We start from the raw sequence: 42,174 nt of genomic DNA, 5'->3' as shown, positions 1-42,174 counted from the left end.
GCCGACAGCCTGGCCGAGGGCGAGACCCGCACCGAGACCTTCCTGGTGACGGTCACCGACGACAAGGGCGCCACCGACACGCAGACGGTGACGATCACCATCAACGGCACCAACGATGCGCCGGTGATCGAGGCCACCTCGGTGGTCAGCGGCTCGGTGACGGAATGGGCCGACCTCTCCGCCGGCGAGGTCGCGAACACGCCGCACACGACATCCGGCACGCTCGCCTTCGCCGATGTCGACGACCTCGACAGCCACACTGTCTCAGCGACCGGCGCGCCCGGCTATCTCGGCAGCTTCGTGCCGACGATCGCCGATGCCGCCACCGGCGACAATGCGGGCACGATCGCCTGGACCTTTAGCGTCGGCGACGCTGCCCTCGATTTCCTCGCGGCCGGCGAGACTCGCACGCAGACCTATACGGTGACGCTGACAGACAACAACGGCTCCAGCACCGTCCAGACCGTGACGATCACGCTGACCGGCACCAACGATGCGCCAGTTTTGACTGTGGACAGTGCCGGTTCAGTGACGGAGGATGTAGGCGTTGTGGCCGGCAATCTCGTTGACAGCGGTAGCCTCAGCCACACGGACGTCGACATCATCGACTCCCATTCAGTGACGAGCACGCTTGCGAACCCGCCAGTATGGTCGGGCGGAAATCTTTCGACCGTACTCAGCGCTTCGCAGATCGCCGAGCTGACCAGCGGCTTCACGATCGCCGGATCCAATTGGAACTTCGGCGTCCCGAACGCGCTCGTGCAGTTCCTAGACACCGGCGAGACGATCACCTTCGCCTATGATGTCACTGTGAACGATGGCCATGGTGGTACCGATACCGAAACGGTGGCCATCACAATCACGGGCGCCAACGATGCACCGGTGGTCGCCAGCACCTGCGTGTGGCTGCCGAGCGACCCGACCCAGCAGTCACCCGGCTTCACCAATGGATATCCCCTGCACGTGTCGGTCCCGACGGATGTGGATGGCGAGAACGTCATCGTTTCTGCGACCAATGCGCCGTCGGGCGTGCTCTACTACAACGGCATCACGTATGTGCCGGTGACCAATGGCACCGTGCTTTACGATCCTGCCGCCGGCATCAACCTGCTTGACGACCTTGTCTACACGCCCACATCGACGGTGAATGACACGCCCAGCAGCACCTTGAACCTAAAAGCGACTGATGGGACTGCCACGACGGCCTATTCGGTGACGATCAACGAAGTGGCGCCAAACCGACTGCCGGCGACTTCAGCGACCGTGGGCGATGGCAGCAGTTCGTTGAATTCCGGCGGCGATTTCAGCAAATCTTTCAGCATCACGCAGGGCTTTGTCGATGGCATCAATTCGAATCTGACGGGTGCAACGATCAAAGTCCTCACGGATTTCCAGAAGGCGCCATTCGATTTGCCGGTGCCAGTCGATGAACGCAATCCAACCATCTTTAACGCCGACAATGCCGGAAGCCAGCGCGAGGGTGAGTTGCAAGTCGAACTCTGGATCGGCAGCAATAAATTTGCAATCGTCGAGGACGATCTAACAGCAGCGACCTTCGAGCAAAGCTGGTTCTACGATGCGAGTTCCGGCTATATGGCTGCGACTGTAAATTATTCGAACATCTTCCTGCTCAATGGAGCCGGCGTCGCGACCGCAACAACTCTGGCGCAGTTTCTCGCATCGAATCCCGCCGTCGCCGGCGACACCTGGATCCTTAACTACCGCGACAACGACGGCGGCAGCTACCAGGGACGGTTTGCCAAGTTCGAGTTCTACTACAGCGACCCCGGCGATCCAGGTATCGTCGTGGTCGGCGACGACACCAAGTCCAACCTCATCTATGGCACCTCAGGCGGGGACAACCTGACCGGCGGGGCCCTTGATGACAGCATCATCGCCCGGGGCGGCAACGATGTGCTCAATGGCGCCGGCGGCAACGATACGCTTAGTGGGGGTGCCGGCAATGATGTCATCGACGGTGGTACCGGCATCGATCTTCTCGATATATCTGATGCTTCGTCGGGCGTGACATTTACATTGGTGCAGTCGACCACCAACACCAGTGCCGACCTCTCCGTTGCCGGCCTAGGTATCGAGACTTATAGGAATATTGAAGGGATCATCGGATCGGATCACGACGATATTCTGGGTGGCAGCGGATTTGCCGATCAAATCTACGGCGGCGCGGGATCGGATAGGATGACCGGCGGCGGTGGCGCCGACACCTTCGTTATCGCTGACAATGAACTGCAGCTCGGTATCGACGATGTCATCACTGATTATGATGCGGCCCAAGGTGATGTCGTGGACCTGACAGCGCTGCTCAGCGATCTTCCAAAGGGGATTGCCCTTGAGGACTACGTCAGAGTTCAGGACGCCGGTGGAAACAACGCCACTTTGCAGGTCGATACGGACGGCGGCACCGGGAACGGAGCCGGCTGGCAGACGGTGGCCGTACTGGAAAACTTCTCGGTGTCTGATGACGTCGTTAAAATCCTCTTCAACGAGAACGGCACAAAGACCACAGGTGAGGTCTGACACGTTGGGTGACTTTACATTCTTACCGTTCAGGGCAAACATGCAAACGCACCGGAAGTTCCGGAGGGGGAATCTTTTAATGGTTAAATCTATGCTCATGATGGCTATTGTAGCCATTGCGCCGGCAGTCAGTCAGGCTGCGGACCTCGTGGTCGATACTCAACCAAGCGCCAAGCAATGCATCGATCTGAATGACACCTCTCTCAGGACAGGTCAGGATATCGCCTTCCTCAAGGAGGAAGTGGTGGCGCGCATGGATCGCGCGATTGCTGTCAGTGAAGACCCCCGATGGATTTCCTCGACGCGGCCGGTGTTCGTTTGGGCATCGGAAACCAAGGTCGCTTGCGGTAAGGCGTACGGTTATCTTCAGTCCAATTGGCGCGACGAGGATTACATCTCCAAGTGTGATTGCTTTCACGCGAAGATGCTTGGCTTCATGAACTGAGTGCGGCGGTTTTCGGCTTCAGGCCTTCAGATGCAATGAATACCAGTTCGATATCAGGAGTGCCCGTGATCATCCCCCCGGCTATTCATGTCAGTGCATCGCGAAGGCACGTGGCGACAAGATGGTTGTGCACAGCTCTAAGCGTCGTTGTTCTTATTTGGCTTGCGGGCTGTCAAGGAGGCACGCAGCAAGTTCTTGATCTCGAGTCGCCCCAAGCGCGAGAGGCGCGGCGGGCTGCTGCCCATGCGATCAAGCCCCAGGAAACAGTCGGGAGCGGCCCCAACCGGATTGGTCTGATCACGGCGAATATGGCACCAGGCGGTGAAAACGGGCGGGAGCGAGATATCCGCGATGGCGCAGCGCTGGCGGTGGACGAACTGGGAAGGGCAGAGCTGTCATTGTTGGTGGAAAATACAGATGGTTCGCAACAGCAGATGCGTGATGCGGCCAAGCGACTTGCCGAGCAAGGCGTAAAGCTTGTCGCCGTTTCCGCTGTCAGCGAGCCGGTCGAGGTCGTCCGCGAGGCCCTTGGTACGCAGCCTGTCCCTTTGCTCGTACTGCGCTCCGATCCGTCGGGAAGCTCACCTGATACGTTTTATTTCACCTCCGACCGCGTAGACAGCGCAGTAGAAGGTGCTTCCTATGCCGTTGCTTCCGGACGGGCGCGTCTCGTCGTGCTCACACCTTCAGACCTAACTGCGCGCGAGAGCCAACGACTAGATCGTGGCCTTTCAAGGTATGGTATTAGACCGGATCTGGTGGCAACAAGTACCGCCACATTCCCGGGGGAGGGCGCCTCGGCGGCGAAGATCAAGGACATTGACGCTGTGCTGGTGATCGGCGCGACTGATGCGGATGTAGGGGCGCTCTCGCGCCTTCGCGCAAACGGGTATCTGAAGCCAACCGCAACTGTTCTCGGTAGTTCGAATTGGGCGTTGGCTGCGTATAAACGTCCAGAGTTTGCTGGAAGCAAGCTTTGCTTATTTGGCCCAGAAAACGGGTCGCGCATGACGAAGGCCTACCTGCAGCGCTATGAGCGGGCAGCCAGTACTGAGGCGGCCTACGGGTTTGACATAATAGCCTTGACGGCAGGCCTCCTGCGGGCCCACGGCCCCGACGGAATAACCGCAAAGAACATCAGATCGCCAAATGGCTTCCTTGGTGCCGCAGCCGCATTCCGTTTTGAAGCGGATGGTTCAGTCAGGCGAACATGTTCAATTTACGACGTCCAGAACGGCGGCGTGAAACTTATTGATCCGGCACCGCGATCGTTTTGAGGACCGCTCAACAAGGCACATGGGGTGGTTCAAAGACGTCGGCCAGCAGTTCGTTAGTCATTAAACCACAACGCCGTTAAGAGCGATGGCTCGTTCCGCAAAGGCTTTCCGACGAAGACGCGGCTGATGAAACGTGCGGCGCTGCGTTCGCGACAGCCAAAGTCCAGCCTCCGACATCCAACTCCGCAATGTCTCGCGCGATACACGCAATCCATCGCGTTCGGCAAGCTTCTCGGCCGCCAGCGTCGGACCGAAGTCCGCATTACCGCTCGCGAACCACGGTCACCACGTAATCCCGAACAGCGTCACTGATCCGGTTGTTCGATGGCCGGCCGATCGCCTTGTGTCGGATCGGGGCCACACCGCCAGTGCTGATCCGCTCCAGCAGACGACCCACCTGGCGCTCACTTAGATCCAGCACATGCGCCGCCGACACCAGCGTCATCCGGCCGGCGATCACCTTCGATAGAATCTCGATCCGCTGCAGATCACGCTCGCTCATCGCAATCAGTCCCATCCGCAATCTCCCAGGTCATCAAAACCCGGGGAGAGTGACATTCTTACTTTGCAGAAACAGGACACTTCAACTTTGCGGCTACATCCTTGTGGCAGCAAGGTTGGAATGTCCGCTCTGGCGCAAAGTAGAAATGTCACTTTGGGCGCATCTTCAGCCATTTAGAAATGCGCCACTCGACATATTCACTTGCACTGAGGCAACCCCCGACCGGACCGGCTGGGACGGGTTGCAAGGGAAGGGAGGGGGCGGGTGATACGCTCCCCTATGTCAAATCAGTCGCTCGTTCCCCTGCATCAACTGCGAAGTTCAGATCACTGACCTTCGTTAAGAATTCCGGCAAAGCGTACACGATTATTCCCCGGGCTTGCGGGATGGACCATAGAGTGGTACATTCACTCGAAATTGGAGACATGAATGATCGTCGGTTTTCGGGACGAATGGTTGCGGGCCTTCTTTGTGGAGGATGTCCACTCCCGGAACATTCCAGCCGACCTCGAAAGCCGGTTGTTCCGCAAACTCCAGATGATCGACGACGCGACGACCGATCAGGACTTGCGTGTGCCGCCCAGCAACCATTTCGAGAAACTGCGCGGTAATCTCGATGGTTTGCATTCAATCCGCGTCAACAAGCAATGGCGGGTGGTCTTTCGATGGGATGGCAGTCGTGGCGAGGCGTCCGACGTTTATCTTGACGACCATAGCTATCGATGAGGTGACAGATGCTGATGACCAAGCGTAAGCCGGCGACGGTCGGCGAAATCCTGACGGAAGAATTCATGCAGCCGCTTGACCTGACGCAGGCGGCCTTGGCCGAGGCAATGGGCGTGCAGCGCAAGCATGTGAACGAATTGTGCAACAACCGCCGCAACGTGACGGCGGCAACCGCGCTGATCCTGGCGCGCGTGTTTGGTAACAGCCCGGACTTCTGGCTCAATGTGCAGCGGCGCAGCGACTTATGGGATGCCATGCACAGCCCCAAGGAACTGGCGCGGATCGAGCGCGCGAAGCCGTTGGCGACAGCGGCATAACCCGAAAGCGCCTCTAGGCTGAGTGCTTGAGCGAATCCGCCATGGCAGCGCAAAACTCCGCGGCATCGAGGCGAGAGAGCGCCATTTGCCGTCGGGCAATGACTGCGGGATTGTTCATGAAATCCGTCTTCCGGCTACACCCCGCTACACAGGTGTGGCGGCCAGGTTGAAATGGCCGCCGTTGCGCAAAGTTAAAATGTCACTTTTTACTCGTCAGCCAGTTAGAAATGCGACACTCGACATCTCCACTTGCACTGAGGCAAGCCCCCGACCGGGCCGGGTTGCAAGGGAAGGGAGGGGGAGGGTGAGACGCTCCAACCGGCTTTGGCTTTGACGGTTGTTGCAGCCAGTCATTCCGTCGCATCGAGGTCGGAGAGCACGTGTCGCCGCCGGGCAATCACCGCCGGGTCGTTCATGAAATCCGTTCGCCGACCCGGCTTGCTGCCCCGCGGCCTGTAGCCGATCTTCTCGCTGTTGGTCTTCTTTCGGCGTTGGTCGCTGATCCTGGTTCCTTGATATAGGCCAGCACATCACTCAGCCGCTTGTTCTCGGTGATCGCCGCATGCGTCACCCGCTGGTTGTGAGTTCATGGCGAACCGCGACTTGCGGGCTGATATAGGCTAACCGGTGCGCCTGATTTGGGCGAGGAGTTTCTGGCGGAAGACTTCTGCCGGTGTTTTGTAGCCCAGGCATTTGCGTGGCGTTGCGTTCAGGTGATTGCAGATCTCGGTGAGATCGCGGTCGCTGAGCGACAGGGGGTTGACCTCTCTCGAAAGCCATTTCCTGGCCCGTCCGTTGGTGTTTTCGACGGTGCCTTTCTGCCAGGGCGATTGCGGATCGCAAAACCATGTCTGCGTTCCGATGCTTGCCTGCAGGTAGGGCCAGTCGGTGAATTCGGTGCCACGGTCGAAGGTGATCGAGCGACGGGCGAGGTGGGGCAGGGATTGGAGTACCTGGATCAGGCCGTCCATCACCGGCCTCGATTGCCGGTCGTTGTTGCGCAGCAAGACGGCGAACCGGCTGACCCGTTCGACCAGCGACGTCACGTTGGCGTTTCCGAACTTCTTGCGGAACTGGATGAGGTCGCATTCCCAGTGCCCGAACTGCTTGCGTTCAGCGACGACGTCGGGGCGATAGAGAATGTTGACCTCCGGGCTAAAACGCCGGCCATGACGGCGCCTGGCATGCCGCGGCCGGCGTCTGGCACGATGTTCCGGCAGATGTCGCCACAGCTTGATCGCATGGCCGTCCGCTGAATAGGCGAACTTGTAGATCGTCTAATGACTGACAGAGATCGGATGCCGCTCCAGCCGCATCCGGCCGGCAATCTGCTGCGGTGACCAGCCATGCAGGATGCGGTCGATCACCGACTGACGCAGATGCGAGAACCGCGCAAGCTTACGCAGCCTGGCACGTCGCTCACGTGCCATCGCATTCGCCGTCACGCAGTAGTAGCCGTTGAGGTCCGGCAAATCACGATCCTCAAACGTATTGCGTCTGAGCTCGCGGAAAATCGTCGAGCGATGCCGTCCGAGTTTCTCGGCGATTACGTCAACGCTGATTCCAGCCGTACGCCAGCGCGCGATCTTGCGGCGTTCGTCCATGTCAATCTGGGAGTAGGTGCGTTTCATGTCACGTTCCTTGCAAGCGATAAGCCGTTGTTATCTATTGCAAGTCGCAGTTCATCCTTGAACCCACCCGGCTACATATCCAAGTTGGATAAGGTTTGTTATGGAACTTTTGTTAGGTTGTCGAGGCAAGGTCCATTTCTCATGAAAAACGAACTCTAATGATTCCCAAACGAACCAAAAACATCCGCAACGAGAACCCCAATTTTTCCGTAGCGCGTGAAACCCGTTTTCAACCCGTTGTGCGGCGTTGCTTCGTACGGAGTGTTATGGGGAAACGTAACTTTTAGCTTCGCCTAAGACGGTAGTCACGGCGGAGGTTTTTGGACGCGATGTTGGCCCGACACCGACTAGCGGCCGGCATGCTGACTGCCACGGGCGCCGGAAAAGTTTTCGATTCTCCAACGGCTCAAGGACGCGGTCGCAAAAGCTCCGCCGAACTCCACCTTCACCCTGATCACCACCGACCGTGTTCTCGACAACAATCCATTGGTGAAGCTAATCGCGACTGCGGACAACGGGATCGATGTCGGTAAACTCGCGGTCGGCAAAACCGAGCGAAGCGAAATGGGCGAGGTCCGCGCGCTGTGGCGGAAGCACCTCGTCGATTTCGCCGGCATCGACCAGCGCTGCTGATGAACTCGCAAATCCAGTCGCACCTCGTCCTCTTCGCCGGTCTTCGGTGGTCCGACCTAGATATCGCTTGCAAGCACAGGGTCTGTCGGGGCGAGCGCTCGCTCCGAGCAATAGAGCCGACGCGATGTCGAGATCGAGGATGTAGTAGCCGAGGCCCGCGATGGCGACGATCGTCAGTGGCATGGCGCATGCCCAGGAGCCGCCACGTCGTTCTCCATCTTGCCAGACCGATCGGCCGGTCTAGTTTTAGGCCAGCTCCCATCAGAGCGATGATGACGACGACTTCGGTCATGCGCTCCGTGAAGGCCCGGCTTTCGAGGGGGTTGAAGCTGGGAAGGAGTGGATAGGGAGACCACGCGAGGAGCATGCCGATGAGGAGGCAGAGGATGGGAAGTGAAAGTGGAAGGCGCTTCAGCACCATCGGCAGCCATGGTGTCAGGTGGACAACCACGCCGAGGACGGAAAGCGTGACGATAAAAGTGTCCATGGTCTCTCCGCCTTCAGATATCCACTGAACGCATTTGCGACCGAAACGTTGCAGGCAATTGGCGGCGAGCTTTATCTCACGCCAGAAGAAATGTCGGGCTGGACAACCTTGCAAGGCAACCGATATCCCCTTGCAGCTGAACGAATTGGGAAATCATATGGCAACCGGACTGATCGCACTCCTCGACGACGTCGCCGCAATCGCGAAGCTAGCGGCCGCGTCTCTGGACGACGTCGCCGCCCAAACGGCGAAGACAGGGGCCAAAGCAGCCGGGGTCGTGATCGACGACGCGGCGGTGACACCGAGATACGTGGTCGGCCTGTCCCCGGCGCGGGAACTGCCGATCATCGCCAAGATTGCGCTCGGGTCCTTGAAGAACAAGCTTCTCTACCTTCTGCCGGCCGGAATATTCTTTGGCTATTTCGCGCCATGGGCGATCACGCCGCTCCTGATGGTCGGCGGCGTCTATCTCTGCTACGAAGGTGCCGAAAAGCTATACGAGGCCGTCATGCCTCACGACGCCCACGCACACGAGGCCGCGGTGTCGGGAACTTCCGATCCGGTCGCTTTGGAAAACCAGAAAGTTTCGGGCGCGATAAGGACGGATTTCATACTCTCCGCCGAAATAATGGCGTTGACGCTCGCCAACGTCGCCGCCTCGAATATCTATACGCAGGCGGCGGTCCTGGCGTCAGTCGGCATCCTTATCACCCTGGCCGTCTACGGCGTCGTCGCCCTCATCGTGAAGGCGGACGATGCGGGGCTAGCCCTCGCTGGTTCTTCGGTCGGCCTTCTAAGAGCGTTCGGGCGTGGCCTGGTCGTCGGCGTCCCGGTGTTTCTCAGTATACTCGCCATGATCGGCACGGCAGCCATGCTCTGGGTAGGAGGAAGCATTCTCGTACACGGGATGACCGAACTGGGCTACCACGGTCCGGAACACGTCATCGAAGGGATAGCTGGGGGGGTCAGCACCGTATCCGCCTACCTCTCTGAGGTCCTGCACTGGACTACGACATCCGCGATCCAGGCCGTGTTGGCCATATTGATCGGCGGCGTGACCATTGTCCTCGTGCACGCCTCAGCACCCTTGATCGGGCGGCTCCGACCGCAGAATCGATGATCCACGGGACAACCTGGAAGCTGGAGCTACATGCCGCGGCTCCTCACCGACCAAGAATTAACATCGATCACTTCACAGCGACCGCAACTGGATTCCAATGACAGTCATCGCCTCATACATCTACCGCGACGGCAAGCGTGTCGAAGAACTACCGCTTGGCGAACAACTGTACGAACAAAAAGACGGAGAGTTCGCTTGGATCGGCCTCACTGATCCGACGCCCGAGGAGATGGCCAGCCTCAAGGCGATGTTCGGGTTTCATCCGCTCGCCCTGGAGGACGCGCTGAACGGCCGTCAGGTCCCCAAGGTCGACGTCTACGGCGAACAACTCTTCGTCATAGCCAAGACCGCGCATCTCGAGGGCGACAAGATTGTCTATGGCGAGACCTGTATCTTCGTCGGCAGGCACCATGTCGTCACCGTGAGACATGGTTCCGCGCGTGCCCACAAGGAACTTCGCGAGCAGCTCGAACAGTCCCCTAACCTTCTGAAACACGGGCCGGACTACGTCCTTCACGCCATCATCGACTTCATCGTCGACGGTTACCTGCCGATGGTGGAGAAGATGGAAGACAACGTCCTCGCCATGGAAAAGCACATGCTGATCTCGTTCCTGGAGCGGGAGCAGATCAGGCGCATATTCAGGATGCGACGACAGGTCATCCTGTTCCAGCGCGTGCTGGGTCCGATGGCCGAAGTCGTGGGGAAGCTGACCCATCTCGAACTCCCGTGCGTCGACGAGAACGCGAAGCCATACTTCAGGGACGTTCTCGACCACGTCAAGCGCGTGGAAACGATGATGGCAGGCCTACGCGATGTCATTACCTCGGTCTTCGAGGCCAGTAACCTGCTCGAACAGCAACGCCAGGGAACAATCACAAGACAGCTCGCCGCATGGGCGGCGATCCTCGCCGTACCCACAGCCATCGCTGGCATCTACGGGATGAACTTCCAGCACATGCCAGAGCTTGAAAGCCGCTACGGATATTTCGTGGTCCTCTCTGTCATCGTCACGCTTTGCGGTATCCTGTTCTACAGGTTCAAGAAAGCCGGCTGGCTCTGAAACAGTTTTCTGACCTAAGGCGACGTGGGTGGACACTCGTCGACACTCCGTCGTACCCTTCCGCCAGCCATTGCCGGCACAGAAACGGGTCCAAGCTTCGTCAGCGTCGACGCTCTTCCGCGCCACGAAGACACTTTCCATTGACACCAGATCGCCGTGTTATGCAAAATCCCCGCGCATCGCAAAGGAACGTTGCGTGGAAGAGCTCGTATTCGGACCGTTCACGATTAACGCTAACAGACGCATCCTCCTGCGTAATGGCGTTACCATCCCGCTGGGCAGCCGCGCCATAGACGTGTTGATCCATCTCGCTACGCATGCAGGTGAACTCCGGACGAACTCGCAGATTGTTAAGCACGTCTGGCCCGACACGTTCGTGGAAGAGGCGAACCTGCGTGTACACATCTCCGCTCTTCGTAAAGCATTGGGTGATACCCAGAGGGAGCCTCAGTTCATCGCGAATATTCCAGGGCGTGGATACACATTCGTCGCCCAGGTGCGAAAAGAGCAACGGGCCGCCGTAGAACTCGCCGCTGTCCCAGGCGCGCCCGACCGGGCCATCTCGCGCATATTTGGCCGCGAGGAAACTATCTCATCGATCGAGACGCAGATTTCCAAAGCCCGGCTCCTTACGGTCGTTGGCCCAGGGGGTATCGGAAAGTCCACGGTCGCAAGGGCGGTCACCTCGCCGGACCGCTGTTTGTCAGAGATCGTGTGGATAGACCTGTCCGAAGTCGCCAACCCAAGACTCGTACCGACGGTGGTTGCCTCGGCCATCGGTGTCCTTGCCCGATCCGAAAACATTGTCCTCGATATCTCCGCACATTTTGGGTCACGAGACGTTCTCATGGTTCTCGATAGTTGCGAGCATGTCGTGGAGAGCGTAGCCAGTTTCGTGGAAGAGGTTCTTTCGCGGGCACCGGGACTTCGAATATTGGCTACGAGCCGCGAACCGCTCCGCGCCACAGGCGAACGGGTCAACCGTCTTCCGCCGCTGGACACGCCTCTATCCGCTCCAACAGCGCGCGACGCGCTAAGGTTTCCTGCAGTGCAGTTGTTCGTCGACCGCGCCGACGCCTGCCTTGGCGGCTACAAACTGAGCGACGCTGACGCGCCGCACGTCGCCGAAATCTGCGCCCGTCTTGACGGCATCGCCCTCGCGATCGAACTGGCCGCCGGCCGCCTCGAGACTATTGGCATCGCGGCCCTTGCCACTTCCCTCACAGACTGCTTCCGGGTGCTGACCCGCGGCCGCCGAACGGCTCTGCCACGGCACCAGACACTGCGCGCGACACTAGACTGGAGTTATACGATACTGTCGCAACCAGAGCGGGCAGCCGTGTGCGAGCTTTCGGTCTTCCCCGGATGGTTCACGAACGATGCAGCCTCCAGCGTCCTCGCCGATCGTGATACCGAAGAACTAATCGCGGCCTTGGTCGCCAAATCGCTTGTCGTTGCAGACGCTTCCCAGGGCGAGACCCGCTACCGCCTCCTCGGCACTACGAGACTTTACGCATGGCAGAAACTCGGAGAGGCGGGCGAGACCACGGCTACGATGACGCGCTTGGCGGAGTACCTGACCGCGATGTTCGAGCGGGGAGAGCACGAACTCTATTCCAGTCCCTTGTCCGACTGGACAAGGGACTACGCACAACAGGTCGGAAGTATGCGGGCGGTCCTTGATTGGGCATTCGGCAGAGCAGGCGACCCCTCGCTCGGCGTGCGGCTGACCGTCTCCGCCCTGCCCCTTTTCTTCAGGCTCTCGCTGCTGGACGAATGCCTGGTCGCTGTCACCCATGCGATCAGCTATCTGGAGAACAGGCCCGGCTTGGACGAACGAAGCCGCATGAAGCTGTACGCGGCGTTGGGATGGCCCCAGATGCGCGCAACCGCGGCGCCGGAACACGGCGTTGCCGCGTGGACGACCGCACTAGCGATAGCGGAGGAGATCGGCGACGTTGACCATCAGCTCCGGGCCATATGGGCACTCTGGGTTGACGCGATCAATCGCGCCGAACCTCGCCTCGGTTTCGAGTATGCGGATCGCTTTAGTATCCTCGCAGCGTCGTCTTCTGATCGCACCGACGCGATCGTCGGCAAGCGGATGCGCGGAGCGACGTTACATTGGCTTGGCCGTCAGGCAGAGACCCGAGACCAACTCCGCCAGATGCTCCAGGAATACGAGGCCCTGCCGGAGCGGCATCATTCGATCCGGTTCCAGTTTGACCAAAGGGTCACGGGCCGCATCATACTCGCCCGGGCGCTTTGGCTGCTCGGGGAGGAAGACAACGCCCTTCGAGAAGTCGAAGAGGCAGTCCAGTACGCCATCAACATCCGACACGACCTTTCTCTTTGCAACGTACTCGCTGAGGCGGCATGCCCGCTGAGCCTCCTGTCGGGCGATGAGGCACTTGCCACTCGCTACATCGGAATGTTGAAGGACCACACCAAGGCGCTTTCGCTCGACGTTTGGAACTGTTACGCGGATTGTTTCAAAGCCGAACTTCACCTGCGGGCTGGCCGCACGGACGCCTGCCTCCAACAACTGATGCCGAGTATGGCGATCCTTCGCAAATCGGGCTTCTTGCTGTTCATGACTTTCTTCCAGTCCATTGCGGCGCAGGCACTGGCAGCACAGGGAAGGCACACAGACGCTCTGGAGATGGCAGAGTCCGCGATAGCGCATTGCGAATCCTCGGGCGAGCGATGGTGTCTCGCCGAGCTCTATCGCGTCAGGGCCACTGTCCTCCTTCGCCAAGGAACGACAGACAGCATGTTCAGCGCCGAGGACAGCTTGCGGCTGGCACTTGAGATCGCACGAAAGGACGGATCAGTTGCCTGGGAGCAGCGCGTGAACAAGGAAATCTCGGCCGTGCCACTCTTTGACGAACAGCCGATTTCCGCGTCCCGCTAGGACTGGTCCTTTACATCGATTTACAAATATCAACTCGCCTCCTCCCATCCTGATCGGGCATCTTGCCTGTTACAGGAGAAAACCATGACTTCAGATGCGCCCATCCGCTTTCTCATGGTCCTTGCGGCGGACGACGGTGATGGGTCCCTGAACACGGAATTGCGGATCGCCAGGATTGCACCGCCTTACTACGCGTTCAAAGACCTTCCGGCGGAGGTGGCGCTTGCCACGCCGCTCGGCGGGTTCCCCGTAATGTTGGAAGACTTACGCAACATCTCTGTCTCAAAAGACGACGCGGCCAGACGGTTCTTGGACGACAGGGCCGCGAGGGACGATCTGGCCGATACCTTTAGCCTGGATCAGATCGAACTCGACGACTTCGACGCCGCATTCTGTATCGGCTTCTCCGGCTCGATGTGGGGCGATGATAATGGCGGAATAACGCACGTCATCAAGTCACTTCTCATGGCCCGCAAGCCGGTCGCACTTGTTCCGGGGCGGAATCTCGACCTTGCGCCAGACGGCGCTGGCGCGGGACTGCTAATCTTGGGTGAAAGCGACGAATCCACTTTGCTCGCCGCGCACGCCCTAATCACGGTCGCGGCTGAGCAACGACAACTGCGAGACTGTGGGGTGCTCGGAGACATGGAATGACCCATCCTCTCGGATTTGCATCGATTTACGACGCTTAACTCGTCCGGAAGTCCATTTTCGTCCAGCGTATGTCCGTCGAACAACTGCGGCGATGTCCCCCAGGAGAAAGTCATGGACCATCGTACCTTCACACCCTCAGCGAACGCCACGCGGCGCGACGTCCTCCTTGCGGGCGGTATGGCCGTCGCTGCGATAGCCCTCCCAATACCAGCACATTCCCATACCACTACAACTCAACCGCAACTCGGGAACAAGATCATGTCCTTTATCAAGACCAGTGACGGAACAGAAATCTTCTACAAGGACTGGGGGCCGCGCGACGCCCAGCCCATCGTCTTCCATCACGGCTGGCCGCTCAGCGCCGATGACTGGGACGCCCAGATGATGTCCTTCCTCGACAAGGGCTACCGCGTCATCGCCCATGACCGCCGTGGCCATGGGCGATCCACGCAGACCTGGACCGGGAACGAGATGGACACCTATGCAGCCGACGTCGCGGCGCTGACGGACGCCCTCGATCTCGAGGATGCGGTCCACATCGGCCACTCGACGGGCGGCGGCGAGGTCGCGCACTATATCGCCCGCGCGAAACCCGGACGCGTGTCCAAAGCAGTCCTAATCGGCGCGGTCCCCCCGATCATGGTAAAGTCGGACAAGAATCCTGGCGGCCTCCCGATCGAGGTCTTCGATGGCTTTCGCGCCGCCCTCGTCGCGAACCGATCACAGTTCTTCCTCGATGTTCCGACGGGACCGTTCTACGGCTTCAACAGACCCGGCGCAAAGGTGAACCAGGGTGTCATCGAAAACTGGTGGCGGCAGGGCATGATGGGTGGAGCGAAGGCTCACTACGACTGCATCAAGGCGTTCTCCGAAACGGATTTCACCGAAGACCTGCAAAAGATCACGGTGCCGACGCTGGTCATGCACGGCGACGACGATCAGATCGTTCCCTATGCCGACTCCGCGCCGCTGGCGGCCAAGTTGCTCAAGCACGGCACGCTCAAGACCTACCAGGGCCTGCCCCACGGCATGTGCACCACCCATCCAGAGATCATCAACGCCGATCTGCTGGAGTTCATCCGCAGCTAAGGCGGCTGCCGAAGCAAGACCGTCATCTCAAAGGAGAGATTCCAAATGTGGAAGCCAATCGAATGCGCTCCAACCACAAGACGCGAAGTGCTGGCGGGATTGACGGCAACCGCAGCGTCGATATTGCTGGCCAAGGGCGCTTACGCCGCAGATTTTCATGGGTTCAACCACGGGGCATTCGACGTTACCGTCGTCAGCGACGGCTTCCTTACTCTTCCCGCGGAAGTCCTGCTCCCTGACGCCAGCCCGGAGGATCGAAAGGAATTCCTCGCCAAGCTCGGTGGCGACGCCAACAGCGCACCCGTTCAGGCCAACATTCCTTTGATTAGGCATGGGAATGACCTCATCCTGATCGACAACGGGTCCGGCTCGAAATTCCAGGCGAGTGCCGGCAAGCTGGCTCAGAACCTGCGGACGCTCGGCGTTAAGCCCGGGGAGATCACCAAGGTCGTATTCACTCACGCCCATCCGGACCACTCCGGCGCAACGATGACAGAAGATGGAAGACTCCTCTATCCCAACGCCGAGTACTTCGTGAGCGAGACGGAGTGGAACTTCTGGACCGACAAGAAGTACGAGGCGCATATGCCTTCTGTCCTCCATGACTTCGCGCGCGGCGCACAGCGTGATCTCTTCGCGGCGAAAGAGCGCCTAACGCTCGTCAAGGCGGGCCAGGAGGTCGTTCCAGGGATGAACGTTGTTGCAACCCCTGGCCATACACCCGGGCACGTTTCCATCGAACTGGCGGGAGACGGAAACCTACTCATCACTGGAGACGCCTGCACCAACGACGTTATCTTCTTCGAACATCCTGCCTGGCATTTCGGGTTCGATACCGATCCCGAGGTCGCATTGAAGAGCCGTCAGGCGCTCCTCGACCGCGCTGCCGCCGAGAAGATCAAGATGCTCGGGTATCATTGGACCTATCCCGGCGTAGGCTATGCGGAACGCAAGGACGGTGTTTATCGGTTCCAAAAGGCTTGATGTCGTCTGCCCGCCCGAGAGGATCGACTATCCAGCGCTTCCATTATCCTCGGCTTCCTCAGCACCGCTAGGGGCGGCGATCAAGCCCGATGCGTTGTGTTACACCAACATACGAGCGGCAACTCTGGGTTGTATTTTTGGCGGATCGCGCCTTGGGGGTACCTATTCGCCAGCTAATATTCGCGGAGATATTGGCTATGGAGCGTCGACCCGCGGCCATCATCGCTGCCGACGTTGCGGGCTACTCCCGCATGACCGGCTTTGACGAAACTGACACCCACCGTCAGCTAATGAGCCTGCTGATCCGAGGAAGAAATCGTCGCTCTCGTCTGCCTAAGACTTGCGCTGCAGGAATTCCCCCACGTCAGGCAACGGACCATCCACCGTCCACTAGCAGGTTCGCGCCGGTGATTAGGCTCGCAGCAGGTGATGCAAGGAAGACCACGGCACCCACTACATCGTCGGTTTCACCGATCCGGCCGAGTGGAATGTGGTCGAGCGTAGCTTGGCGATTGTCGGGAACGGATAGGAAAGGTGCGGTGCCATCGGTGTGGATGAAGGTCGGCGATACGGTATTTACCGTGACGTTGTAGCGCGCCCATTCCGCCGCAAGGCAGCGCGTAAGGTGATTAATTGCCGCCTTGCTCATGCAATAGATGGCCTCGCCGCGCAGTGCCACGGTACCGGCCTGCGAGCTGATGTTGATGATTCGGCCCTCTTTACGCTCGATCATATGACGGCCTACTGCCTGAGTCATCAGAAAGGTACCCTTGATGTTGACATCGAGTATCTGGTCAAGGTCCTTTTCCTCAACGAGTTCCGCGAGATTGCCCGGAGCCACTCCGACATTGTTGATGAGGACGTCGATCCGGCCGAACGTTGTAAGGGCCGCATCCACTGCTTGTGCGATATGCGCCTTATTGGGAATGTCCAACTCAACCGCTAGGACTTCGCTCCCGGCGCTCTCGAGTTCGCTAACTAGGTCAGCCGACGCCGCGATGTCGCGGACACCCAGGACGATATCGGCCCCTGCTGCGGCACACGCAATTGCGCAAGCACGACCGATGCCACGGCTCGCTCCCGTCAGGAAGGTCACTTTGCCGTCAAGGCTGAAATCCGGCGCGTTCTTATGCATTATGATACCTCCCTTGATGAAGCTCACTTATGGCAGCGTCGGCATGCGGGCCAGACTTGCAACGCATGTTGCGGAGCATCCCTTAGCCACATAGGCCACGTCCATTTTCCTTCGCCCAACAGTGGACCAAAATGTCTCCGATGGGCCAATAGCTACCTTTTGATTTAGGTATCGCTAATGAAATCGACTAAGACCATGCCGTGCAGAAGGGCACTAGGCTGATCACAATTATATCTTAAAACAGAACCTGTTTTTCGTCTGTGTGTTGACCGCGCATAACGTACATTTGTCGTCGGAGAGAAGGAGTGCCGGTTTTCCGTTGATCGAGAATTCATCGCCTTTTCGAGAAATGATCGTCTTGTTTCCCGTCGGCCAAATGAATTCGTACCGATCTGCTCGTTTCCCTTCCCCATAGACCTCATGCTACATGTGTGAAAAACCAACGACTGCTGCATAACGTAGCACGGGTCGGAGCTCTTCGGCGCATCACCTTACAATCGACGCGAATGCCAACGAGCTTTTTTTGTTGTGGTTGAAGTCAGGGCTTTTTGAATGTAGCCCTTGGATGTGAGCGCGATGTATCGAATCATTTGCAGCAAGCTGCTGGTTCTCATCAAGCTGGCGATCGTTGTGTCGTTTGCCGGATACTCGCTATCCAATGCTACGGCCGCCATGCACGGCCCGAGCTTTGTCGAGGCGCAACAAGCCGCCTCGATGCTGTAGGGGCACCATGGCTCCGAAATGGCGGCGCACGACCACCATGGCGACGTGTCGGCCGATGATGATAGCGTCAAGCTCGCCAAGCAGGAATGCTGCAACGACTTTTGCGTAAGTCTCGCAATCATCGCCACGAGCGACACCTTGGCCGGACCGGTCGTGTCGTCGATCCACGGATTCATAGATGACCGCAGGTTTTTCGGAGAAGTCCCCCCCTGCACCGCCCCCCGAATATCTGAACAGGACACGCCCGTCCTTGCGGATCTGAACGTGCGTTGGTGGGTGTTATTGCCCGTTGCGCCGCCGCCCTGGGGCCTTGGGCAAGTTCACCGTGATCGGGGGCACCGATCTTGCCTCGACTACCGGCTACGAAACCGGGGACTTGCAGACCGAATTCCACAAGTCGTCTTTCCAATCGCTTCCGGAGACGCCGTTGTTTGGAACGTAAACCGCGCGACCAACGAAGACCTTGCCCGGACGTTCGCATTTCACACGGACGTCGTGGCTTCCCTGGTCGATGTACCTGATCGTGCCAGCACTATCGAATTCGATCAGACCGATGGTCACATCGAAATCGAAGTCCCGGACGGGCGATATCTCCAGCGAGGTCACGGTCAAGTTGACGGTAACGTTGCCCTGGAAATGCGAGACGTGAAATGGCGGCCGTTCTGCTGATTGGCTTGGATGGCGGAAACGGCCATCGCGAACGGCATTCGTGCGGCTCCACATCTCCTCCTCCCAACGTATGTGATCATCCTGTTCAGTGCGCTGGTCGCCGGCTACCAGGCCATCAACCGCCTCATCAATCCGGAACCCATCTCCCATCTCGGCTGGCTGATCGCCGCTGGCGTCATTGGTTTCATCGGCAACGAAGCCGTCGCGGTCTTTCCCATCCGGGGCGGCCGGGAAATCAACAGCGCGGCGCTGATCGCCGACGGGTTCCACGCCCGCACCGACGGCCTGAACAGTCTTGCGGTCGTCGCCGGAGCCATCGGCATCTGGCTAGGCTTTCCGATCGCCGATCCGATCGTCGGCATGCTGATCACAGTGGCGATCTTCGGTATCGTCTGGCAGTTGGCGCGATCGGTTCTGGCGCGCATGCTAGATGGCGTCGAGCCTGGGATCATCGACGAGATCGAGCATGCCGCCGCCCATGTCGAAGGCGTCGACGAGGTCAGCGAGGCGAAGGCCCGCTGAGTGGGCCACAAGCTTCATGTCGATGTTGCGGTGGTCATAGACGAGAGCGCTCTGCTTGCGGAGGTCAACGTCATCGCGACCGTGAGTCAACGCTTCGGACAGCGAGCGGTTGGCCTTCAGGATGTTCGAGCCTCAGGGGCATCATCACTAGACGCACTAGATGCTCGCAATCACCTGCTCAAGCATTGAGCGGACTTTGCCTGCGGTATCCTTGAGAGTGTCGTTGTCAATTCCCTGCATCGAGACCACGGGATCGATCGCACTAACCATAACATCGCCGCCTTTGAGACCCCGAATGATCACATTGCATGGCAGCATGGCTCCCACTTTAGGCTCCATTTTCATCGCCTCGAAGGCCATGCGCGGATTACATGCCCCCAGGATAATGTAGTCATCGACGTCGGCGTCCATCTTCTTTTTCATCGTAGCCTTGACATCTATTTCCGTGAGAACACCAAAGCCTTTGCTCAAAAGTGCAGCCCTAGTCATTTCCACGACTTGCTCAAAAGGCACTCCGGCGATCGTCTTGTCCATCGTGTAGCTCATAGTACTAGCTCCTATTTGGGCCGCGTCGACCGCAGCATTGCATTTCCGTGTATAAAACTGCGGGCGAACAAGCTGCTCGTGCCGTTCGGACATACTAAACGCTTCAATCGTGGCGAGAAGAAAGTTCGAACATCAATCGTGCGCCCTCGTCGACTGGATGGGCGTCCGCTCTACGTGCTTGATCGGGACGGCACGCGCCGGAAGGCAACTCCAAAGAATAGTCGCCCAAGCCGATAAAGTAGTCATAGCCCTGTCCCTCGGGTTTAATGGCAGACCCTTTGGGCAACAGCGCCGATGGTTCAGCAAACTTGGTTGAGCCGAAATCCTACCGGCGAAGTAGCGAAATTTGGTGCGCCGTCCTTTCCGACAGCCATGACAGCGTAAGAACGACTGCGATCAGAATCGAATTATGATGCGCAGCCCACCACTGTCGATGTTTTCGATGTCGATCGAGAGGTCGTATACATCGGCAATGTCGCGGACGATGGCAAGGCCGATACCGGTTCCAGGCGTCTTGAGATCGAGGCGCATGCCGCGTTCCATGATCGTAGAAAGCCCGTCAGGACTTGTACCGGGACCGTCGTCCTCGATCATCAAAACGGGCCTTGCGCCCTGCCATTGTGCTTTGATCCGGATGGCGGATCGGCTCCATTTCACTGCATTGTCCAAGATGTTGCCAAGGAGTTCCTGCAGGTCATTCGGGTCCATTTCAATGGAGAGACCCGGCGCAACGTCGATGGTCCAGCTCAATTGCTCGCCACGTGGCGTCCGCCTGAACGTCCGCACGATCGTGTTGAGCGACGTGGCGAGATCGGCGTCGGACGAGCGCAACTCTGCGCTGCCGGCGATACGACTGCGCGTCAGCTCACTGTCGACATGGGATTTCATCACGCCGGCCAGATGAACCAACTCGTCGGCGATTTCAGCTTCACCCCGTTCCCGCAGTGTCTCTGCATCATTGAACAGGACAGTCAAAGGCGACTTGAGACCGTGCGCCAGGTCGGCAGCCCGCGTCCTGGCTCGTGAGATCAGCTGCGCCTGCGCTTCAAGCAGCCGATTGACCGCATCGACAACATTTTGGAGCTCTTTGGGAAAGGGGCCGCTGAGGCGGTCGGCCTTGCGCGCGCGGATGCGGTCGAGGCCCTCGCTGACGGATGAAATAGGACGCAGACCGTAGGTCAATTGAGCTAGCGAGGCTGCGATCAGGAACACGGCAAGCGCCACCATGTAGGGAATGATATCGAACACGAACGTCCGGCGCGCCTTTGATACAACGGACGCATCGATCGCCACGGCGACACGGATCGCCCGTTTTCCGTCGGGAGCAGCGAAAACGATCTTGCGCTCCTGCGCGATGAGGTCTGAGTCCTCCGGCCCCGCGAGATGATAGCGATGGATGGAGCCTGTTTCCTGATCGTCGTCTGGCAAAGGAAGAGAAGTATCCCACAGCGAGGCAGAGCGCAGCTGCCTGTTGCGAAGGTCGTCTTCCACCTGCCAGTAAAGGCCGCCGTAAGGTTCACTAAAACGACGATCGACAGGCCTATCCGGCAGCTCAATTTCGCCATTGGCTGCAAATCGCAATGTCCCTGCGATGTTGTTGATATGGCCGGTCAGCTCTTCATCGATCCGGCGTTCGAGGTTGAGGGTGAACAGGTTGATCAACACGAGGCTGGCCATGATGAGCGCGAGGATGACGCTAATCATGGACACCAGCAGGAAGCGACCGCGGATCGAATGCCTCATGTGGCGCTTCCGTTGATGCGGTATCCATAGCCGCGCCGGGTGGCGATCACATCACGGCCAAGTTTGCGACGCAGACGCCCAACGAGGACCTCCACAGAATTGCTGTCGCGCTCGAAGTCCTGCGCGTAGAGCTGTTCCGTCAATTCGATCTGGGAGACGTTGCGCTCGCTGTTGTTCGCCAGAAACGCCAGACAGCGATATTCAAGGGGCGTGAGATCGATGGGCAGGCCAAGGCGTGTGACGGTCTTTGTCCGCGTGTCTATCGCGATGTCGCCGAACATCATGGTGGAACTCGCCTGGCCCGCGCTGCGCCGGATTATGGCGCGAAGACGGGCGAGCAGTTCCGCCATCTGGAAGGGCTTTGCGAGGTAGTCGTCGGCTCCGGCATCGATGCCCTCCACCTTCTCCTGCCAGTTGCCACGTGCCGTCAGGATCAACACGGGCATCGTCCGGCCTTCAGCCCGCCAGCGTTTCAGAATGGAAAGACCGTCGATTTTGGGCAGTCCGAGATCGAGAACGACCGCCGCAAATTCCTCGGCGTCGCCTGTAAACCAGCCTGATTCTCCGTCCTTTTCATGGACAACGACGAAGCCGGCCCGCTCGAGATGGGTGATCACATCGCGGGCGATCAGGGGATCGTCTTCAACCAGCATCACTTTCATTCGTCGTTCTCGATTTCCAGCACGACACCCGATGCGGCGTCGACTTCAACCTCAACCATCCGGTTGTCAGGCCGTAGCACACGAAATTCGTAAACGGTGATGCCGTGCTCCTGATCAATCGACGTCGAGACGATCTCGCCGTCCACCTTGTCCGCAACGATGCGCCGCAGTTCGGCAAGCGACTTTATTTCGCCCTGTTGGACGCGCTCGCGAATATGTTCACGGGCATCGTCAGGCGAAACGATACTCTCACGATCATCATCGGCACGCGCTGTCGAGACATGGCCGAGCGCCACATCAAGCAGGAGCGCAAGCCCCAGCGACGCTATCGCGCTCCCCTTTTTCCTGACGATCGATCCCTGACACATCCTCCATTCCTATCATCGCGAAGCTGAAGTTTCGCTGACATTCTGCGTCAGCTATCGCTCAGCTGCCTTCGCCTAGTTTGCAGTCAACGGTTCGCAGCAACGGTGCTCGACCGGGTCAACGAAGGATACTGACGATGAAAAATATCTTGATTGCCCCCCTGTTCGCCGCTTCCGTTCTCGCCGGCGTTGCCCATGCAGAAGACGCTGGCAAATGTGGAACCGCTCCACAGGACAAGTGGATGACCGAGGACGCCCTGAAGGCGAAGGCGACGGAGATGGGTTTCGACGTTCGCCAGATCAAGGTCGAAGACGGCTGCTATGAAGTCTATGGCATCAAGGATGGCCAGAAGGTCGAAGCGCTCTTCAATCCGGAAACCGGCGTTCAGGTCGGCGTCGACGGTGACGATTGATGCGTAGCGCCGAGCACGAAATGCCGGGCTCCCTGACCGGTCGCAAGGAGCGACCGGAACGGATCAAGGTCTGGGACCCCGTGGTCAGGCTGTTCCACTGGGCGCTGGTGGGGTTTTTCGCCTTCTCGTTCTTCACGGGCGACGAATGGAAGTCGGCGCACATGCTGTCGGGCTACATAATCGGGGGCCTGGTATCCATCCGCGTTCTTTGGGGTCTCTTCGGATCGGAGCATGCCCGGTTCGTCAACTTCGTTCGCAGCCCCGTCACCGTTCTCAGTTTCCTTGCCGATACCGCCCGTATGCGTGCCAAACGCTACATCGGACACAACCCGGCGGGCGGCGTGATGGTGATTGCGCTTCTGCTGATGATCGCGGGCATCGTCACGACCGGCACCATGATGACGACCGATGCCTTCTGGGGAATCGAATGGGTGGAAGACACCCACAAGAAGTTGGTTTATTCGACCCTCGGCTTAATCGCTCTTCACATCTTCGGGGTTCTGCTCGCCAGCATCGAGCATCGCGAAAACCTCGTCCGCGCCATGATCACAGGCTGGAAACGGAGAAACTGAGATCGGAAGCCCTTCCTCGGGCCAGGCGCTCAAATTCCACGTTCCCGCGCAAATACACGCGGGAACGATCGCGTGCGACCCATTTGCTAAAACAGGTCCTATCGTAGATCACAAAATCTCGCAGCGCGTGTCCGACGGACGCCCTTGCCATTTTAGATGGCCTTCCCGACGACCGCACCGATACCTGCCGTCAGCGCTATCGCAAACGCGCCCCAGAATGTCACCCGCAAGGTTGCCCGCAGGACATTCGCGCCGCCGGCTTTTGCGCCAATGGCACCCAGAAGGGCAAGAAACGCAAGGGAGGCAACCGATACGGTCGCGACCAGCATGGAGGTGGGCGAGACCATGACCATGGCAAGGGGCATCGCTGCTCCGACCGCAAAGGTTGCCGCCGAGGTGAGTGCTGCCTGGATCGGCCGCGCGGTGGTGATTTCGGATATGCCGAGTTCGTCCTGCGCATGGGCGGCCAGTGCATCCCTGGCCATCATCTGATCGGCAACCTGTCGCGCCAGAATGCGGTCGACGCCGCGCTTGACGTAAATCTGGGCGAGTTCTTCACGTTCGGCTTCGGGCTGAGTTGCCAGTTCCGTGCGCTCGCGGTCGAGGTCCGCGTTTTCGGTGTCAGCCTGCGAGCTCACCGAAACGTATTCGCCGGCCGCCATAGACATGGCCCCGGCAACCAGCCCGGCAACGCCTGCAACCAGGATTTCGGAGCTTGCCGCCGAAGCCGTTGCAACGCCGACGATAAGGCTTGCGGTCGAGACAATGCCGTCATTGGCACCAAGGACGGCGGCACGCAGCCAGCCTATCCGCGAGACGAGGTGATTTTCCGAATGCAGACGGCTCATGTTTTTCTCCCGATCACGCCCTCGAGGCGCACCGCGGCGGCGATTGTGTTGGAAAGTGTACCGTGAAGTTCGAAGTCGAGCATCGGCACCACGGGCTCGATGACCTTATGCGCGATGGCGATCGGCCTGACACTATCAACAGGTCGCGACGCGCTGCTTGATCGGCATCAAGAAAACAGGACGATATCGAGCGCGAGCAGAAGCACGCTGGCAATCAGACCGGCGACGGACACCCAGAAAGGGCAGACAAAAATGCCGGGTGGGGGCGCTACCTCCCGCATCTTTATGCGGATCAAGGAAAGATTGACGATCGCGACCACGCCAAGCGTGAATTGCTTTGTCAGTTTTGCCAGGCCTTCAAGCGGCACCGCGAGTGAAAAGACAAGGATCATCGAAACACCGATCGCGGTTGCGACCAGCGGCGTACCGGTTACCGGGTTCAACCTACCGAGGAAAGCCGGCAGGTTCCCCTGCCCGCACCAATCGCTACGCCCAGCCCATAGAGGACCGCATGCGTGAGCGTGAGCGTGGAGCTGGAGCTTTGCCGGAGCCACCGTCAGTATCGTCAGTTCGGACACGCTATCTCCTTTCGACCGCGCCAAAACTTCGCGAAAGTGCGACAACCGGGGCGATGTCTATCGCCAACCTATAGGGCGGTGGAAAACAGATGCCGGCGAGCGAACCGCCTCACGAGGAAGGCGGTCAACGACGCCGAAACAACGTCCGCATCTTGTGCTCGGGTCAGGTCTCTCCCGAGACCTCCCGGCGTCTCTTGTCCAACTCTTCGCTGTAGCGACGGAGTGTGTAACTCTCTGTGAGAAGCCCGATAACCCGTTGTTCGATCTTGTTGTTGACCACCGCCAGCGCTTCGCTTTCAGTATGTTCGAAGATCGTCGCTGCTTGCTTGGCATTCATGGTCGGAAGTAGATAGGCGGCCTTGTAGCGAACTAGGTCCAAAATCACCCCTTCACCATCCGCGACGAGGCTGGTGTGGGCCTCGGGGACGATGACAATGCCAACATACTTGCCAGCGTTATCAACAATTACAACGCGCTGCGTCGAGCCGAGCGGGAAACACTCCCGGAATTTGCCGAGCGTGCTTCCAACGTTTGCTGTTTTCACATCGGGCCGCATCAGTTTGTCGACTGTCAGGTTTCTGATCCAACCGACATCGTGCGCACTGCGGATGCTTTCGCCCCTCAGATGAAACCGCCAGGTCGCAAACGAATATCCGAACAGGTTCCGTACCGTCAGAGATGCCGTAATGACTGCAGCGAGCGTCAAGGCGGTGATCGAGAAATCACCGGTCACCTCGAGGGCGAGAAAGGTCAAAGGTCCGCCTATAACCGAAGCGGCCAGGCAACTCATGCCGATGATCGCGTAGACCGTCGGCACCAAAATGGTTCCGGGAAAAAGCAACATGCCCGCCAAGGCGTAGATTTTACCCAGCAAAGCACCGAGAAACAGGGAGGCAAAGAACAGACCACCGCGAAACCCGGAACCGATCGATACCGCTGACGCCAGCGATTTCATTAGCAGCAGAAATCCAAGCGCGGGAATAGCCAAATCCTGGTCAAGATTGAGGTGCAACGCGCCGTGCCCGCCGGACAGCACCTGCGGCGACACAATCGCAAGAAGTCCGACGATCGCCCCTCCGAGGACGGGACGGACAGCGGGAGGAATAGAACTCTTGCGGGCCACCTCTTCCACCATCGACACACCCGTCAACAGAAGGATGCCTCCACCTGCGCAAAGCAGGCCGAGCAGAAGCGCTGGCATATAGTCGGTTGGAATGACGGAGCCAAAAGTGGCCGCATTCACCAGAAAGCTGCTTGGCATCAACAGCCGTGCGACATTCGTCGCCAGCAAGGATGCGGCGATCACGGGCGTAAGACTGGCAATGCTGTAGGAGCCAATGATGAGTTCGAACGCATAGAACGCGCCGGTCAAAGGCGCATTGAACGCGGCAGCGATCGCGCCGGCGGCACCGCAACCGACGAGGATACGCAGGTCGCCCCGGCGCAGCTTCAACGCAATGCCGATCTTGGACGCAAAACCGGATGACAACTGAGTATAGCCGGCCTCCAGCCCTACGGATGCTCCGAAACCATTTGAAACAAGGTTCTGAACACAGACAATAAAGCTGTCCGTTAACGAAAGACGTCCGCCATGAAGCGCATTGGCTTCAATCGGATCGACCATCGGCTTTTTGCGCTTGTAAGCGAGGATGAATATAACAGCACCGAGGATCAGGCCACCGATGATAGGTGCCACCAGAATGATGGTGTGATTGAGCGAGGTTGCACTGCTCAACCGCTCGTCTGCTCCAATGCGAAAAATCCACTCATGCAGCAAACGCACAACCGTTGCCATGGCAACCACCACGAGCCCGGCAATCACGCCGACGACTGCCCCGATAATCGCGATACCAAGCTCGCTCTGGCGAACGAAAGCTCTGAACCGGCCGGGCGCGAACAGAAGCCTCAGAGGACCTGACCGCCGCAACGCGTTCCTTAACGCAAACGCCACATTCACTTCCAAACACCCATCACATGGTCAGCCATCGGACCGAATTAGCCCCATCACGCTCGCTGCGCAATCTCGGCCTGACCACCGCGACCATCTTTCGTGAAAGGCCCGCTCTGCGGTTCCCGTACACCGTTGGTTCCGAGATGTGTTGCGAGAAATGCCGTCAAGGAATCAGCGAATCGGTGCCACACGTTTGACCGACGTTGCCAACAGTAACTCAGGCGACAGCGCCTGCAGGGCATCAAACTGACTCAGGAAAACCTGCCCGGTCAATTCTTCGAGGAAATGCGAACGTTTAAGCCGGTCCATCACGGGGCCCTTGACTTCCGACAGGTGCAGGCGGACGTCCGCGGATGACAGCCGATGGTTCAGCGCCTCGATACTTTCGAGTGCCGTCGCGTCGATTTCGTTGACCGCCGAACACATCAGCACGACGTCCCGTACATCCGGGCTTTTGAGGGCCAAGTCCGTGACGGCTTCTTCCAGCCAGCCGGCATTGGTGAACGTCAGGCTCTCGTCAATGCGAACGTTGAGAACGCGCGGGCTGGTCGCGACCTCGTGGCGGTGGATGTTTCGAAAGTGTTGCGTTCCGGGGACGAGGCCGACGATGGCCATATGTGGTTTCGAGGCCTTGTGGAGAAAAAGCAGGACCGAGAGGCCGACGCCGGCGACCACGCCTGCCTCGACGCCCGCGACAAGCGTCATGCCGATGGTCAGCATCATGGCGGCGAAATCGCTCTTGGAATAACGCCAGACGTCAAGGATGGCCTTGATGTTGACGAGGCTGAGGACGGCAACGATGATCGTCGCCGCCAGCGTCGCGTTGGGCAGGAAGTAGAGGAGCGGCGTGAGCGTCAGGGCGGCGAGCCCGATGCCGATGGCGGTAAAGACGCCAGCGGCCGGCGTTTCAGCACCCGCGTCGAAGTTGACGACGGAGCGGGCAAACCCGCCCGTGACGGGATATCCGCCCGTAAACGCAGCAGCGAGGTTCGAAGCCCCAAGCCCGATCAGTTCCTGATCCGGCCGAATGCGCTGGCGGCGCTTGGCGGCGAGGGTCTTGGCAACCGAGACGGATTCGACGAAGCCGATGATGCTGAGGAAAAGAGCGGGCGCGGCGAGTTGCATCCAGAGTTGCGGATCGAACAACGGAATTGTCAGCGGCGGAACACCAGTCGGAATGGTGCCGACGATCTTCACGCCATGTTCGGCAAGGTCGAACAGCGCGACGGCGGCGGTGGTCAGCGCGATGGCAAAGACCGGACCGGCCTTGGCAATGAGATCGGCGGGCCGCGTTTGCAGACCAAGCTTGATCAAGAGCGGCTTCAGACCCTTTCTGACCCAGAACAGGAAGGCGACGGCCGGGATACCAACCATGGCGGTCCAAGGATTGAGCTGACCGATATTGCGGAAAAAGCTGCCGACGATCGCCACCAGCGTTTCGCCGGAGGTTTTGATGCCGAGAATATGGCCAAGCTGGCTCGATGCGATGATCAGTCCGGGCGCTGTGATGAAGCCGGAGATGACGGGGTGCGACAGCAGATTGGCGAGCGCCCCAAGCTTCAGCAGCCCCATCACAAGCAGAATAAGCCCGGACAGAAATGCCAGGATGAGCGCCGCCGCGATGTACTCGGGCGAACCGGCTGTTGCCACCTTGCTGGCAGCCGCAGCCGTCATCAGCGAGATCACGGCGACGGGTCCGACGGCCAGCGTCCGGCTGGTACCGAAGACGGCATAGGCCAGCAGAGGGGCCATGGACGCGTAGAGCCCGATGACGGGCGGCAGGCCAGCAAGCATCGAATAGGCAAGACTCTGTGGAATGAGCATGATGGTGACGATCACCGCCGCTACCAGATCGTTCGCGAGAATCCGGCCGCTATAGGTGCGGCCCCATTCGAGGACGGGAAAATATCTTGCTAGGCTGCTCGACATTGCTTGTGACCGTTTTGGTGATGCAAAGCCGCCTACGCGGCCGAGGACTTGATTTCAGGGGAAACGAGCCATTCGCGGCCCTTGAGCATGCCATGCCAATAGAGCGGCGTCAGGGCTTCGGACTTCAGGTACCAGGCAAGCGAGGACGGCTTGGTGCCATCGATCAGCCAGGTCGGGAACGTCGGTAGGAGCTTACCGCCATAGCCGAACTCGGCCAGCACGATCTTGCCGCGCTCGACGGTCAGCGGGCAGGAACCGTATCCGTCGTAGACGCACGGCATCGCCTTGCCGGCCATGACCGCCAGTAGGTTCTCGGCCACCACCGGTGCCTGCTTGCGCGCTGCGGCAGCCGTCTTGGCATTGGATGTTGAGGCGGCGTCGCCGAGCGCGAAGATGTTCTCGAAGCGCTTGTGCTGCAGGGTCGCCTCATCCACCTCTATCCAGCCGCTTGCCGCCGCAAGCGGGCTTTCGCGGATGAAGTCGGGCGCGATCTGCGGCGGGCAGACATGGATGATGTCGAAGCCGCGCCTGTCTTCCGTGACCGTCCCATCAGACCCTGTGCGGGCAAAGGTCGCCGTCTTTGACGGACCATCGACCGAAACGAGGCGCGAACCGAAATTCAGGTCGGCGCGGTATTTCGTCATGTATTCCATCAGCGCCGGGACATAATCCTTGACGCCGAACAACACGGGACCGGCATTGTGGAACTCGATGTCGATATCGTTGATCCGGCCCATGCGGAACCAGTGATCGCCCGAAAGATAGAGGGCCTTCTGCGGCGCGCCGGCGCATTTGATGGGCATGGGCGGCTGGGTGAACAGCGCCCGCCCGCCTTTGAGGTTCCGTACAAGGCTCCAGGTATATGGGGCGGTTTCAACACGGTAGTTGGAGGTGACGCCATTGCGCCCCAGGCTGTCTTCAAGCCCTTCGATGGCACCCCAGTTGAGCTTGATGCCGGGGGCTGCGACTATCATGCGATAACCAACCGTACGCCCGTCAGCCAGAGACGCCGTGTCCCGCTCCGGCTCGAAGGCCGCAACGGCGACCTTCTCCCAACGGACGCCATCGGGCATGATGTCGCGCATCGGGCGGACCGTATCCTGGGGCTTGAATATGCCGCCGCCGACCATCGTCCAGCCCGGTTGATAGGCATGGCGGTCTGAAGGATCGATAATCAGAATGTCGAGACCTGGACGGCGTTTCAGCAGGCTGGCAGCGGTTGCGATGCCCGCCGAGCCAGCACCGACGATGAGGACGTCGCAGGTGAGCGCCGGCTTCTTCATCGCGCCGGCGGGTGACCGAGCCTCCAGTCGGGATCGCAGGGCCGAGAGATCGTATCCCGCCTGGCTTGCGATTGACATTACCGGGGCGACGCCGAGCGTTGGAGACTGTGACAAAGCCCAGAGCGTCGTTGTCCGCGTTCCGGTCCTGCAGAAGCCGAGAACAGGCTGCGGCAACTCCTTCAATGCCTTGCCGAGTGCTTCGATGTCAGCATCGGAAATGCTGCCTCCAACGACGGGGACATGTGCAAAGGCCAGACCTGCCGCTTCGGCGGCAGCCCGGACGACCTCTGCCGATGGTTGGCTTGGCTCCTCGCCATCCGGCCTGTTGGACATGATGGACTTGTAACCAAGCGCGGCCAATGCCTCGATGTCTTCGATTTCGATTTGCGGGGATGCGGCAATCATATCGGTCAGTTTGCGGATATCCATAGTTTCCTCCCCGGATTATCTGGATGTGTAGGCGGGCATTGGCCGGCCGAGCGTGAAGCGATAGGCGATCATTCCCCCCAGCATCGCTGCGACAAAGAGAACAGCCTCCCATCGTCCGGTCGTCAGCGCGGCGATCGCGGGCCCCGGGCAGAGGCCGACAAGACCCCAACCCAGCCCAAACAGGACCGCGCCGCCGACCAACCGCCCGTCCGGCTTCCCGTTGGCAGGCACATGGAACGTCGTATCGAAGACCGGTGCCCGGCGCTTGTTGCGGATAAGGTAGGCGATCGATGACGGGATCAGCGCACCGCCCATGACGAAGGCGAGCGAAGGGTCCCAGTTACCGGTGATATCCAGGAAGGCAAGGACGCGGGCCGGATTGATCATGTCCGATACGACAAGACCTGCCCCAAACAGAAGGCCACAGGCGACGGCTGCCAGGATGCGCGCAAACATCATGCACCTCCACCAAAGAGGGTCCGAACGACGAAGACCGTCAGGGCTGCGACCGCCATGAAGGTCGCTGTGGCGATCATCGAGCGTGGAGACAGGCGCGCCAGGCCACAGACGCCGTGCCCGCTGGTGCAGCCGGACCCGAGCCGCGTCCCGAAGCCCACGATCAGACCGCCTGTGATCAGCAGCACCGGCGATGCGGTTATCGTCAGTTCGGGCTGGCGGATCAGAGCGGATGCAAGGGCTGCGCCTGCGAGGATGCCACCGATGAAACCCATCCCAAGCCAACTGATGCCTGCATCGGTCAAGCTCGCGGCCGAGGCCGTCAGGCCCGATATGCCGGCGACCCTGCCGTTGAGAAGAAGGTACAGGCCGGCAGAGAGGCCGATGAGCAGGCCGCCGGAAAGCGGCCAGAGAAAGTTGATCTGGGACATGATGCTCACAAGGTGTTGATGGGTATCTTGAGGTACTGGACGCCATTGTCTTCAGGCGGCGGCAACTGGCCGGCCCGCATATTGACCTGAACGGATGGCAGAATGAGTTTTGGCATGGCAAGCGTAGCGTCCCGTTCGGTACGCATCTTGTAAAACTCGTCTTCCGTGACGCCGTCGTGGACGTGGATATTGCCGGTGCGCTGCGCCCCGACAGTCGTTTCCCAGACATATTCGTCGCGGCCCGGGGCCTTGTAGTCGTGGCAGAGGAACATGCGCGCCTCAGCCGGCAGTCTCGTCAGGCGGCGGATGGAGCGGTAAAGCTGCCGGGCATCGCCACCCGGAAAGTCGCAGCGCGCCGTGCCGTAGTCGGGCATGAACATAGTGTCACCCGGGAACACGGTGTCGCCGATGACATAGGCAAGGCAGGCCGGCGTATGGCCCGGAACGTGCAGAACCGTTGCCTCGAGACCACCGATCTTGAACCGATCACCATCGTTGAAGAGCTGGTCGAACTGGCTTCCATCGCGCTGGAACTCGGTTCCGGCATTGAAAATCTTGCCAAAGACCTCCTGCACGCGAACGATTTCGCGCCCGATCGCCAGTTGCCCGCCAAGGAGATTTTGCAACAACGGGGCGGCAGACAGATGGTCTGCATGAGCATGCGTTTCCAGAAGCCACTGAACTTCGAGACTTTCGAATTTTATGTAATTAATCAGCGCGTTCGCCGAGGCGTTGGTCGTGCGCCCCGAAGCGGCATCATAATCAAGGACGCTGTCGATGATCGCGCAGGCATTCGAGCCCGGATCGCGCACCACATGGCTGATTGTAAATGTCTGATCGTCAAAGAAGGACTTGACGACCGGGCGCTGTTTCGGATCGGCGAGCGCCGCATTGATGATTGCACTGGCGTGATCGAGCGCGACATCTGGATTTCTCTCGGTCATGGCTCTTGTCTCCGTGAATAAGGCCCGCTTAAAATACATATTTACATTAAATATGCAAGTATGTATTTTGTAGAAATCAGATGCAGTTTTGGGCTAAGGATGATGCGCATCCACCTGACTTGAAATCCAACCACGAGCGACCAGAGTATGAGCGACATCCCCTCCATAGCCCCGCCGGGCATGAACGACGCAGCGCCGGGCTTCACCGCGCGTTCGACGGCTGGCACGATTGCACTTTCAGGTTTCCGGGGGCGCTGGCTCGTATTCTTCTCGCATCCTGCAGACTTCACGCCCGTCTGCACCAGCGAGTTCATTGCCTTTGCGAAGGCAACGCCGGAATTCGACAAGCTCGACTGCGCCCTTCTCGCGCTCTCCGTGGATAGCCTCCATTCCCACGTCGCCTGGCTGCGCGATATCCACGATCGGTTCGGTGTAAAGATCGCCTTTCCGGTCCTGGAAGACCCCTCCATGATCATCGCGCGCGCCTACGGCATGCTGGACAACGGTGCGCCCAGCAGCGCGACAGTCCGCGCGACCTATGTCATCGATCCTGCCGGCATTATCCGCGCCATCGTCTGGTATCCCATGAACGTTGGTCGCTCAGTCGATGAACTGCTTCGGCTGGTCGCAGCCCTTCAGGCAGCCGATCGCGAGAGCGCCTCGACACCCGAAGGCTGGCGTCCCGGCCAGAATCTCATCGAACAGGCAGGTCTAGCCCTCGATGTCTCATCCGATGACATCCGGAACGGCGAAGCCTGGTATTTCCGGGAGAAGCGCGCATGAGCGGGAAGTCCGACGTCTCTCTCGACGCGCTTCTCGAACAAGCTCCGGAGGCGGCCGAGTTCATGCGCCAGTTCAGCAACGCCAACCGGCTGATGCTTCTCTGCCATATTGCCGGGAAGGAGCGATCGGTCAGCGATATTCAGGGGGGACTGGGGATCAAGCAGCCGGCTCTGTCTCAGCAATTGGCAGAACTCAGGCAGTCGGGACTGGTGAAGACACGGCGTGAATCCCGGACGATCTATTATTCTATCGCTGACGGACGGACAAAGATCGTCATGGATATGCTCTACCAGATGTTTTGCGCAGCGCCAGGCGCTACAGGTCCCGACGTTTTTCCCGGAAGCAGCCTCGCCCAGGAGGCACCTGCAGGGTTGACCCGCGCTCCCAATTTACCACCAATCGATCCGCAAAATCTGAGTGGGGCCGCTCATTTTGCCCGGCTGGATTCCGTTGAATGAAGCGCTTTCGATTCCATGTCGCGACGATGGCCAGCGGCGGATGCCGGTCAGGCATCAACCCGGAAGCAGCATGAAGGAGAAGACCGTCCTGCCTGACTTCAAAAAGCGTGACCGCGATTTCAACTCCTTCCGGACCCGCATTTGGGATGGCACTATTCTGTGATCCAGTTTGGCTGTGGAACCGGCTGCTCAGGCGTCGTGGTCGCCGACAATCAGACGGGTCGCCCGGCTAGGCTTCCCCGCGGTGGCGAGGAAAATATGTACCTTGACTTGCAGTTCGAAGTGGACAGCCGACTGCTCGCCGCCCAATGGCTAGAATATAGCACGAACCGATGCGTCATCGAGTTCTTCGACTACGATCGACAGACATGGAAGGCCGTGAGCAAGGTAGACGTCGGTGGGGCTGACGCCTGCTACAGATCGATCAGCGACAACATCAGATAGCCGGTCATCAAGACGGATGCTCGAGAGACATGCTGAGATAAAGGTGTCCGCTATGCGCCTTCACGCCAGTCGTTGAGGTCGATTGGGCTTCGTCCCGAAAACGGCCAGTCAACCATTGCATAATCAACCAAGGCAGCCCCAGGTCCGGAGCCCAGCGAAAGCTGTGTCGCAGTAAGTGGAACGTGTGGGCAATGTCGTCACGTTCGGCGGCTCGCAGTAGAGCGACCGTCGAACGCAATTCATTGATAAGGCTTCGCCCCGTGTTTTAACGGTCGAGACCCCAAACGTCCGGGTTCCGTTTGAAGTACTCAGCCAGCATTTCGGTAAGCACACGCACTTTCCGCGTGGGATGCTGACCCGGCGGGCGGACGACATACGCCGCCCCCGGAGGGACCGGATAGCGTGTCATGATCGGGACCAGAGCGCCGGAGGCCACATATTCATATGTGATGCAATCGGGGAGCCAGGCGATGCCGAGACCTGCCGCCGCCGCAGCGGCAAGCGCCGTGGCGCTGTCGGCCTTGAACCTGCCCTGCGGCTGAACCGTGACGATCTTGTCGCCATCCATGAACTGCCAGGCCTCCGTTCCCTGCATGAGGGCCTGATGGGTGACGAGTTCGTCCAGGGTCTCAGGTGACCCGTGCGCTTTGATGTAATCCGGGCTGGCGACAAGCTTTCCATGGATCGGCCCGACGCGCTTCGCGATCAGGTTTGAGTCTTGGAGGTAGGCACCCCGAATCGCGCAATCAAAACCCTCTGCGATGAGATCGACGAAGCGATCGCTGTAGGAAGTATGGATGTGAAGCTGCGGGTGCTGGCGCGCCATGTCCGCAAGCACGGGGGCGAAGTGGGTCGGGCCAAACGTAAGCGGCATGGCAACCCTCAGGCGGCCGCGCAACTCACCGGTGGGGAGGATCGTTTCCTTGGCGGTGTCGATCTCGGCGCTGGCTCTGGCCGCATGGTCCCTGAACGTGATTCCCGCTTCCGTGAGCGCGGCGCCGCGGGTCGTTCGTGCAAGAAGCTGGACGCCAAGCTCCGCTTCGACCCGGAAGAGTCGCCGGCTGACGATCGATTTGGAGACGCCAAGCCGGCGCGCGGCGGCCGATACGCCCCCGGCATCGGCCACTGCGACGAATGTCTGTAGGTCTTCGATGTCCATTCCGGCGTTCCTTATTTCGCGACACAGCTTGCCCGACTATGGCACTACCGCACCACCAAAAGGAACAGCAAATTGCGTCCAGGCAACGTCGCCCGCTGGCGCATGTCTCCCGTGAACCCATCGCCGTCCATAGCGGCAGAGAAAGGAAGTCTTGATGACCCCTCGTAACGGCCTCGATTCGCTTCTTCGTCCCGAAGATTCGGTCCTCGTTCTGATCGATCACCAACCTTATCAACTCGCGAACCTGAACAGCCACGATCCGCATATGGTGGTCAACAACACGACCGCGCTGGCGAAGCTGGCAAAAGCCTTCAATGTTCCGACCATTCTCACCAGCGTGATCGCGGCGCGCGGCGGACTTCTCTTTAAGCAGATCACCGACGTATTTCCGGACCAGGAAGTCATCGATCGCACCTGGGTGAACACCTGGCAGGACGAGAATGTGGTGAACGTCGTCAAGGCGACCGGCCGCAAGCAACTGATCATCGCCGGCCTGTGGACCGAGGTCTGCGTCGCAATGCCTGCCATCCAGGCCGCCGGCGAAGGCTGGGACGTGACCGTGATCACCGACGCGTCGGGCGGGATTTCGAAGGAGTCTCACGAAGTTGCCATCCAGCGCATGGCCGCGGCCGGCGCCAACGTGATGACCGTGATGGCGCTCGCTGGCGAATGGCAACGCGATTGGGCGCGCACCGAGCATGTCGAGGAGCTGACCGAGATGCTCATCCAGCACTTCGGCGGCAGCGGCATCGCGTATCTTTGGGAGCAGCAGCTTCTCAACACGCCGGTGCCGAGCGAAGGCTGACCCGGGCCGGCATGGCGAGCATTCCGGTGAGGGTCGGAATCGATCCGTTTGCCGGCCCTCGCCATCCTCACCTCACAGGGACGCCATGTGATGTCAGCGATGAATGCTATGGCGGGGGTCCCAAGGACGCCCAGCCCATCGTTTTTTCACCATGGCTGGCCGCTCAGCTCTGACGACTGGGACGCGCAGATGCTTTCCTTCCTGTCGAAGGGCTATCGTGTCGTCGCGCATGACCGGCGCGGCCACGGACGCTCGGAGCAGGTCGCCGACGGTCACGACAAAGATCACTACGCGGCCGACGCGTTTGCCGTCGCCAAGGCGCTGGACCTGAAGAACGCGGTTCACATCGGCCATTCCAGGGGTGGCGGCGAAGTGGCGCGGTACGTGCCGCGACATGGCGAACCTGCGGGCCGGGTGGCCAAAGCCGTCCTCGTCGCCGCCATTCCGCCCTGATGCTGAAGACCGACGACAACCCTGAAATGCGGCCCTCGTAGGCCATCATCGCCTTGTGGAAGGCGAGGTATTTGCCCTGCTTCTGGCTTGCGAGCGCCGCCCGGGCGGCAGAGACCGAGCCGGGTCCGAGGATCGGGTATTCCTTGAAAACGAGGCGTAGCCCCTTGTCCTCTTGCTCGAGTCTATCGAGCATCGGCGTCGCCTGACGGCAGTACGGGCAATTGTAATCGAAGAACTCCACGAGGTGGCGTCGCCCTGAGGATTGGTCCCGACCGGAGAATCTGGATCGTTGAAGATTTCATCGCGCCGCTCTGAGATGACGGCGGTCACTTCGCTCTCGGCCGCAGCCTGCCGACGGAGCTTCATGCCGTTGGTTCGACGATCACTCCCAGCGCTGCACGACGCGGCTCCGAACGACGGCCGCCGCCTCACGTTTGTCTCTCGGCGTCCGCTGCGCGCCAGACCCTACGTTTGCCGAATCAGGTTTCTGATCTGTTGCCGATCCTCCGAGGACCACTTTTCGGGATTCTCCTGATGGGCGGTCGCTGCATGAAGTTCGATGTGTTTCCACAGTTCCGCTTCTGTCTCGGCCACGAACGACGCCGGACAGGCTTCCATTCCAGGGTATTCCTCACAACGATATGAGTAAGCCATAGCTTCACCTCCACGCTGCCATCACACTAGCACGCGTAGTCTCAACAACGAAGAAGAGGTCTTCTCTTACGAATGCCCGATGAAAACCTCAGGGTCTGTTCTTCAGTTGAAATAACCTCTCCAGGAGGATAGGTAGATGTCATGACACGGCACCAACACGAGACACATCCGGAGATCGTCAAGCGGCTCAAGCGAGCCGAGGGACATCTGAAAAGCGTGATTGCGATGATCGAGGGAGGCCGCCCCTGCCTCGACATCGCCCAACAGCTTCAGGCGGTGGAGAAGGCGATCACCAACGCAAAGCGAACCCTGATCCAGGATCACCTCGACCACTGTCTCGAAGACACTGTCGGAGCGCTTCCACGAGACCAGCGCCAGTCGATCGACGAGTTCAAGTCGATCACCAAGTACCTCTGAGGTTCACATGCTCAACGTGCTCGCCAACCGGGTCTACAGGCATCTGTTTTTCGCGCAGGTGATCGCCCTCGTCGGCACTGGCCTCGCCACCGTCGCGCTCGGCCTGCTGGCCTATGACATCGCGGGCACCCGCGCCGGCGCAGTGCTCGGGACCGCCTTGGCGATCAAGATGATCGCTTATGTCGTCGTCGCGCCCGTGGCCGGAGCTTTCGCAGAAACCCTGCCACGGCGGGCGGTATTGGTAACACTCGACCTCGTCCGTGCGGGCGTTGCCGTGGCGCTCCCATTCGTGACGGATGTCTGGCAGGTCTACGTTCTCATCTTTCTGCTTCAGTCCGCTTCGGCGGCGTTCACCCCGACGTTCCAGGCGACGATTCCCGACATCCTGCCCAACGAGAAGGAGTACACCAAGGCGCTGTCGCTCTCGCGTCTGGCCTACGACCTCGAGAGCCTGATCAGTCCAGCGCTTGCCGCCCTGCTCCTGACGATGATCTCGTTCCACTCCCTTTTTCTCGGAACCGTGATCGGCTTCGTCGCATCGGCGGCCCTCGTCGTCTCCGTCTTGCTGCCCAGTCCGGTGGCGAAGGAACGGCGGGGCATCTACGATCGCACCACGCGGGGCATCCGCATCTATCTCGCGACGCCGCGACTACGGGGGCTTCTTGCCGTCTGCCTCGCTGTGTCTGCCGCAGGTTCGATGGTGATCGTGAACACCGTCGTGATCGTTCAGTCCTCATTCGTTCTCGACCAGTCCGCTACGGCCAGTGCCCTCGCGGCGTTTGGAGGCGGATCGATGCTCGCGGCTCTCGTGCTGCCCAAGCTGCTGGAGCGAGTTGCCGATCGATCGGTGATGCTCGCCGGCACTGGACTTTTGATCGGAGGCCTTCTTCTCACGACAGGAGTCGCGAGTTTCCCGGCCCTCCTGGCATTGTGGGCGGTTTTGGGGATCGGCTATTCAATCGCGCAGACGCCGTCGGGAAGACTTCTACGGCGCTCCGCCCACACCGAAGATCGTCCCGCGCTTTTCGCCGCGCACTTCGCCCTGTCGCATGCGGCTTGGCTTCTTACCTACCCATTGGCTGGATGGCTTGGTGCGACGCTTGGATTGACGGCTGCGGCTCTGGCACTCGGAGTGTTGGCGTTGGTCGGTCTGGTTTCGGCCGTTCTTCTTTGGCCAGCGGCCGACCTAGACGAACTGATGCATACCCATGACGATCTGTTGCCTGACGACCCGCACTGGTCAGAAGGCCATCACCATCGTCGAAACCGCCATACACATGGTTTCGTCATTGATCGGCTACACCGGGAATGGCCGCATTCGCCTTGAGAAAGCGCAAAAGTGAATGTAAGGAGCGGGCTGTTCGGCCCTACCTGGGTCGATGACGTCGAAGCGGACATCGAAATGGTACGCTTCTTTCCAGCCACGCACCCGTTTTTGCGGACATTAAGCGCGGACCGTTGCCGTGAATTTTTTAAGAGCCTCGAGTGTTTCCGGGCTGACGTGGTGCTCGATGCCTTCCGCGTCCATCCGCGCCGTCTCGACGCTGACACCGATCGAGCAGAGAAACGCCTCGACGATCTGGTGCCTCTCTCGACTGACGCGTGCCAGTTCCTTGCCGATACTCGTGAGGAAAACACCCCGGTAAGGGCGCTGCTGGATATAGCCCTCCGCGATCAACCGCTTCAGCATTTTGGCGACGGTCGGCTGGGCCACGCCAAGGCGCTGAGCGATATCAACCTGCCGCGCCTCACCGCCGTCGGCGAGAAGGTCGGCGATGAGTTCGACGTAATCCTCCACCAGTTCGCTGCGGCGGTTGTGCCGCGCCTGCTTGAAGCTCTCCATCTGGGTATCGGGGGCGACAAGCGAACTCTCGACTTCGATCGTCTGGCTATTCTTCTCGTTCAATTCAATTCCGCCTGCTCATAAATTCAACCGGCGATTACAATAACATAGCAAAGGCTATATATCCAATCCTCATTTGACCAGATGCGAATGACAGTCCTTGCCGTTTTCGATCGTCGGCTGTAATATAGCTATTGCTATAATCATGCTATAATGCTTTATTTCATTGAAATTGCTAATTGGAGTTTCCGCTAAAATGCTGAAGTGGGCACAGACCGCCTTGAGTAGACGAAGCCTGTTGGGTGGTGGGGTTGCCGCGCTCGGCGCAACGAGCATCTGCACCAGCACGACGGTGGCGCAGGAGACGCATTCGGGCGATCATGGTGCCGCTGCCTCCACTGCGAAGAGCGGGGATGTCGCTCCCGCCCACAGGTCAGCGCACGGGGCGATGATCACTGTCGGGAACGTGGATAACGGCCGCAACGGCTTCGATCCGACGAGCATGCTCACCGACTGGTATACAGGCGAGTTGAGCGACCTGCCGGACGGGGGCAAGCTGCGCAATTTCGAAATCACGGTCGAGGAAAAGGAAATCGAGATCGCGCCCGGCGTCATGTTTCCGGCCTGGACCTACAACGGCCGTGTCCCCGGCCCGGCCCTTCGGGCGACCGAGGGCGAGCGCCTGAGAATCAAGCTGATCAACAACGGCTCGCATCCGCATTCCCTGCACTTCCACGGCATTCACGCAGCCCGGATGGATGGCGTGCCCGGCGCGGGTGTCATCGGTCCCGGGGAAGAGTTCGTCTACGAGATCACCGCCAAGCCCTTCGGCTGCCATCTCTATCATTGCCATGCCCTGCCGCTGGCACGGCACATCCACAAGGGCATGTACGGCCTGTTCGTGATCGATCCCGACCCCGCACGCCACCCCGACCATCTGGAGGTCGCCAAATCGCGGCTTCTCGGCTCACCTGAAAACGCGCGATGGCAGGAACTGGCGATGGTCATGAACGCCTTCGACACGAATTTCGATGGCGAGAACGAGTTCTACGCCTGCAACACCGTCGCGCACTGTTATGCGAAGGAACCGATCAAAATCGACAAAGGTCGGCCGGTCCGCATCTATCTCATGAACATCGTCGAGTTCGACCCGATCAACTCGTTCCACCTGCATGCCAATTTCTTCGACTACTACGATCAGGGAACGACGCTGACGCCGACGCTGAAGACGGTCGATCTGATCACGCAGTGTCAGGCACAACGGGGGATTCTCGAATTCACCTTCGAGGAACATGAGCCTGGGCTTTACATGTTCCACGCGCACCAATCGGAATTCACCGAACTTGGCTGGATGGGCATGTTCGACGTTCAGGTGACGCTGTCATGATGCACGAAAAGATCGACGCGGCTCCGGTCTCGGGCTTGTCTCGCTATCTCTGGCTGCTGTTGCCCGTCGCAGTTCTGGCGGTGGCCATCGTCTGGCTGCTGCAGACAAATCCGCTGCAAGGTTTCAACAACGGCGCACCGCCAGTCGAAAACCTGACGATCGAACGCACGATCCTCGATCACGACGGAGTGCGACTGCTTGTCCGCGCCGGCGGCTCGGACCCGATGGTGGTCGCGCAGGTCCAGGTGGATGCCGCCTACTGGGAATTCACCCAGGAGCCGCAAGGCCCGATCGCCCGCGGCGACACGGCCTGGATCAGTCTCCCGTTCCCCTGGGTGCTGGGCGAAACCCACAATGTGACCTTCGTCACCAATACCGGTGCCACGTTCGACCACGAGATCGCCGTCGCGGTGCCGACGCCGGTCGCCACCTCGGGCAGCCTTTGGTCGCAGGCCATTCTCGGAGCCTTCGTCGGCATCCTGCCCGTCGCGATCGGGCTGATGTGTTATCCGGCCCTGCGCGGCGCTGGCCAGGGAACGATGACGTTCCTCCTCGCCTTGACCGTTGGGCTGCTGGCGTTCCTGCTGGTGGATACCTTCGTCGAGGCGTTGGAATTCGCCAGTGCATCCGCACCAATCTTCCAGGGCAGCATCATGGTCGTTCTGACGGCTGCGGCCAGCTTCCTCGTGCTGATGGCAGTGGGACGCCGACGCGGCACGCCGACGGGGCTGGCGCTCGCCACGTTCATCGCGCTTGGCATCGGCCTGCATAATTTCGGCGAGGGCCTGGCCATCGGCGCGGCGTTCGCGGCGGGCAGCGCGGGACTGGGCACGTTCCTCGTCCTCGGCTTCACCCTGCACAACATCACCGAGGGCATCGGCATCGCCGCGCCTATTCTCAAGGTCAAGCCAAGCCTGCTTTCCTTTGTCGGACTTGCCCTACTTGCGGGCGGCCCGGCAGTGCTCGGAATCTGGACCGGAAGCCTCGCCTATGCGCCACAATGGACCGCGATCGCGCTTGCCGTCGGCGCGGGCGCGATCGCCCAGGTAATCGTCGAAGTCTGCGGTCTCATGGGCCGTTCGAATGGCCACGGCATCAAGGCACTGCTGGCACCTGCGTCATTCGGCGGCTTGGCAGCAGGTGTTGCCTTCATGTACGTGACCGCCATGCTCGTCAAAATCTGACGCGCCGC

Annotated in this window: 39 protein-coding genes and 6 pseudogenes; 24 read left to right on the top strand and 21 right to left on the bottom strand. The window is 59.7% G+C overall.

The features are described from left to right. The 3 genes from A3AY_RS0121540 to A3AY_RS0121530 form a co-directional block, all read left to right on the top strand. A partial coding sequence (locus tag A3AY_RS0121540) for a VCBS domain-containing protein (RefSeq protein WP_018327753.1) occupies positions 1-2,538 on the top strand: 2,538 nt, incomplete at its 5' end. 79 nt (positions 2,539-2,617) lie between these two features. Next, positions 2,618-2,983: a hypothetical protein gene (locus A3AY_RS0121535; RefSeq protein ID WP_112864782.1), complete on the top strand. Its 366-nt coding sequence runs from the start codon at positions 2,618-2,620 to the stop codon at positions 2,981-2,983. Between the two features lie 65 nt (positions 2,984-3,048). Then, complete coding sequence (locus tag A3AY_RS0121530; RefSeq protein ID WP_162709251.1) at positions 3,049-4,260, top strand: ABC transporter substrate-binding protein; 1,212 nt, start codon at positions 3,049-3,051, stop codon at positions 4,258-4,260. Positions 4,261-4,353: 93 nt separating this feature from the next. Here the strand turns inward: A3AY_RS0121530 and A3AY_RS38100 are convergent. Then, positions 4,354-4,777: pseudogene (locus tag A3AY_RS38100) on the bottom strand (helix-turn-helix domain-containing protein); the annotation flags it as partial. 414 nt (positions 4,778-5,191) lie between these two features. Here A3AY_RS38100 and A3AY_RS0121520 point away from each other — a divergent pair. Both A3AY_RS0121520 and A3AY_RS0121515 read left to right on the top strand, forming a co-directional pair. Further along, positions 5,192-5,488, top strand: coding sequence for a type II toxin-antitoxin system RelE/ParE family toxin (locus A3AY_RS0121520; protein WP_018327749.1), 297 nt, complete (start codon positions 5,192-5,194; stop codon positions 5,486-5,488). An 8-nt stretch (positions 5,489-5,496) separates the two neighbouring features. Then, positions 5,497-5,805: a HigA family addiction module antitoxin gene (locus tag A3AY_RS0121515; protein WP_018327748.1), complete on the top strand. Its 309-nt coding sequence runs from the start codon at positions 5,497-5,499 to the stop codon at positions 5,803-5,805. Between the two features lie 350 nt (positions 5,806-6,155). Here A3AY_RS0121515 and A3AY_RS38095 read toward each other — a convergent pair. The 3 genes and pseudogenes from A3AY_RS38095 to A3AY_RS40050 all read right to left on the bottom strand — a co-directional run. Continuing rightward, positions 6,156-6,385, bottom strand: a pseudogene (locus A3AY_RS38095) (ISNCY family transposase); the annotation flags it as partial. Between the two features lie 40 nt (positions 6,386-6,425). Continuing rightward, positions 6,426-7,436, bottom strand: a pseudogene (locus A3AY_RS35810) (IS30 family transposase). Positions 7,437-7,931: 495 nt separating this feature from the next. Next, the gene (locus tag A3AY_RS40050) at positions 7,932-8,252 is read right to left on the bottom strand and encodes a hypothetical protein (RefSeq protein WP_018327744.1); all 321 of its coding nucleotides are present in this window, start codon (positions 8,250-8,252) and stop codon (positions 7,932-7,934) included. Positions 8,253-8,713: 461 nt separating this feature from the next. Here A3AY_RS40050 and A3AY_RS0121495 point away from each other — a divergent pair, with 461 nt between their 5' ends. The 6 genes from A3AY_RS0121495 (at position 8,714) to A3AY_RS0121470 (ending at position 16,380) form a co-directional block, all read left to right on the top strand. Continuing rightward, positions 8,714-9,676: a DUF808 domain-containing protein gene (locus A3AY_RS0121495; protein WP_018327743.1), complete on the top strand. Its 963-nt coding sequence runs from the start codon at positions 8,714-8,716 to the stop codon at positions 9,674-9,676. Between the two features lie 97 nt (positions 9,677-9,773). Next, positions 9,774-10,739, top strand: coding sequence for a magnesium/cobalt transporter CorA (gene corA / locus A3AY_RS0121490; RefSeq protein ID WP_018327742.1), 966 nt, complete (start codon positions 9,774-9,776; stop codon positions 10,737-10,739). Positions 10,740-10,935: 196 nt separating this feature from the next. Next, positions 10,936-13,653, top strand: coding sequence for an ATP-binding protein (locus A3AY_RS0121485; RefSeq protein WP_018327741.1), 2,718 nt, complete (start codon positions 10,936-10,938; stop codon positions 13,651-13,653). Positions 13,654-13,737: 84 nt separating this feature from the next. Next, positions 13,738-14,307, top strand: a complete 570-nt coding sequence (locus A3AY_RS0121480) for a type 1 glutamine amidotransferase family protein (protein ID WP_018327740.1) — start codon at positions 13,738-13,740, stop codon at positions 14,305-14,307. A gap of 258 nt (positions 14,308-14,565) precedes the next feature. Next, on the top strand, positions 14,566-15,396 hold the full coding sequence (locus A3AY_RS0121475) for an alpha/beta fold hydrolase (RefSeq protein WP_018327739.1): 831 nt from the start codon (positions 14,566-14,568) through the stop codon (positions 15,394-15,396). Between the two features lie 45 nt (positions 15,397-15,441). Further along, positions 15,442-16,380, top strand: a complete 939-nt coding sequence (locus tag A3AY_RS0121470) for an MBL fold metallo-hydrolase (protein WP_018327738.1) — start codon at positions 15,442-15,444, stop codon at positions 16,378-16,380. 364 nt (positions 16,381-16,744) lie between these two features. On the opposite strand, the gene A3AY_RS0121465 is transcribed toward A3AY_RS0121470, so the two are convergent. Next, positions 16,745-17,515 (bottom strand): SDR family NAD(P)-dependent oxidoreductase, encoded by a 771-nt coding sequence (locus A3AY_RS0121465; RefSeq protein WP_018327737.1) that lies wholly within the window; start codon positions 17,513-17,515, stop codon positions 16,745-16,747. Between the two features lie 576 nt (positions 17,516-18,091). Between A3AY_RS0121465 and A3AY_RS35805 the strand changes: the two are divergent. Next, positions 18,092-18,471, top strand: a pseudogene (locus tag A3AY_RS35805) (hypothetical protein). Between the two features lie 445 nt (positions 18,472-18,916). Continuing rightward, complete coding sequence (locus A3AY_RS35800) at positions 18,917-19,429, top strand: cation diffusion facilitator family transporter (protein WP_018327734.1); 513 nt, start codon at positions 18,917-18,919, stop codon at positions 19,427-19,429. Positions 19,430-19,585: 156 nt separating this feature from the next. On the opposite strand, the gene A3AY_RS0121445 is transcribed toward A3AY_RS35800, so the two are convergent. The 4 genes from A3AY_RS0121445 to A3AY_RS0121430 form a co-directional block, all read right to left on the bottom strand. Next, a complete protein-coding gene (locus tag A3AY_RS0121445; protein ID WP_018327733.1) occupies positions 19,586-19,975 on the bottom strand; it encodes a DUF302 domain-containing protein in 390 nt (129 codons plus the stop codon). A gap of 396 nt (positions 19,976-20,371) precedes the next feature. Further along, positions 20,372-21,718, bottom strand: coding sequence for a sensor histidine kinase (locus A3AY_RS0121440; protein ID WP_018327732.1), 1,347 nt, complete (start codon positions 21,716-21,718; stop codon positions 20,372-20,374). Further along, positions 21,715-22,380 carry a response regulator transcription factor gene (locus A3AY_RS0121435; protein ID WP_018327731.1) on the bottom strand — a complete coding sequence of 222 codons (666 nt, stop codon included), beginning with the start codon at positions 22,378-22,380 and terminating at the stop codon, positions 21,715-21,717. Before A3AY_RS0121435 ends, A3AY_RS0121440 begins: the two co-directional genes overlap by 4 nt. Further along, positions 22,377-22,748, bottom strand: a complete 372-nt coding sequence (locus A3AY_RS0121430) for a PepSY domain-containing protein (RefSeq protein WP_018327730.1) — start codon at positions 22,746-22,748, stop codon at positions 22,377-22,379. The genes A3AY_RS0121435 and A3AY_RS0121430 overlap by 4 nt, the downstream gene beginning before the upstream one ends. Before the next feature lie 134 nt (positions 22,749-22,882). Here A3AY_RS0121430 and A3AY_RS0121425 point away from each other — a divergent pair, with 134 nt between their 5' ends. Together A3AY_RS0121425 and A3AY_RS0121420 are read left to right on the top strand one after the other, a co-directional pair. Continuing rightward, positions 22,883-23,158 carry a PepSY domain-containing protein gene (locus A3AY_RS0121425; RefSeq protein WP_018327729.1) on the top strand — a complete coding sequence of 92 codons (276 nt, stop codon included), beginning with the start codon at positions 22,883-22,885 and terminating at the stop codon, positions 23,156-23,158. Next, positions 23,158-23,730 (top strand): cytochrome b/b6 domain-containing protein, encoded by a 573-nt coding sequence (locus tag A3AY_RS0121420; protein ID WP_018327728.1) that lies wholly within the window; start codon positions 23,158-23,160, stop codon positions 23,728-23,730. The genes A3AY_RS0121425 and A3AY_RS0121420 overlap by 1 nt, the downstream gene beginning before the upstream one ends. A 152-nt stretch (positions 23,731-23,882) precedes the next feature. Here A3AY_RS0121420 and A3AY_RS0121415 read toward each other — a convergent pair whose 3' ends face one another. From A3AY_RS0121415 to A3AY_RS0121380, 8 genes are all read right to left on the bottom strand, one after another. After that, the gene (locus A3AY_RS0121415; RefSeq protein ID WP_018327727.1) at positions 23,883-24,578 is read right to left on the bottom strand and encodes a VIT1/CCC1 transporter family protein; all 696 of its coding nucleotides are present in this window, start codon (positions 24,576-24,578) and stop codon (positions 23,883-23,885) included. A gap of 167 nt (positions 24,579-24,745) precedes the next feature. Then, positions 24,746-25,156, bottom strand: a complete 411-nt coding sequence (locus A3AY_RS0121410; RefSeq protein ID WP_154663321.1) for an APC family permease — start codon at positions 25,154-25,156, stop codon at positions 24,746-24,748. Between the two features lie 163 nt (positions 25,157-25,319). Next, positions 25,320-27,083: a chloride channel protein gene (locus A3AY_RS0121405; RefSeq protein WP_018327725.1), complete on the bottom strand. Its 1,764-nt coding sequence runs from the start codon at positions 27,081-27,083 to the stop codon at positions 25,320-25,322. 195 nt (positions 27,084-27,278) lie between these two features. Beyond that, a complete protein-coding gene (locus A3AY_RS35795) occupies positions 27,279-29,036 on the bottom strand; it encodes a SulP family inorganic anion transporter (RefSeq protein ID WP_018327724.1) in 1,758 nt (585 codons plus the stop codon). A gap of 32 nt (positions 29,037-29,068) precedes the next feature. Beyond that, positions 29,069-30,748, bottom strand: a complete 1,680-nt coding sequence (locus tag A3AY_RS0121395) for a bifunctional protein tyrosine phosphatase family protein/NAD(P)/FAD-dependent oxidoreductase (protein ID WP_018327723.1) — start codon at positions 30,746-30,748, stop codon at positions 29,069-29,071. Positions 30,749-30,763: 15 nt separating this feature from the next. After that, positions 30,764-31,204 carry a YeeE/YedE family protein gene (locus tag A3AY_RS0121390; protein ID WP_018327722.1) on the bottom strand — a complete coding sequence of 147 codons (441 nt, stop codon included), beginning with the start codon at positions 31,202-31,204 and terminating at the stop codon, positions 30,764-30,766. Next, positions 31,204-31,635, bottom strand: coding sequence for a YeeE/YedE family protein (locus tag A3AY_RS0121385; RefSeq protein WP_018327721.1), 432 nt, complete (start codon positions 31,633-31,635; stop codon positions 31,204-31,206). Before A3AY_RS0121385 ends, A3AY_RS0121390 begins: the two co-directional genes overlap by 1 nt. 5 nt (positions 31,636-31,640) lie before the next feature. Then, positions 31,641-32,579 carry an MBL fold metallo-hydrolase gene (locus A3AY_RS0121380; protein WP_018327720.1) on the bottom strand — a complete coding sequence of 313 codons (939 nt, stop codon included), beginning with the start codon at positions 32,577-32,579 and terminating at the stop codon, positions 31,641-31,643. A 147-nt stretch (positions 32,580-32,726) separates the two neighbouring features. On the opposite strand from A3AY_RS0121380, the gene A3AY_RS0121375 reads away from it, so the two are divergent. The 3 genes from A3AY_RS0121375 (at position 32,727) to A3AY_RS40685 (ending at position 34,264) form a co-directional block, all read left to right on the top strand. Then, positions 32,727-33,362, top strand: a complete 636-nt coding sequence (locus A3AY_RS0121375) for a peroxiredoxin (RefSeq protein ID WP_018327719.1) — start codon at positions 32,727-32,729, stop codon at positions 33,360-33,362. Continuing rightward, complete coding sequence (locus tag A3AY_RS0121370) at positions 33,359-33,820, top strand: ArsR/SmtB family transcription factor (protein ID WP_018327718.1); 462 nt, start codon at positions 33,359-33,361, stop codon at positions 33,818-33,820. The genes A3AY_RS0121375 and A3AY_RS0121370 overlap by 4 nt, the downstream gene beginning before the upstream one ends. A 258-nt stretch (positions 33,821-34,078) precedes the next feature. Further along, a complete protein-coding gene (locus A3AY_RS40685) occupies positions 34,079-34,264 on the top strand; it encodes a hypothetical protein (RefSeq protein WP_018327716.1) in 186 nt (61 codons plus the stop codon). 265 nt (positions 34,265-34,529) lie between these two features. Here the strand turns inward: A3AY_RS40685 and A3AY_RS0121355 are convergent, their stop codons facing one another. Then, positions 34,530-35,423 (bottom strand): LysR family transcriptional regulator, encoded by an 894-nt coding sequence (locus A3AY_RS0121355; RefSeq protein ID WP_018327715.1) that lies wholly within the window; start codon positions 35,421-35,423, stop codon positions 34,530-34,532. A gap of 154 nt (positions 35,424-35,577) precedes the next feature. On the opposite strand from A3AY_RS0121355, the gene A3AY_RS0121350 reads away from it, so the two are divergent. Both A3AY_RS0121350 and A3AY_RS35790 read left to right on the top strand, forming a co-directional pair. Further along, positions 35,578-36,228 carry a hydrolase gene (locus A3AY_RS0121350; RefSeq protein ID WP_018327714.1) on the top strand — a complete coding sequence of 217 codons (651 nt, stop codon included), beginning with the start codon at positions 35,578-35,580 and terminating at the stop codon, positions 36,226-36,228. Positions 36,229-36,344: 116 nt separating this feature from the next. Then, positions 36,345-36,716, top strand: a pseudogene (locus A3AY_RS35790) (alpha/beta fold hydrolase); the annotation flags it as partial. Between the two features lie 71 nt (positions 36,717-36,787). On the opposite strand, the pseudogene A3AY_RS40680 reads toward A3AY_RS35790, so the two are convergent. Both A3AY_RS40680 and A3AY_RS0121340 read right to left on the bottom strand, forming a co-directional pair. Beyond that, positions 36,788-36,874: pseudogene (locus tag A3AY_RS40680) on the bottom strand (DsbA family protein); the annotation flags it as partial. 272 nt (positions 36,875-37,146) lie between these two features. Further along, complete coding sequence (locus A3AY_RS0121340; RefSeq protein ID WP_018327712.1) at positions 37,147-37,299, bottom strand: DUF1059 domain-containing protein; 153 nt, start codon at positions 37,297-37,299, stop codon at positions 37,147-37,149. Between the two features lie 177 nt (positions 37,300-37,476). Between A3AY_RS0121340 and A3AY_RS0121335 the strand changes: the two genes are divergently transcribed. Further along, entirely contained in the window at positions 37,477-37,752 is a 276-nt protein-coding gene (locus tag A3AY_RS0121335; protein WP_018327711.1) for a metal-sensing transcriptional repressor, read from the top strand. 7 nt (positions 37,753-37,759) lie between these two features. Further along, the gene (locus A3AY_RS0121330; RefSeq protein ID WP_018327710.1) at positions 37,760-39,079 is read left to right on the top strand and encodes an MFS transporter; all 1,320 of its coding nucleotides are present in this window, start codon (positions 37,760-37,762) and stop codon (positions 39,077-39,079) included. A 117-nt stretch (positions 39,080-39,196) separates the two neighbouring features. Here the strand turns inward: A3AY_RS0121330 and mntR are convergent, their stop codons facing one another. Then, the gene (gene mntR, locus A3AY_RS0121325) at positions 39,197-39,658 is read right to left on the bottom strand and encodes a manganese-binding transcriptional regulator MntR (RefSeq protein WP_018327709.1); all 462 of its coding nucleotides are present in this window, start codon (positions 39,656-39,658) and stop codon (positions 39,197-39,199) included. A gap of 193 nt (positions 39,659-39,851) precedes the next feature. On the opposite strand from mntR, the gene A3AY_RS0121320 reads away from it, so the two are divergent. Both A3AY_RS0121320 and A3AY_RS0121315 read left to right on the top strand, forming a co-directional pair. Beyond that, positions 39,852-40,982 (top strand): multicopper oxidase domain-containing protein, encoded by a 1,131-nt coding sequence (locus tag A3AY_RS0121320; protein WP_026203685.1) that lies wholly within the window; start codon positions 39,852-39,854, stop codon positions 40,980-40,982. Next, entirely contained in the window at positions 40,979-42,166 is a 1,188-nt protein-coding gene (locus A3AY_RS0121315) for a ZIP family metal transporter (RefSeq protein WP_018327707.1), read from the top strand. Before A3AY_RS0121320 ends, A3AY_RS0121315 begins: the two co-directional genes overlap by 4 nt. Positions 42,167-42,174: the final 8 nt, after the last annotated feature.

This window comes from Rhizobium giardinii bv. giardinii H152, assembly GCF_000379605.1.
Classification (GTDB): domain Bacteria; phylum Pseudomonadota; class Alphaproteobacteria; order Rhizobiales; family Rhizobiaceae; genus Pararhizobium; species Pararhizobium giardinii.
Note: the sequence above shows the minus strand (reverse complement) of the source record. Positions and strands in the feature narration are given on the sequence as shown.

Bases quoted from the DNA above. Each gene is read 5' to 3' on its own strand.
- A3AY_RS0121415 (WP_018327727.1), bottom strand. From the start codon at position 24,578: ATGAGCCGTCTGCATTCGGAAAATCACCTCGTCTCGCGGATAGGCTGG.
- A3AY_RS0121385 (WP_018327721.1), bottom strand. From the start codon at position 31,635: ATGTCCCAGATCAACTTTCTCTGGCCGCTTTCCGGCGGCCTGCTCATC.
- A3AY_RS0121520 (WP_018327749.1), top strand. From the start codon at position 5,192: ATGATCGTCGGTTTTCGGGACGAATGGTTGCGGGCCTTCTTTGTGGAG.
- A3AY_RS0121395 (WP_018327723.1), bottom strand. From the start codon at position 30,748: ATGGATATCCGCAAACTGACCGATATGATTGCCGCATCCCCGCAAATC.
- A3AY_RS0121475 (WP_018327739.1), top strand. From the start codon at position 14,566: ATGTCCTTTATCAAGACCAGTGACGGAACAGAAATCTTCTACAAGGAC.
- A3AY_RS0121320 (WP_026203685.1), top strand. From the start codon at position 39,852: ATGCTGAAGTGGGCACAGACCGCCTTGAGTAGACGAAGCCTGTTGGGT.
- A3AY_RS0121470 (WP_018327738.1), top strand. From the start codon at position 15,442: ATGTGGAAGCCAATCGAATGCGCTCCAACCACAAGACGCGAAGTGCTG.
- A3AY_RS0121440 (WP_018327732.1), bottom strand. From the start codon at position 21,718: ATGAGGCATTCGATCCGCGGTCGCTTCCTGCTGGTGTCCATGATTAGC.
- A3AY_RS0121495 (WP_018327743.1), top strand. From the start codon at position 8,714: ATGGCAACCGGACTGATCGCACTCCTCGACGACGTCGCCGCAATCGCG.
- A3AY_RS35795 (WP_018327724.1), bottom strand. From the start codon at position 29,036: ATGTCGAGCAGCCTAGCAAGATATTTTCCCGTCCTCGAATGGGGCCGC.
- A3AY_RS0121445 (WP_018327733.1), bottom strand. From the start codon at position 19,975: ATGAGCTACACGATGGACAAGACGATCGCCGGAGTGCCTTTTGAGCAA.
- A3AY_RS0121435 (WP_018327731.1), bottom strand. From the start codon at position 22,380: ATGAAAGTGATGCTGGTTGAAGACGATCCCCTGATCGCCCGCGATGTG.
- A3AY_RS40685 (WP_018327716.1), top strand. From the start codon at position 34,079: ATGTACCTTGACTTGCAGTTCGAAGTGGACAGCCGACTGCTCGCCGCC.
- A3AY_RS0121465 (WP_018327737.1), bottom strand. From the start codon at position 17,515: ATGCATAAGAACGCGCCGGATTTCAGCCTTGACGGCAAAGTGACCTTC.
- A3AY_RS0121390 (WP_018327722.1), bottom strand. From the start codon at position 31,204: ATGTTTGCGCGCATCCTGGCAGCCGTCGCCTGTGGCCTTCTGTTTGGG.
- A3AY_RS0121380 (WP_018327720.1), bottom strand. From the start codon at position 32,579: ATGACCGAGAGAAATCCAGATGTCGCGCTCGATCACGCCAGTGCAATC.
- A3AY_RS0121535 (WP_112864782.1), top strand. From the start codon at position 2,618: ATGGTTAAATCTATGCTCATGATGGCTATTGTAGCCATTGCGCCGGCA.
- A3AY_RS0121370 (WP_018327718.1), top strand. From the start codon at position 33,359: ATGAGCGGGAAGTCCGACGTCTCTCTCGACGCGCTTCTCGAACAAGCT.
- A3AY_RS0121420 (WP_018327728.1), top strand. From the start codon at position 23,158: ATGCGTAGCGCCGAGCACGAAATGCCGGGCTCCCTGACCGGTCGCAAG.
- A3AY_RS0121350 (WP_018327714.1), top strand. From the start codon at position 35,578: ATGACCCCTCGTAACGGCCTCGATTCGCTTCTTCGTCCCGAAGATTCG.
- A3AY_RS0121375 (WP_018327719.1), top strand. From the start codon at position 32,727: ATGAGCGACATCCCCTCCATAGCCCCGCCGGGCATGAACGACGCAGCG.
- A3AY_RS0121425 (WP_018327729.1), top strand. From the start codon at position 22,883: ATGAAAAATATCTTGATTGCCCCCCTGTTCGCCGCTTCCGTTCTCGCC.
- A3AY_RS0121355 (WP_018327715.1), bottom strand. From the start codon at position 35,423: ATGGACATCGAAGACCTACAGACATTCGTCGCAGTGGCCGATGCCGGG.
- A3AY_RS0121330 (WP_018327710.1), top strand. From the start codon at position 37,760: ATGCTCAACGTGCTCGCCAACCGGGTCTACAGGCATCTGTTTTTCGCG.
- A3AY_RS0121515 (WP_018327748.1), top strand. From the start codon at position 5,497: ATGCTGATGACCAAGCGTAAGCCGGCGACGGTCGGCGAAATCCTGACG.
- A3AY_RS0121480 (WP_018327740.1), top strand. From the start codon at position 13,738: ATGACTTCAGATGCGCCCATCCGCTTTCTCATGGTCCTTGCGGCGGAC.
- A3AY_RS35800 (WP_018327734.1), top strand. From the start codon at position 18,917: ATGGCGGAAACGGCCATCGCGAACGGCATTCGTGCGGCTCCACATCTC.
- A3AY_RS0121315 (WP_018327707.1), top strand. From the start codon at position 40,979: ATGATGCACGAAAAGATCGACGCGGCTCCGGTCTCGGGCTTGTCTCGC.
- A3AY_RS0121430 (WP_018327730.1), bottom strand. From the start codon at position 22,748: ATGTGTCAGGGATCGATCGTCAGGAAAAAGGGGAGCGCGATAGCGTCG.
- A3AY_RS0121335 (WP_018327711.1), top strand. From the start codon at position 37,477: ATGACACGGCACCAACACGAGACACATCCGGAGATCGTCAAGCGGCTC.
- A3AY_RS40050 (WP_018327744.1), bottom strand. From the start codon at position 8,252: ATGCCACTGACGATCGTCGCCATCGCGGGCCTCGGCTACTACATCCTC.
- corA (WP_018327742.1), top strand. From the start codon at position 9,774: ATGACAGTCATCGCCTCATACATCTACCGCGACGGCAAGCGTGTCGAA.
- A3AY_RS0121340 (WP_018327712.1), bottom strand. From the start codon at position 37,299: ATGGAAGCCTGTCCGGCGTCGTTCGTGGCCGAGACAGAAGCGGAACTG.